This window comes from Natronosalvus rutilus, assembly GCF_024204665.1.
GTDB classification, from domain to species: Archaea; Halobacteriota; Halobacteria; order Halobacteriales; family Natrialbaceae; genus Natronosalvus; species Natronosalvus rutilus.
The window spans coordinates 1,694,318-1,751,365 of sequence record NZ_CP100355.1 but is presented as its reverse complement, the minus strand read 5'-3'; the positions used below and the strand labels follow the sequence as shown (position 1 = coordinate 1,751,365).

Annotated in this window: 53 protein-coding genes and 1 pseudogene (2 of these 54 only partly in view); 25 read left to right on the top strand and 29 right to left on the bottom strand. The window is 64.8% G+C overall.

Annotated features, from left to right (window positions below; genetic code table 11):
• From NGM29_RS08405 to NGM29_RS08395, 3 genes are all read left to right on the top strand, one after another.
• Positions 1-2,721 carry the 3' portion of an efflux RND transporter permease subunit gene (locus NGM29_RS08405; RefSeq protein ID WP_254160125.1) on the top strand. The gene continues 348 nt to the left of window position 1, outside the view, so 2,721 of the gene's 3,069 nt are visible here — the last part of the coding sequence; its start codon lies beyond the left edge, outside the window; its stop codon occupies positions 2,719-2,721.
• Positions 2,722-2,878: 157 nt separating this feature from the next.
• Positions 2,879-6,067: an MMPL family transporter gene (locus NGM29_RS08400; protein WP_254160123.1), complete on the top strand. Its 3,189-nt coding sequence runs from the start codon at positions 2,879-2,881 to the stop codon at positions 6,065-6,067.
• On the top strand, positions 6,064-6,828 hold the full coding sequence (locus NGM29_RS08395; protein ID WP_254160121.1) for a TrmB family transcriptional regulator: 765 nt from the start codon (positions 6,064-6,066) through the stop codon (positions 6,826-6,828). The genes NGM29_RS08400 and NGM29_RS08395 overlap by 4 nt, the downstream gene beginning before the upstream one ends.
• Positions 6,829-6,853: 25 nt before the next feature.
• On the opposite strand, the gene NGM29_RS08390 is transcribed toward NGM29_RS08395, so the two are convergent.
• Positions 6,854-7,921 (bottom strand): mRNA surveillance protein pelota, encoded by a 1,068-nt coding sequence (locus NGM29_RS08390; protein WP_254160119.1) that lies wholly within the window; start codon positions 7,919-7,921, stop codon positions 6,854-6,856.
• A 139-nt stretch (positions 7,922-8,060) separates the two neighbouring features.
• Here NGM29_RS08390 and NGM29_RS08385 point away from each other — a divergent pair, with 139 nt between their 5' ends.
• A complete protein-coding gene (locus NGM29_RS08385; RefSeq protein ID WP_254160116.1) occupies positions 8,061-8,507 on the top strand; it encodes a DUF4870 domain-containing protein in 447 nt (148 codons plus the stop codon).
• A 134-nt stretch (positions 8,508-8,641) separates the two neighbouring features.
• Here the strand turns inward: NGM29_RS08385 and NGM29_RS08380 are convergent, their stop codons facing one another.
• Both NGM29_RS08380 and NGM29_RS08375 read right to left on the bottom strand, forming a co-directional pair.
• On the bottom strand, positions 8,642-9,037 hold the full coding sequence (locus NGM29_RS08380; RefSeq protein ID WP_254160114.1) for an OsmC family protein: 396 nt from the start codon (positions 9,035-9,037) through the stop codon (positions 8,642-8,644).
• Between the two features lie 89 nt (positions 9,038-9,126).
• Positions 9,127-9,849, bottom strand: a complete 723-nt coding sequence (locus NGM29_RS08375; RefSeq protein ID WP_254160112.1) for a metal-dependent hydrolase — start codon at positions 9,847-9,849, stop codon at positions 9,127-9,129.
• Positions 9,850-10,180: 331 nt separating this feature from the next.
• On the opposite strand from NGM29_RS08375, the gene NGM29_RS08370 reads away from it, so the two are divergent.
• The 7 genes and pseudogenes from NGM29_RS08370 (at position 10,181) to NGM29_RS08340 (ending at position 21,580) form a co-directional block, all read left to right on the top strand.
• Positions 10,181-10,447 carry a hypothetical protein gene (locus NGM29_RS08370; protein ID WP_254160110.1) on the top strand — a complete coding sequence of 89 codons (267 nt, stop codon included), beginning with the start codon at positions 10,181-10,183 and terminating at the stop codon, positions 10,445-10,447.
• Between the two features lie 99 nt (positions 10,448-10,546).
• Positions 10,547-12,712 (top strand): DHH family phosphoesterase, encoded by a 2,166-nt coding sequence (locus NGM29_RS08365; protein WP_254160109.1) that lies wholly within the window; start codon positions 10,547-10,549, stop codon positions 12,710-12,712.
• 176 nt (positions 12,713-12,888) lie between these two features.
• The gene (locus tag NGM29_RS08360) at positions 12,889-13,281 is read left to right on the top strand and encodes a DUF6176 family protein (protein ID WP_254160108.1); all 393 of its coding nucleotides are present in this window, start codon (positions 12,889-12,891) and stop codon (positions 13,279-13,281) included.
• A 385-nt stretch (positions 13,282-13,666) separates the two neighbouring features.
• Positions 13,667-15,022: a PDDEXK-like family protein gene (locus NGM29_RS08355; RefSeq protein ID WP_254160106.1), complete on the top strand. Its 1,356-nt coding sequence runs from the start codon at positions 13,667-13,669 to the stop codon at positions 15,020-15,022.
• A gap of 386 nt (positions 15,023-15,408) precedes the next feature.
• Positions 15,409-18,273, top strand: coding sequence for a M14 family zinc carboxypeptidase (locus tag NGM29_RS08350; protein WP_254160104.1), 2,865 nt, complete (start codon positions 15,409-15,411; stop codon positions 18,271-18,273).
• A gap of 458 nt (positions 18,274-18,731) precedes the next feature.
• Positions 18,732-20,872 (top strand): annotated as a pseudogene (locus tag NGM29_RS21300) (PAS domain-containing sensor histidine kinase).
• Between the two features lie 126 nt (positions 20,873-20,998).
• Positions 20,999-21,580 (top strand): SHOCT domain-containing protein, encoded by a 582-nt coding sequence (locus NGM29_RS08340; RefSeq protein ID WP_254160103.1) that lies wholly within the window; start codon positions 20,999-21,001, stop codon positions 21,578-21,580.
• A gap of 31 nt (positions 21,581-21,611) precedes the next feature.
• Here NGM29_RS08340 and mnhG read toward each other — a convergent pair whose 3' ends face one another.
• The 7 genes from mnhG to mbhE form a co-directional block, all read right to left on the bottom strand.
• Positions 21,612-22,043, bottom strand: coding sequence for a monovalent cation/H(+) antiporter subunit G (gene mnhG / locus NGM29_RS08335; protein WP_254160102.1), 432 nt, complete (start codon positions 22,041-22,043; stop codon positions 21,612-21,614).
• The gene (locus NGM29_RS08330; protein WP_254160510.1) at positions 22,040-22,300 is read right to left on the bottom strand and encodes an MrpF/PhaF family protein; all 261 of its coding nucleotides are present in this window, start codon (positions 22,298-22,300) and stop codon (positions 22,040-22,042) included. The genes mnhG and NGM29_RS08330 overlap by 4 nt, the downstream gene beginning before the upstream one ends.
• Positions 22,301-22,361: 61 nt before the next feature.
• On the bottom strand, positions 22,362-23,060 hold the full coding sequence (locus NGM29_RS08325) for a Na+/H+ antiporter subunit E (RefSeq protein ID WP_254160095.1): 699 nt from the start codon (positions 23,058-23,060) through the stop codon (positions 22,362-22,364).
• Entirely contained in the window at positions 23,060-24,721 is a 1,662-nt protein-coding gene (locus NGM29_RS08320) for a complex I subunit 5 family protein (protein ID WP_254160093.1), read from the bottom strand. The genes NGM29_RS08325 and NGM29_RS08320 overlap by 1 nt, the downstream gene beginning before the upstream one ends.
• Positions 24,718-25,080: a sodium:proton antiporter gene (locus NGM29_RS08315; RefSeq protein WP_254160091.1), complete on the bottom strand. Its 363-nt coding sequence runs from the start codon at positions 25,078-25,080 to the stop codon at positions 24,718-24,720. Before NGM29_RS08315 ends, NGM29_RS08320 begins: the two co-directional genes overlap by 4 nt.
• Complete coding sequence (locus NGM29_RS08310; protein ID WP_254160089.1) at positions 25,077-25,541, bottom strand: MnhB domain-containing protein; 465 nt, start codon at positions 25,539-25,541, stop codon at positions 25,077-25,079. The genes NGM29_RS08315 and NGM29_RS08310 overlap by 4 nt, the downstream gene beginning before the upstream one ends.
• Positions 25,538-28,111 (bottom strand): hydrogen gas-evolving membrane-bound hydrogenase subunit E, encoded by a 2,574-nt coding sequence (gene mbhE, locus NGM29_RS08305; RefSeq protein ID WP_254160087.1) that lies wholly within the window; start codon positions 28,109-28,111, stop codon positions 25,538-25,540. The genes NGM29_RS08310 and mbhE overlap by 4 nt, the downstream gene beginning before the upstream one ends.
• Positions 28,112-28,259: 148 nt before the next feature.
• On the opposite strand from mbhE, the gene NGM29_RS08300 reads away from it, so the two are divergent.
• Together NGM29_RS08300 and NGM29_RS08295 are read left to right on the top strand one after the other, a co-directional pair.
• Complete coding sequence (locus NGM29_RS08300; protein WP_254160085.1) at positions 28,260-29,921, top strand: tRNA uridine(34) 5-carboxymethylaminomethyl modification radical SAM/GNAT enzyme Elp3; 1,662 nt, start codon at positions 28,260-28,262, stop codon at positions 29,919-29,921.
• 197 nt (positions 29,922-30,118) lie between these two features.
• The gene (locus tag NGM29_RS08295; RefSeq protein ID WP_254160083.1) at positions 30,119-30,529 is read left to right on the top strand and encodes a universal stress protein; all 411 of its coding nucleotides are present in this window, start codon (positions 30,119-30,121) and stop codon (positions 30,527-30,529) included.
• A gap of 162 nt (positions 30,530-30,691) precedes the next feature.
• On the opposite strand, the gene NGM29_RS08290 is transcribed toward NGM29_RS08295, so the two are convergent.
• Complete coding sequence (locus tag NGM29_RS08290; protein WP_254160081.1) at positions 30,692-31,102, bottom strand: thioredoxin family protein; 411 nt, start codon at positions 31,100-31,102, stop codon at positions 30,692-30,694.
• 140 nt (positions 31,103-31,242) lie between these two features.
• On the opposite strand from NGM29_RS08290, the gene NGM29_RS08285 reads away from it, so the two are divergent.
• Both NGM29_RS08285 and NGM29_RS08280 read left to right on the top strand, forming a co-directional pair.
• On the top strand, positions 31,243-32,622 hold the full coding sequence (locus NGM29_RS08285; protein WP_254160079.1) for an NAD(P)/FAD-dependent oxidoreductase: 1,380 nt from the start codon (positions 31,243-31,245) through the stop codon (positions 32,620-32,622).
• 94 nt (positions 32,623-32,716) lie between these two features.
• A complete protein-coding gene (locus tag NGM29_RS08280; RefSeq protein ID WP_254160077.1) occupies positions 32,717-33,229 on the top strand; it encodes a dCTP deaminase/dUTPase family protein in 513 nt (170 codons plus the stop codon).
• A gap of 10 nt (positions 33,230-33,239) precedes the next feature.
• Here NGM29_RS08280 and NGM29_RS08275 read toward each other — a convergent pair whose 3' ends face one another.
• A complete protein-coding gene (locus NGM29_RS08275) occupies positions 33,240-34,070 on the bottom strand; it encodes a BtpA/SgcQ family protein (protein ID WP_254160075.1) in 831 nt (276 codons plus the stop codon).
• A 233-nt stretch (positions 34,071-34,303) separates the two neighbouring features.
• Here NGM29_RS08275 and NGM29_RS08270 point away from each other — a divergent pair, with 233 nt between their 5' ends.
• Positions 34,304-35,395 carry an NADH:flavin oxidoreductase/NADH oxidase gene (locus NGM29_RS08270; RefSeq protein WP_254160073.1) on the top strand — a complete coding sequence of 364 codons (1,092 nt, stop codon included), beginning with the start codon at positions 34,304-34,306 and terminating at the stop codon, positions 35,393-35,395.
• A gap of 117 nt (positions 35,396-35,512) precedes the next feature.
• Here NGM29_RS08270 and NGM29_RS08265 read toward each other — a convergent pair whose 3' ends face one another.
• The 4 genes from NGM29_RS08265 to NGM29_RS08250 form a co-directional block, all read right to left on the bottom strand.
• Complete coding sequence (locus tag NGM29_RS08265) at positions 35,513-36,661, bottom strand: mechanosensitive ion channel family protein (RefSeq protein WP_254160071.1); 1,149 nt, start codon at positions 36,659-36,661, stop codon at positions 35,513-35,515.
• A 93-nt stretch (positions 36,662-36,754) separates the two neighbouring features.
• Complete coding sequence (locus NGM29_RS08260; protein ID WP_254160069.1) at positions 36,755-37,318, bottom strand: thioredoxin family protein; 564 nt, start codon at positions 37,316-37,318, stop codon at positions 36,755-36,757.
• Positions 37,319-37,364: 46 nt separating this feature from the next.
• Positions 37,365-37,598, bottom strand: coding sequence for a DUF6199 family natural product biosynthesis protein (locus NGM29_RS08255; RefSeq protein ID WP_254160067.1), 234 nt, complete (start codon positions 37,596-37,598; stop codon positions 37,365-37,367).
• A 174-nt stretch (positions 37,599-37,772) separates the two neighbouring features.
• Complete coding sequence (locus NGM29_RS08250; RefSeq protein WP_254160065.1) at positions 37,773-38,558, bottom strand: sulfite exporter TauE/SafE family protein; 786 nt, start codon at positions 38,556-38,558, stop codon at positions 37,773-37,775.
• 263 nt (positions 38,559-38,821) lie between these two features.
• Between NGM29_RS08250 and NGM29_RS08245 the strand changes: the two genes are divergently transcribed.
• From NGM29_RS08245 to ddfA, 4 genes are all read left to right on the top strand, one after another.
• Positions 38,822-40,615, top strand: a complete 1,794-nt coding sequence (locus NGM29_RS08245) for a bifunctional metallophosphatase/5'-nucleotidase (RefSeq protein WP_254160064.1) — start codon at positions 38,822-38,824, stop codon at positions 40,613-40,615.
• Positions 40,616-40,757: 142 nt separating this feature from the next.
• Positions 40,758-41,906, top strand: a complete 1,149-nt coding sequence (locus tag NGM29_RS08240; protein ID WP_254160063.1) for an MBL fold metallo-hydrolase — start codon at positions 40,758-40,760, stop codon at positions 41,904-41,906.
• Between the two features lie 113 nt (positions 41,907-42,019).
• Complete coding sequence (locus NGM29_RS08235; protein WP_254160062.1) at positions 42,020-42,694, top strand: helix-turn-helix domain-containing protein; 675 nt, start codon at positions 42,020-42,022, stop codon at positions 42,692-42,694.
• Positions 42,695-42,923: 229 nt separating this feature from the next.
• Positions 42,924-43,247 carry a DdfA family disk-determining factor gene (gene ddfA / locus NGM29_RS08230; RefSeq protein ID WP_254160061.1) on the top strand — a complete coding sequence of 108 codons (324 nt, stop codon included), beginning with the start codon at positions 42,924-42,926 and terminating at the stop codon, positions 43,245-43,247.
• Between the two features lie 185 nt (positions 43,248-43,432).
• On the opposite strand, the gene NGM29_RS08225 is transcribed toward ddfA, so the two are convergent.
• The 10 genes from NGM29_RS08225 to NGM29_RS08180 all read right to left on the bottom strand — a co-directional run bounded on the left by NGM29_RS08225 (position 43,433) and on the right by NGM29_RS08180 (position 50,964).
• A complete protein-coding gene (locus NGM29_RS08225; RefSeq protein ID WP_254160060.1) occupies positions 43,433-43,834 on the bottom strand; it encodes a helix-turn-helix domain-containing protein in 402 nt (133 codons plus the stop codon).
• 104 nt (positions 43,835-43,938) lie between these two features.
• Positions 43,939-44,565 (bottom strand): helical membrane plugin domain-containing protein, encoded by a 627-nt coding sequence (locus NGM29_RS08220; protein ID WP_254160059.1) that lies wholly within the window; start codon positions 44,563-44,565, stop codon positions 43,939-43,941.
• Positions 44,566-44,567: 2 nt separating this feature from the next.
• On the bottom strand, positions 44,568-45,713 hold the full coding sequence (locus tag NGM29_RS08215) for an NAD(P)/FAD-dependent oxidoreductase (protein WP_254160057.1): 1,146 nt from the start codon (positions 45,711-45,713) through the stop codon (positions 44,568-44,570).
• Positions 45,710-45,952 (bottom strand): sulfurtransferase TusA family protein, encoded by a 243-nt coding sequence (locus NGM29_RS08210; RefSeq protein WP_254160055.1) that lies wholly within the window; start codon positions 45,950-45,952, stop codon positions 45,710-45,712. The genes NGM29_RS08215 and NGM29_RS08210 overlap by 4 nt, the downstream gene beginning before the upstream one ends.
• A gap of 160 nt (positions 45,953-46,112) precedes the next feature.
• Complete coding sequence (locus tag NGM29_RS08205) at positions 46,113-46,331, bottom strand: YgaP family membrane protein (RefSeq protein WP_254160053.1); 219 nt, start codon at positions 46,329-46,331, stop codon at positions 46,113-46,115.
• Between the two features lie 57 nt (positions 46,332-46,388).
• Entirely contained in the window at positions 46,389-47,642 is a 1,254-nt protein-coding gene (locus NGM29_RS08200; protein WP_254160051.1) for a M20 family metallopeptidase, read from the bottom strand.
• Complete coding sequence (locus tag NGM29_RS08195) at positions 47,642-48,988, bottom strand: FAD-dependent oxidoreductase (RefSeq protein WP_254160049.1); 1,347 nt, start codon at positions 48,986-48,988, stop codon at positions 47,642-47,644. Before NGM29_RS08195 ends, NGM29_RS08200 begins: the two co-directional genes overlap by 1 nt.
• 76 nt (positions 48,989-49,064) lie before the next feature.
• The gene (locus NGM29_RS08190; RefSeq protein ID WP_254160045.1) at positions 49,065-49,526 is read right to left on the bottom strand and encodes a hypothetical protein; all 462 of its coding nucleotides are present in this window, start codon (positions 49,524-49,526) and stop codon (positions 49,065-49,067) included.
• 134 nt (positions 49,527-49,660) lie between these two features.
• Complete coding sequence (locus NGM29_RS08185) at positions 49,661-50,218, bottom strand: hypothetical protein (protein ID WP_254160043.1); 558 nt, start codon at positions 50,216-50,218, stop codon at positions 49,661-49,663.
• Entirely contained in the window at positions 50,215-50,964 is a 750-nt protein-coding gene (locus NGM29_RS08180) for a DsbA family protein (protein ID WP_254160041.1), read from the bottom strand. Before NGM29_RS08180 ends, NGM29_RS08185 begins: the two co-directional genes overlap by 4 nt.
• A 275-nt stretch (positions 50,965-51,239) precedes the next feature.
• Here NGM29_RS08180 and NGM29_RS08175 point away from each other — a divergent pair, with 275 nt between their 5' ends.
• Together NGM29_RS08175 and NGM29_RS08170 are read left to right on the top strand one after the other, a co-directional pair.
• Complete coding sequence (locus NGM29_RS08175; RefSeq protein WP_254160039.1) at positions 51,240-51,680, top strand: DUF302 domain-containing protein; 441 nt, start codon at positions 51,240-51,242, stop codon at positions 51,678-51,680.
• A gap of 8 nt (positions 51,681-51,688) precedes the next feature.
• Complete coding sequence (locus NGM29_RS08170; protein WP_254160037.1) at positions 51,689-52,249, top strand: class I SAM-dependent methyltransferase; 561 nt, start codon at positions 51,689-51,691, stop codon at positions 52,247-52,249.
• 57 nt (positions 52,250-52,306) lie between these two features.
• On the opposite strand, the gene NGM29_RS08165 is transcribed toward NGM29_RS08170, so the two are convergent.
• Positions 52,307-52,945: a class I SAM-dependent methyltransferase gene (locus NGM29_RS08165; protein ID WP_254160035.1), complete on the bottom strand. Its 639-nt coding sequence runs from the start codon at positions 52,943-52,945 to the stop codon at positions 52,307-52,309.
• A 107-nt stretch (positions 52,946-53,052) separates the two neighbouring features.
• Between NGM29_RS08165 and aglM the strand changes: the two genes are divergently transcribed.
• The gene (gene aglM, locus NGM29_RS08160; RefSeq protein WP_254160033.1) at positions 53,053-54,363 is read left to right on the top strand and encodes a UDP-glucose 6-dehydrogenase AglM; all 1,311 of its coding nucleotides are present in this window, start codon (positions 53,053-53,055) and stop codon (positions 54,361-54,363) included.
• Between the two features lie 91 nt (positions 54,364-54,454).
• Positions 54,455-55,531, top strand: a complete 1,077-nt coding sequence (aglJ, locus tag NGM29_RS08155) for an S-layer glycoprotein N-glycosyltransferase AglJ (RefSeq protein ID WP_254160031.1) — start codon at positions 54,455-54,457, stop codon at positions 55,529-55,531.
• Positions 55,532-55,674: 143 nt separating this feature from the next.
• Here aglJ and NGM29_RS08150 read toward each other — a convergent pair whose 3' ends face one another.
• On the bottom strand, positions 55,675-56,004 hold the full coding sequence (locus tag NGM29_RS08150; protein WP_254160029.1) for a DUF5789 family protein: 330 nt from the start codon (positions 56,002-56,004) through the stop codon (positions 55,675-55,677).
• A gap of 120 nt (positions 56,005-56,124) precedes the next feature.
• On the opposite strand from NGM29_RS08150, the gene NGM29_RS08145 reads away from it, so the two are divergent.
• Entirely contained in the window at positions 56,125-56,334 is a 210-nt protein-coding gene (locus NGM29_RS08145; protein ID WP_253433767.1) for a ribbon-helix-helix domain-containing protein, read from the top strand.
• Positions 56,335-56,528: 194 nt separating this feature from the next.
• Here NGM29_RS08145 and pstB read toward each other — a convergent pair whose 3' ends face one another.
• Positions 56,529-57,048, bottom strand: the 3' portion of a protein-coding gene (gene pstB / locus NGM29_RS08140; RefSeq protein ID WP_254160027.1) for a phosphate ABC transporter ATP-binding protein PstB. Its footprint extends 338 nt past the window's final position; only the last 520 of its 858 coding nucleotides appear in the window; its start codon lies beyond the right edge, outside the window; the stop codon is at positions 56,529-56,531.

The window sequence follows — 57,048 nt, the reverse complement described above, 5'->3', positions numbered from 1 at the left end:
GAGAACGTCGTTGCTACGGCGATCATCCGGCTGGAACAGGCGGACGAACTCGAGAATCGATCCGACGACCTCGAAACCCGGGTGAGCGACATCGAGGAACGGATCGACGACCTCGACGCCGCCCTCGAGCGGGTGGGCTCGCTCCAGGCCGACTACGAGGTCCTGAACGACTCCTACGCGGCCGGCGAGGTCAGCGACGAAGAGTACGACCGACGGTCAACCGCCATCGAGGCCGATCTGGACGCGACGGTTTCGAACGCGACCGCCGACCTCGAGAGCGAACGAACTGCGCAGTTCGAGCGGGCGGCCGCGACCGTTCGGGCAATAGAGACCGAGATGGCCGATCTGGAGCGCCAGCGAGCCGCGGGCACCGTCACGGACCGGGAGTACGAGGCTCGAATGGAGGTGCTCGTAGACGACCGCGAGCAGACCGTCGTCGACGGCTCGCGCTGGTTGTTCGGCGACGAACACCAGTCCCTCCAGCAGGAAGCGAAGGAACTCGAGGACGAACGCGACGCAATCGAGCGCCTCGACCGCCCGCCGCTCGAGGAGCAGATTTCGGCCCTCGAACGCGCCGACGACGACCGGTTCGACCGGGCGATCACCCTGGTGCTGGCCGAGGACGGCCCGGGAAGTGCGGCGGCGCTTCGCCTCCTCCCGTCGTCGTACGAACCGGGATCTCTGGAATCCGACGAGCGACTGTTGCTCGTGACCCAGTCGCTCGACCGCGGGTCGGGACCGCCCGGCGAAATCGGTCCCGGCGTCGTCGAGAGCCAACTTGCCCTCGAGGAGCGCGTGCTCGAGCGCGGCGAGGAGAATCTGGTCTTTGGGATGGGGCTGGTAGCTGACGAAGTAGACCGTGCGGTGAGCGACAGCCTGGTGATCGTCGGCCCGCTCGCGCTGCTCTTCGTGATCGTGGCGCTCGCCATCGCCTACCGCGACGTTCTCGACATCGCGCTGGGCGTCGCGGGCACGGCGGCGGTGCTCGTCTGGACGCTCGGGATGGCCGGGTGGGCTGGCGTCGCGTTCACGCAGGTGTTCGTGGCCGTGCCCGTCCTGCTGATTGGGCTCTCGATCGACTACGCGATCCACGTCGTGATGCGCCACCGCGAGGAACGCGAGGGTGGAGACGACGTTCGAACGTCGATGGCCGGCGCGCTCGCAGGGCTCTCAACGGCGTTCGTGCTGGTCACCACGACGACGGCCATCGGCTTCCTCGCCAACGTCGTCAGTCCGATCGACCCCATCAGGGAGTTCGGGGCCGTGAGCGCCTTCGGTATCGTCTCCGCACTCGTCGTCTTCGGGGCCGCGGTTCCGGCCGCGAAGGTCGAACTCGACGCCGCCCTCGAGGCGCGAGGCTTCGACCGTCGTCGACGGGCGATCGGCGGGAGCGACCGCGTCGCCGGAACGCTCGCCGTCGGCGCGATCGCCGCCCGGAAAGCGCCGCTCGTCGTCCTCGTCTGTGCCCTCCTGGTGACCGCCGGCGGCGCCTACGGGGCGACCCACGTCGACACCACGTTCGACGAACGCTCGTTCCTGGCGGGCGACTCTCCGTCGTGGACAGGTAACCTCGGCCCGCTCGCCCCCGGCGAATACCGGATGCAGTCGTCGCTCGACGTGCTCGAGGAGCGCTACCAGCGCGAGGGCGGACAGGTGCAGATCCTGTTGCGTGGCGACGTCACGGCGGGTGGCACCCTCCAGCGAGTCGAGGACGCGACGGCGCGTGCAGAGGCGAGCGAAGTGGTGTACGTACTCCCGGACGGCAAACCCGACGTTCGTTCGCCCCTGTCGGTGATGCGGGCGACGGCCGACGAGAGCGAATCCTTCAATGCGACGTTCTCGCTGGCCGACCGGACCGGAAACCGCGTACCCAACCAGAACCATCTGGGGCTCTACGACGGCCTCTTCGAGTACAACCCCGACTCGGCGAGCGATCTCGTCTACCGCAGCGAGTCCGGCGAGTACGAGGCGATTCGACTGCTCGTCGGGGTGCAGACCAGCGCCGAGAGCGACGAGACGGCCGCGGAAATGCGGGCGGTCGCCGCGGTGCTCGAGGGCGATGGCGACTCCGGCGACGCCGTCGCGACTGGCGGGCCGCTCAACACCTACGCACTCGAGCGAACCCTCTTCGAGAGCGTCGTCGGCGCGCTCGCGGTCGCACTCGGGGCAATCGTCGCCCTGCTTGCAGTCGGCTACCGACTGACCGGGCGCGGAGCGACGTTGGGCGCCGTGGCCGCGATTCCCGTCCTCGTCGCACTCGGCGCCACGCTGGGGACGATGGCCCTCCTCGGCCTCCCGTTCAACGTCCTGACCGGAATGGTGGCGAGCTTAACGATTGGCCTCGGGATCGACTACAGCGTCCACGTCACGACCCGGTACACGCGCGAACTCGAGGCACTCGAGGCCGGCGTAACCGCGTGGGACGCCCTCGAGCGGACGCTGTCGACGACCGGCGGTGCGCTGGCCGGGAGCGTGGCGACGACCGGCTGTGGCTTCGGCGTCCTCGTCGTCGCCCTCGTTCCGTTGCTTCGGCAGTTCGGGCTGGTGACAGCGCTGACGATCGGGTATGCCTTCCTCGCGAGCATCCTCGTCCTGCCGACGCTACTCGCAACCTGGACGCGGTATCTAGCTCCGGAACCCTATCGCGTTCCGTCGCTCGCGGACGTCCCCTGGAGGACGTCGCTGTGGTCTCGACCGACTCGAGACGACGATCAGGAGTGAGCAGCGGTCGTCGTGTGAATCACCCGTCCACCAGCGGCCTGTCAGCCACTGATTCTGTTAGTATAATCATAACAACGGATATTTATGCACTGATTTAGTAGGATCGTAACAACAGAATGGTATCCCCAGCAGTTCGAGACGAAAGTGGAGGCCCGAGATGAGTCTCGCCGATCGCCTCGCCGGAACGATCACGAGCCACAGCAAGGCGGCGCTCGCGGTCATGCTCGTGCTCACGCTCGTGGTGGGCGCCGGCGCACCGATGGTCGACGACGACTCCTCGCTCGGGCAGTTCGAGAGCGAGTCGCCGGAAGTCAAAGCGTCCGAGTACATCGCCGAGAACTTCACCGTCGAGGGCGCCGAGAACATGACGACCGTGCAGGTGATCGTCCGTGGCAATGGCGAGAACGTCCTCTCCCAGGAGTCGCTGGTCGACTCGCTTCGCTTCCAGCAGTCCCTTCGCGAGAACGAGTCGATCAACGCGACCCTCGCCGACGAAAACGCCATCACCGGCGTCGAGAACATCGCCGCGATCACCCACATTCGGGGCCAGGAAGCCGCCGACCTCCAGGAACGCGGCGCCGAACTCGAGAATCGAACCGAACGGCTCAACGAGACGACCGCTGAACTCGAGCAACGAAGTCAACAGCTCAACGAGACGGTCGAAGGGCTCAACGAGTCGCTGGTGACCGTCGTCGGCCTCGAGCGCGAGTACGCCGCCCTCAACGCCTCCTACGAGGCGGGCGAGATCGACGAGTCGACCTACCAGGAGGAGTCGGCCGCCCTCGAGAGTCGACTCGAGGAGACGGTCGCGACCACGACGGCGGACCTCGACGCAGAACAGACGGCGACCTTCGAGGCGACCGTGAGCGACCTCCGCAAGGTGGTCAACGAGGAGACTCAGCTCGAGCGTCAGTACGAAGCGGGCAACGTGAGCGACGACGAGTACGAGACCCAGTCCGCCGAACTCGCCGAGCAACGCGTGGAACTGTTCGAGCAGGGCACCGCCGGCGTGCTCGCCGACGAGTTCGAGCAACTCGAGGAGGACAGCGAGGCCCTGGAGGAAGACTGGGCTCAACTCGAGGAAGATAGCGAGGCGCTCCAGGCGGACCAGGAGGCCCTCCGGACCGCCGACCAGCCCTCACTCGAGGACCAGATCGAGGCCCTCGAGGGGCTCGACGACGAAGAGTACGAGGAGCTCATCGCAGACGTCCTGTCCGACGACGGCGAGGACACCGCCGCGCTCTCGTTCATGCCCGCGGATTACGAGCCGGGCGAGACGTCCGCCGAGGCGCGAATGCTGTTCGTCACCCAGAACTCCGAGGGTGGCGGCATGGCCGAGATGGGCGGTGGCGGTGGACCCGCGCTCGACGCCCAGCTCGACATGCAGACGCTCGCGAGCGAGGACGACGGCGGAGATGAGTACCTCATCTTCGGTGCGGGCGTCATCACGGACGAGATCGATCGATCGATGGGCGACAGCCTGGCTATCGTCGGTCCGTTGGCACTGCTGTTCGTCGTCGCGGCGCTCGCCATCGCCTACCGCGACCTGATCGACATCACGCTGGGCGTCCTCGGCATCCTGCTGGTGCTGGTCTGGACGTTCGGCTTCATGGGCTGGGCCGACATCGCGTTCAACCAGATGTTCGTCGCCGTTCCGGTCCTCTTGATCGGGCTGTCGATCGACTACGCCATTCACGTCTTCATGCGACACCGCGAGCAACGCGAGGAGGCGGGAACGACCGACGACGTCCGCGGATCGATGCGCGTCGCGCTCGCCGGCGTCGGCGTCGCCCTCGTCTGGGTGACCGCGACGACCGTCATCGGGTTCCTCTCGAACCTCATCAGCCCCATCGCACCCATCCGCGACTTCGGCATCGTCAGTTCGTTCGGCATCGTCGCGGCGCTGGCGATCTTCGGCGTCCTTATCCCGGCCGCAAAAGTCGAACTCGACGGCCTGCTCGAGTCCCGCGGATTCGACCGGCGAAAACGGGCGTTCGGAACGGGGAACGGCCGGTTCAGTGATGCACTCACCCTCGGATCCACGGCCGCGCGTAAAGCGCCCCTCGTGATCCTCGTCGTGGCACTCCTGTTTACCGCAGGCGGGGTCTACGGCGCGAGCCAGGTCGACACCTCCTTCAGCGAGGAGGACTTCCTCGCGGAGAGTCCGCCCGCCTGGACCGAGAATCTGGGGCCGTTGAGTCCCGGCGAGTACACCGCCAAGTCCAACCTGGACTACGTCAACGACCACTTCCAGCGCCAGGACGTCCGCGCCCAGGTTCTCGTAGAGGGCGACGTGACTGATCCGGAGACGCTCGAACGCCTGGACGCAGCCGAATCGGCCGCCGCCGCAAACGAGGACGTCGTCTACGTCCTGCCGAACGGCGAGGCCGACGTCTCCGGGCCGCTGTCGACCATGCGCGACGTGGCCGCCGAGAACGAGTCGTTCAACGAGACGTTCACCGCCGCCGGCGGGGGGCCCGATTCAGTGCCGACCGAGAACCTCGAGGGCGTCTACGACCACCTGCTCGAGGTCGAACCATCGGCTTCCCAGTACGTCTACCGGACCGACGACGGTGAGTACGAGGCGGTCCAGTTGTCTATCGCGGTCCAGGGGAACGCCGACCTCGCGGACGTCACCGCGGAGATGCGGGCCATCGCCGACGACATCGACGACGGCGGCACCGACTCACGCTGGGAAGCGACCGCCACTGGCGACCCGGTCGTCAACCACGTCGTCGAGAACGACCTGATGCAGACCGTCCTGGAGAGCCTGCTGATCACGCTCGTCGCAGTCGTGGTCTTCCTCTCGGTCGCGTACTGGCTGACGGGGAAGGGCGCGACACTGGGCGTCGTGACACTGCTACCGGTCGCACTCGCCGTGAGCTGGATCCTCGGCTCGATGTACCTGCTGGGGATGTCGTTCAACGTCCTCACGGGGATGATCACCAGCCTCACCATCGGGCTCGGCATTGCCTACAGCATCCACGTCAGCTCCCGGTACATGCTCGAACTCGAGCGCCACGGGAACGTCTGGACGGCCATGGAAACCACCGTGACCGGCACCGGCGGCGCCCTGCTGGGCAGCGCCGCGACGACCGTCGGCGGGTTCGGCGTCCTCGCGTTCGCCATCCTGCCGGTCCTGCGCCAGTTCGGGATCATCACCGGGCTGACGATCATCTACGCGTTCCTCGCGAGCGTCATCGTCCTCCCGACGCTCCTGGTGCTCTGGACGCGCTACCTCGGCCCCGACCTGTCGAGCGCCGACTGGTCGACCGATCGGCCGACGCCGGCCAGCGATGGGGGCCGCGAGGCCAGTGACGCGATCACCGGAGGCGACGACGAATGAGCGCGCCGACCGAGAACGATGCCATCGAGTCCTTCGAACGACTCGGACTCACGAGCTACGAAGCCCGGGTGTTCATCGCGCTCCAGCAACTCGGCTCGGGCACCGCTCGAGACGTCGCGAGCGTCGCCGACGTCCCTCGATCGCAGGTCTACAGCGTGGCCGAGAGCCTCGCCGACCGCGGACTCCTCGAGATGCAACAGTCCAGTCCCATCCGGTATCGACCGGTGAACCTCGAGGAAGCGCGCTCGATCCTCCGCTCGCGCTTCGAGTCAGAACAGGAGCGCGCCTTCGACTACGTCGAGCGCGTCCGGGAAGAACCCGGGGGCGAGGAAGAACAGGAAGACATCTGGACGGTTCGCGGCCGAGCACGCATCGACGACCGCGTGGTCGACCTTTGCTCGCGCGCCGAAGCGCGCATCATCTTCGGTGCCCGACTCCCGCCGCTCGTCACCGACGAGATCGAGCAACTGCTCGAGAACTGTGCTGCAGACAGACTCGAGGTGACAGCCGTGAGCGCCGCGCCCGAAGTTCGGTCGCGGTTCGAACGGCTCGAGGGCATCGCGGTGTTCGAGTCCCCTGAACATCGCCAGGCCGACGATCGGTCGGGGCGGATCCTGATCGTCGACGACCAGACGATTCTGCTCAGCGTCGTCGACGAGGACGGGAGCGAGACCGCCATCTGGAGCGCCAACTCGCTGTTCGCCTCGGTGTTGATCCAGTTGATCGAGGCCAATAGCGAAGCGCGCGGACGGGCGGAGTAGCTGGCTGGCGCGAGGCCAGGACAGCTTACTCGAGTCGATACCGCAACAACGCCGCGATACCGCCGAGATTCGAGAGCTGTTCCCCAGGCGGGAACTCGCTCGAGAAGACCGTCACGTCGCCGCCTTTCTGCTCGGCCGTCCGGACGACGTCGTCGACGTTTATCGCCCAGTCGCCTTCGGGGCCGCGTTCCTTGCGGAGCTTCTCGTCCAGGACGAGCAGTCGCTCGATGGCCCCGTACTCGGCGGCCTGGGCGACCGCCTCGGGGCCGTAGGCCGCTTTCGCTCCCTCGGCGATCCGCTTCGTGAGTTCGTCGATGTAGGCGGCCTCCGACTCGATCCGGGTCTCCTCCTGGACGTCCGCGACGGCGCCGCGTTTGAGCACCTCGTGGACCCCGCGGTCGCCGACGCCCGCGGTGTCGACCATCGTCACCAACTCGGCGACGTCGGGGTGCTCGCGCTCGAGGTGCTTCAGCGCGTCCTGTTTCGTGAATCCGGGCCCCGCGAGGATGATCGCGTCGACCTCGAGCCGCGAGAGGATGGTGCTGAGTTCGGCGAACAGTTCCGAGCGGTCGCGAGCGTACTCGCCTTTCCCCGTTGGGCCCGTGATCGAGGCTCGTTCCTCGGTCCCGTACTGGGCGACCGTGTGGACGTGAGCCTCGCCCTCTTCGACGGTCGCGATGGCGACGTCGGGGTTCTCCGTGGCCTCGGCAGCCTCCTCGAGGCGCTCATTCTGGTCGGGTTTGAACCGCTTGTCGATCGAAAGTTCGTCGCGGGCCTCGACGTTCAGCGTGTGGTGAAAGCCCAGCTGGTCCTCACGGGAACAGGCGACGATCTCGCCGCCGACACGGAGGCGGTTGGCGAACTTGTGGAACTCGATGTCGTCGACGGCGATGGCGACCCACATGTGTTCGCGCTCGCCGCCCGTGTCGCGCATCTGCTCGTCGTCGCGCTGGATCCGCCGGGTGGTGTCGCCGGCGACGCGGTCGCCCGGCTCGAGGACGTACTGGAGATGCCAGAGGTCGTCGACGCTCTCGGGGACGACCGTCACCCGCTCGCGCCCGCCCTCGAGGGGCTCGCGACTCTTGATCTGCATACTCCGTGATGGACGCCGATGGGGTAAGTTACCTGCGGTCGGCCGCGGTCCGGTGTCGAACCGGCTCAAGCGCGTCACACCGTGAACAAATTTCACGAGATGAGGATATCAGGGTCGACGTGGTGTAGGACGTACGCACATGTCAAACGACACTCCCGCACCTGACGTGACGGACGTCGCGGAGACGACGATCGCCGACGAACGAACCCAGGAGACGAGCCTCGGACCGGACGAGAACGTCCTCGGGGCGCTGTCGTACGTCTTCGGCATCGTCAGCGGATTACTCGTCTACCTGCTCGAGGACGAAAACGAGTTCGCCAGGTTCCACGCCGCCCAGAGCATCGCCCTCTGCGTCGGTGTGATCGCCCTGTACGCCGGCCTGACGATCGTCGGGGTGACGGTCTCGGTCGTCCTGGGCGACGTCTTCCTGATCGGGTGGCTTGTCGGGGCTGGACTCTCGATCGTCTCGCTGTTCGTCTGGTTCGCGCTCTTCCTGGTCTGGCTGTACCTGGTCGTCACGGCGTTCCAGGGCAAGCGCACTCGAATCCCGGTCGTCGGGAACCTCGCGGAATCGACCCTGCTCTGATCGGCTCGAGTACGGGTTCTCGATAGCCGTGAACCGACTGCGTCCTGGGTGGGACGACGACCCGTTCCAGGACGGCGAAAAACAGCACCAGTGGGCCGTGAAAACGTCGAACCGTCGAACTGTGGTCGTTGCGCTTAGAATGCGTCGCCCTGGAACGACGTCTCGGCGTGGAGGCTGTCCTTCAGCGCGTCGTGAACCTTGCAGAGTTCGAACGCGCGGTCGAGGATCTTCTGGCCCGTCTCGTCGTCGACGTCGGCTTCGACGCGAATGTCGAAGGCCGTCGACTCGAGTTTGTCGTCGTCGTTCAGGTCACCGGAGACGTCGATCTCGATTTTCCCCAGTTCCTCGACGCCGCGCTGCTGGCCGCCGACGCGCAGGGCAGGGACGTAACAGGAGCCGTAGGCCGCGAGCAGGCTCTCGAGCGTGTCCGGGGCCTCCTCGCCGGTGGCGTCGATGTCGACGCTGAAGTCGCGGACCTCGTTCGTCGCACTGAACCCCTCCTCGGAGATAGTGGTGACTTCTTTCGTCATTGCACGTCGACAATCGTGCCCCCGCGGCGTAAACGTTGTTCTCTCGGACGGAACGACCGGAGTCCGCCTCGAGGTGTCGAACGGCCGATTCAGAGGTCGAACGTCTCGTCGCCCTCGAGAGCGACGACCTCCGCACTGCTCCCCGTCGCTTTCACCTCTCGAGCGAAGTCATCGGGGTCCTGCTCGATCGGCGGGAACGTATCGTAGTGCATCGGGAGCGCGTAGTCGACGTCGAGCCAGTCGGCCGCGATGGCTGCCTGCCACGGCCCCATCGTGAAGTGATCGCCGATGGGCAGCGCTGCGGCGTCGGGCTCGAGATACGGCCCGATGACCTCCCGCATCTCGGTCATGAGGCCGGTGTCGCCAGCGTGGTAGAACGTCGTCGACTCCTCGTCTGCGACCTGGGTCGGCTTCGTGTTCGAGACGACGAACCCGGTGGGCATCCCGGCGTCGACGTCGTACTCGCTCATGATGCCGTTGGTGTGGTCGGCGCGGTGCATCGTGACGAAGGCGTCGCCGCACTCGACGGTCCCGCCGATGTTCATGCCCATGCCGCCGACGGCGTCCTCGAAGCCAAACTCGTCCTGGCAGTAGGAGACGAGTTCCGGGGTCGCCACGAGTGTGGCATCCGAAAAGGCGCCGGCGTCAGCGATGTGGTCGGCGTGGCCGTGCGTGAGCAACACGTAGTCCGGCGTCTCAAGGTCGTCGGCCTCGAGGTCCGTCTTTGGGTTGTCGAAGAACGGGTCGATCAGCAGGTCGGTACTGCCGACGGTGACGTGCCACGTCGAGTGGCCGTGCCAGGTGAGCTCCATTGCGAGTCGACCTACTCGCGTTATCGGCATAAAGGTGGGCGCGGCCGTGTGCCGGTTGGCTCCGCTCGTCAACCGCGGATGCGTACGATCACGAATGTTTATGTGGCGATGTGCTCGATAGTCGGTGACCGCATTGCTGACACACCACGCGGTCAAACCGATCAGGGAGACGGGGACTGCCGGTTCGCGCGAACCGGGAGCGACACACGGCGATGCCGTGTCTTTTATTGGCCTACTGTCGATGGACGGTCGAGTCCCGGACGTGGGCCGAACGAGTACCACACACCGTCAATCATCAATCTTTACAGCGGTCGCCACGAGGATACAGCGTATGCTCACCCTCTCGCTCGAGGACTTCATGATCGAGCTCAAAGACGGCTCGGTGAAGAACGTCGGCCCGACGAACAAGTCGGCGACCGCGAAGCTGTTCGACGTCTCCAGCGCGGAGGCCCGCGAGTTTGGCGATAAGCGCGTCAAACTCGTCTTCGAGGACGACGACGGGAACGAACTCCAGGCCGCGCTCTTCCCCGAGGAGGCTCGTGCGATCGCCGACGACCTCGAGGCGCTCGAGGCGGAATCACCGGTCTTCGAGGGGTGATCGCGCCCACGGCTATCGATTTCGGCGAACGAACCGTGCCGTCACGACGCGAGTGGATTTCGACAACCGTTTTAGGACGAACCTACTTGTGTGAAGTAGATGGGTACCTGTATCATCTGTGGCAAACCCGTCGAAGACCACGTGTGCGAGTTCCACGAGGAGGACGTCGCCTTCGAATTCGAAGGCACCTCCGCGTCGGAGCTCGTCACCTCCCGGTACTACCGGGGTTCGGTCGACGGCTACGCTGACTTCGGTCTCTTCGTCGACATCGGAGACCACGTCACGGGTTTGCTCCACCGAAGCGAGCTGGATCGTCGCCTCGAGAGTCTCGATCTCGAACCCGGCGATCCGGTCTACGTACAAGTATTGGACGTCAGAGACAACGGCAACATCGACCTCGGCTGGTCGATCCGCCAGGACGACCGCGAGTTCCGCGGGAAGGTCATCCAGACCCCCGACGGCGACGTCCTGCCGGACGAACGAGCCGACGACGGTGGCGAGTCTTCTGACGAATCGAACGAGACGCAACCGAGCGGTACTGCCGACGTCGCCACCGAGACGACGTCGAGCGCCGACGAGCAATCGACACCGGCATCTGCCGCTGCATCGACCTCGACCTCGAGCGACGATGCTGGTCACGGTTCGGACTCGAAATCGAGTTCCGCTTCGAGTTCGAGTTCGGACTCGACTTCGAGTTCGGGCTCGAGCGCCCACGCAGCGACCGCGACCGAGGAAGCGACGCCCTCGACCCCGCTCAACCGGACCACGATCGACGCGATCGAGAATCAAGTTGGCTCCATCGTCCGACTCGAAGGCGAGATCACGGGCGTCCGCCAGACCAGCGGCCCGACGGTCTTCGAACTCAGCGACGAGACCGGCACCGTCGAGTCTGCTGCCTTCGAAGAGGCCGGCGTTCGCGCCTACCCCGCCGTCGAGATCGGCGACGTCGTCACCCTCGAGGGCGAGGTCGAGCGCCACTACGGCGACCTCCAGATCGAAACGGAGACTCTCGAGGTCCTCGAGGGCGAGGACCGCGAGACCATCACCGAGCGCCTCGAAGACGCCATCGACCAGCAGGCGCGCCCGACCATCGTCGCTCCGCTCGTCGACGACCCGGTCGTCGAGACGGTCGAGGACGAGATCGTTGACGCCGCAACGGCCATCCGCCGTGCGGTCGTCGAGGCACGACCCATCGTCGTGCGCCACAGCGCGACCGCCGATGGCTACGTCGCCGGCGCCGCCCTCGAGCGCGCCATCCTGCCGCTGATCGAGGAGAAACACACCCGCGACGACGCCGTCTACCACTACGTCGAGCGCCGACCGCTCGACGGCCACGTCTACGACATGGACGCCGCCACGGGCGACGTGACCTCGATGCTCGAGGCCCGCGACCGCCACGGCGAGCAGTTGCCGCTGATCGTGCTCGTCGACGCCGGCGGAACGACCGACTCGCTGGACGGCTACGAACTGCTCGACATCTACGGCGCCGACCGACTCGTGATCGACGACAGTCGCGCCGACGCGGCGGTTGCCGACGCCGTAAACGTCGTCGTCTCGCCGTCGCTCGCCGACGTAGACGCCAGTAACGACCTCTCGGCAATCACCACGAGCACGCTCGCGGCGAACGTCGCCGCCCACGTCAACGACGACGTGCGTGCCGACCTGGAGCACCTGCCCGCCGTGAGCTTCTGGGACGATGTTCCGGAAGCCTATGCCGACCTGGCGGAAAACGCCGGCTACGACGCCGAGGCCTGCACAGAGCGACGGGAGGCCGTCGCCCTCGAGGCGTACTACCAGTCCTACAAGGACAAGCGCGAACTCGTCGCCGACTTGCTGTTCGACGGCGCCGGCGACGGCGACCTCGCGGCGCACGTCGCCGCTCAGTTCCGCGCCAAACTCGAAACGGAACTCGAGACGGCCCGGGAGAACCTCGAGGTTCGCGACGTCGACGGCCGTTCGGTCGCCGTGATCGACACCGCGGCGTTCATCCACCGCTTCGACTTCCCGACGACGACGCTGTTACTCGACGAACTCCACCGACGCGGCGAGGAGTCGATCACCCTCGGCGTCGGCGAGGACGAACTCTACGTGCGCTCGGACGACGACGTCGACGTCCGCGAACTCGGTTCGACACTCGAGACCACCGTCCCCGATGCTGGCATCACCGTCGTCGGCGGGCGTGACGGCTACATCGAGTTCCTCTCTGGCGAACGCGAAGCCGTTCGCGAGGCGGCGCTCGAGGCGCTCGGCGAGACGCTCGCGTAAGTCGGTTTCTCTCGTCTCGTTTAGCTCGAGCGGTACCGGTAACGAATACGGATACAGACACGAGCGGTCCCGTCGAAATTCTCGGGCGAGAGATATTTAGTCGAGCGGCCGCATCGAATCTCGAGAGTACGTCTCGCCCAGAAAAACTATCATCTCGCCGACCAAAGTTGTCCCTGATGGCTGAAATCTTCATCCGAAAACAGAAGATTCGCCCCGGCAAAGCCGAACGCCTCCGCGAGTGGATGGCGAGGATGGACGAGGAAGCCGAAGCCGACAGCCAGGGCGTCCAGGACATCTGGTCAGCGGAGAGCCTCCACACGATATCGTTGTTCATCGAGCACGCTGCGGATGGCGACTACTTCGTCTGGTATCTCGAGGCGGACTCGATGGACCAGCTCATCGACGCTCGACGTGCCTCGACACATCCGCTACACGACGTCGAAGACGCGATGATGGAGGACGTCCTAGAAAATCCGAACGAGAGTGGCGATTTCGAACCCCTGCTTCACGGTGTGAGTCCCAACCGCCCGAACGACTTCGACGTTCACCAGTACGTCGAGGAGTCCTGATACACGCGCCCTGATCGTGCTGAGTCTCGATAACCGATCGAGGTAGTTCAGCAGGAGCGTACGACGGGTGACCCCCTCTCCTCGCCATATACCACGAGGCTTCCCACTAACCGAGGCTTGCTGAGTCAGGAGCGTTCGGTTTGAATCTGACGGGGGAGGCCAGGTCACGCGGCCGGTACTGTAGTCGTGGCCAACTGACACAGCGAAACTGGTAAACCAGAATCATATAGTCAGAAGTGGTGATTTTCACTCTGTTGTTCGTGTGTCAACAGGTACTCTGCAACACGTTCAGGGGAATAAGATAAGTCGCTCTACCGGTAAGTAAGCCTGAGAGGAACGACACGGAATTCGATCATGAGCAGTGATACCGTTGACTTCGAGGCTGATGAACTGGAAGAGTTCATACAGAAGTACATGGAGGTCGATCGGGGAATTCAACAGCCACAAGGGGATCTTTTCGATACTTCCGGGGTCGAGGGAGAGACAGTACCAGTACACACTCGAGTACTTCCTGAATCCGCAGAAACCCCACGGTTTCGGGTACTCGCTACTCGAGACGTTTCTATACTGTGTCGGCTTGCAGGAATTCAATCTCACTGCACAGCATATCGAGATTGGTGACGAGGTCAGGATCGCGGACGATGGTTCAGAGAGGCGAATCGACCTGGTCATATGCGGCGGGAACGCGCTGGCCGACCACCCACGGTGGGCGGTGTTCCTTGAATTGAAGGTCGGGGCTGATGAAGGGGATCGACAGACAACGACGTACGCCGAGGCGGACGAGTGGAACCTCAGCTGGTTCGACACGGGTACAGTAACCGTCGATCGACTTGATGACGCAAAGTACGTGTATCTGAAACGGGCAGTTGCTGACGGTCCCACCGACAGGACCGGCAAATTCGACGGTATCGACTGGGCAGGTCTCGTCGAGAGATTCGAAGTCGAGATTCGAGATTCCCTCTTCGAGTATCCCAATCGGAGCGTTATTCAATTCACAGACTTCATTCGATCGCTAAAGGAGACAGAGGGCATGGACTCAGAAATAGACGAAGACGAACTCAACGAACGTCTCAACCTGTACTTCGAACACGACAGGCTGATTCGACAGGTTGAGAAGGCGAACAGTCAATTCGAGAGTGATTTCGAGAATGTGAGTACCTACCTGAAGAACAGCTGGGAGAGCGAGATTATCGAGAAATACCATTTCGACGAGTCTGGCTGGAAAGCATCGCCATCCAGCAACCCGAAGTGGCAGGGCATCCTCCCGGCGTATTGGGATCAAAATCCCCTCGGCAGGTCGAGTACCATCAAACTCTACTTCCGACACTCACCGACCACCGAGTCCCTCCGGAATCGACGACTCACGTTCAGGCTTCGACTCCCTCCAGCGAGGAACGTGCATACGGAGAAACGCTACGATGGACAGTCGTTCAACGACGTGTTCGCCGAAAAATGTACGATCGAGTACGAAGAGAGACTACACGAGTCACTCGAGACGATAGGCGTAGACGAACGCCGACTCGGGAGTGCGTCAGCACTCGTCGTGAAGAACTACCGGCTCGACCCACACAATCTGACGGGTTCGTACTTCGAACAGCTCGAAAGAGCCGTCGACGAGTTCTGTTGTGATGAAAATGGTCTTCTGGTAACGATCAACGAGGTCTTCGAACAGACGTATCTGGAAGTGTTCGGTGAGGAACCTGCGGGTGCTTTCCCGGGTCCCCTGGTCAAACGACAATAGCGTCCAGTGTGTGCACTCACCGAGGAGCGGACTACTCGAGTGGATCGTCGACGAGGCGGAAGCCGTTCACATAGAAGGAGGACGCTCACCTCCAGGGGTGGGAAGTATCCGACACACCCGAAACCGATGGTTTCCTGCGTATGTGAGCCTTGGTGTTATCCCAGAACCCAGACAGCCCGCACACAGATAACCTGTCGAGACGTTAGCGTTCAGGGCTTCCGCACTCGAGTACAAATAACTTTGAGCGTTCTGGAATGTAACGTTCGTATTCAGACACGTTACAACAGATACCGTCTAGTCATTGGTTTTGTTCTAGGAGAATCCATAACGATTATACGAAGTTGTGTGATCCGTGAGAATGTGGCACATTGCCACATCACCCACCTATGCGTAACGATCAACACTCGCCCGACCGAACCCCCTCGAGCGACACGCCGAAGCGGTATACTCACCAGGATGCAGCGGAACTGGACGACGATGCCTTCACTGACGGCCCAATCGGCCGCCGTACGTTCTTGAGCGTTGCCGCAGCGACGGGTGCTGCACTAATCCTGCCGAGCGCCGTATCGGCCGAGGTTTCAGACGATTCGCTGACAGACGTCGCCGAATACGTCGTCAACGCCACCCCCGAAGACTACGAGGCGACGCTCGTCCTCGAGTTCGCGAGCGTCGACGATGCCCACGCGTTCTACGACGGGTTTGGCGACCCTGACTGGGACATCGAGGACGACTCGTATCCCGAGAAGGCGGTCATCCGCGAAGAACCCACCCCGGCAGGCCACGCCTACCTCACGGCCGACGAACTCGAGCACGCACTGGAGGTCGCCGACGTCGAACTCGTCGACTTCTCGCCAGGCGCGAACCCCTTCTGGAAGCTGGGTGACGCGTATGCCGAGCGCGTCTTTCCTGAAATCGAGCGTGCCCGGGACTACGTCTCCCATGCCGAACTCGCCGAGGGACTCGAGCACCTGGCAGACGAGTACGCAGACCGCCTGCGCTTTCACTCCATCGGCCAGAGTCCGGGCTTCGAGAACATGCGGACAGGAGCGGTGGACCCGAAGGACGTCTCCGTCGCCGAGGTCACGAAGGACATCCAGGACAAGGCGTCCTTCCAGGAGAAGGACAAGGCCGTGTTCTCACTCGCCATCCACGGCGACGAACCTGCGGGCCGGGTAGCCGCCACGCGGATCATCGAGGAGGCCGCGAAGGGTGAGGCCGACGACTTCGAGGACGTCCTTGACGACATCGCTCTCGTCTTCGTCTTCACCAATCCCGACGGCTGGACCGTTCGCAATCCCCAGTACGAGTACGAGACGTACTGGGGTGGGAACGAGCGGTTCCGTTACAAGCGTGGTAACGCGGCCGTCCAGGACACGAACCGGCAGTATCCGACGATGGGGTGGGTCAACCCCGGGTACTGGCCAGCCGAGCCCGACGGGACGCCCGACGTTCGGCCCGACGACCCGCAGGGTCGGGGCTACGAAGACATGGTGCCGGACGCGCTCGCGGTCGTCGAGCACTTCCGGGGGTACGACAACGTCGAGTACCTCTGTGATTACCACATGATGGACACGTCGGACTCGATGGTGTTGAACCTCGAGTCCAACGCCCCGTACGAGCAGGCAGGGACGCACAACCTCGACGAGGTGAACATCCGTATCGGCGACGCGATGGTTGACTTCTGGGGCGGCCCCGAGGCCATCGCCGACGATACGAAGCGCGCCGGCAAGGATATCCACGGCGTCGAGGGCTACGTCCCCGAACGGCTGCTCGACTACGGGACGATCTACGACTCGCTGGGCTACCAGATCACCGGCGGCCTGCTCGGCTGGGCGGGTCAACCAGAGGAGTTCGGCGGCCTCGGTGCAGTCACCGTTGCCCCCGAACTGGTCCTCCGGGATGGTTACGACTTCAAGCCGTACATGGAGCGTCACCTGGGAATGGCCTATCGCCTCTCCATGCGCGAGTACGCCGAGATGACGGCTGCGGAAACCGAGGCGGTCGTGGCTACCGGCGGGCAGGACACCGCCTACGTCAGTTCAGAATCGTTGACGCGACGTTCGGCTGACCTCCCGTTCACGGACGAGGCCCCCGGACAGGGCGGCGGCAATGGGCAGTCTCGCGCGAGCAAGGTCAAACGCCGCCACGACACCGTCCAGCCAGGCCCTGGCGCCAGCGCGAGCGTTGCGTCGGACAGCACTACAGCGTCGCTGGCGGCACAATTCGACGCTCACGACGTCGGCGACGGCGTCGTCAGACTCGTCAATCCCGCAGGGAAGACCGTCCGTGCGATCGACCTTGCAGCGTCCGACTCCGGCGACGAAGGGGCGTTCTACGTGCCCAGTCCGGACAGTGGTGACTGGTCGATCGAGTACACTGGTGACGTCGACGTCGACATCGACGTCGAATTCGTCCTCCTCGAGACCGAGGACGAATATCCCAATCCCGAGGAGACGCTGGGCTACTCCCAGCGAGAGTACGTTGTCAATCCGATGCAGTTCTTCGAGGACCTCCACCCCTACCTCGACGAAGGAGCAATCGATGGGCTCCGGGTCCACGACGTCCGCATCGGCCGGTTGATGCTGGGAGACTCCGGAAAGCGACGCTACGACAACCTCGTCGTCTCACACGACGATGGGATCGACGACCCGCGGTACGTGTCGGCTATCGAGGCGTTCGTCGAAGCCGGGGGTGACCTCGTGCTCACCGACTCGGGGCTGAACCTCCTCGCCGAACTCGAGGTCGGCGACGCCGCGGAACTCGATGCAGACGACATCGCCTACGAGACGATGGACATCCCGAACCTCGGAAGTCGGGACCTCGAGCACGCGCTGTTGACGGACGTCAGGCCCATTCAACAGGAAATCTGGAAAGTGTCACAGCTCGGGTATACGACGGGCGACGATTCGCCCGCCTGGACCGTCGATACTGCTGCCTTCGAGGCCGCCGGTGGCACTGTTGCTGGAGAACTCGGCCAGGAGACGGACTGGGAACAGGACGAAGACGGGAACTGGGAACAGATATACGTCCCTGGCGAGGTCGGAGCGGGGACCCTCTCGGCGGGTTCCGCCGAGATCAACGTTATCGGCTCGCTCTTGCCGCCGGCGAACCAGCGGGAACTCCACCCGTTCGGCATGGCCGACTACACCCTCTCGTTCATGGGTCACACGCTGATCTGTAATGCCTTAGGGTTCGAGCAGCGCCGCTACGTCGACGGTGACCTCATGGGCACGTGGGGTGAACTCCGTTAAAACAGGGAGAATCGAGCAATCCCTTCGCCCTGGCCTATCGACGGGGAAGACGAGAATCGAAAAACAGTCCACGTCGTGTGCGTAGAGAGGGGCGATCTGTCAGAAACGACGTTTAGAACAGCAAACTTTTAGGGTCACGGCGATATCCGGAAGCAATGGTTTCGCCTGGACCACCACCGGAACGTACGATAGCGGACGTCCAGGAGTTCTTCAGTCGAACAGATCAGGCATCGACGCCAGTGTTCACCGAGGAAGTCGCCGAGGCACTCGAGTGCCCCCGTCAAACCGTCCGTCACTGTCTGGAGGCCCTCGCCGAACGAGGCGAGATTCAGACCAAACAGGGAGGTGACACGAGCAGGATTTGGTGGAAGGCTGCGGACAATCTCGCTGACGACCCACACCAGGACGAAGCGCAGTTCAGCGCCCTCGTGAGTGCCGTCAAAGATTACGCGATTTTCATGCTCGATCCCGAGGGGTCGGTCGTCACCTGGAACGAGGGAGCCGAGCAGATCAAGGGCTATTCCGAAGCGGAAATCGTTGGCGAACACTTCTCGACGTTCTATACCGAGGACGATATCGCCGACGAGGTCCCCGATCACAACCTCGAAACCGCAGCGACAGCGGGTCGTGTCGAGGACGAGGGGTGGCGGGTCCGCAAGGACGGCTCAAGGTTCTGGGCAAACGTCACGATCACTGCCATCCGCAACAGCGAAGGCACGCTTCGAGGATTTACCAAGGTCACGCGTAACATGACCGAGCGTCGCGAGTACGAGCAGCAACTCGAGCAGCAAGCTGAGCGGCTCGAACAGCAGCGAGACGAGTTCAAGCGGGAACTCGACGACGTCTTCGAGCGAATTGACGACGCGTTCTACGCGCTCGACGATGAGTTCCAGTTCGAATACGTAAACGAGCGCGCCGAGGCGTTTTTCGGCACGTCGGAACGGGAACTTCTCGGGCGAAAACCCTGGGAAGTACTCGACGTCGACGAATCCGACTCGCTCTTCGAGAAGTTCGAGACGACGATGGTCACCCAGGAACCGATGAGCTTCGAGCGGTACTCCGACCCACTGGGAATCTGGGCGATGGTCCGGGTATACCCCTCCGAGTCCGGTCTCTCCGTGTATTTCCGGGACATCACTGAGCGGAAGGAGCGCGAAAGAGAGCTCGAACTGACGCGCGAACTCCTGGAGAAGGCCGAACGCATCGCGGACGTCGGCGGCTGGGAGATTGACACCGACACTCGAGAGGTGTTCTGGACCGACCACCTCTTCGAGATTCTGGCGATACCCGACGACGAAGAACCACCGCTGGACGAAGCCCTCGACGTCTACCACGAGGAGGATCGATCGATCATCGAGCACGCCGTCGAGGAGGCACTCGACTCTGGCGAGTCGTTCGACGTGGAGGTTCGGTTCAGAACACCCGACGGCGAGGTACGCTGGCTACACGTCAAGGGCGACCCCGACTCGATGACGGAGAAGTCGTCTTGCTCCGTGGCGCACTCCAGGACATCACCGAACGAAAAGAACGGGAGTGGGAACTCCAGCGCATCCGGGACCGGATGGAGTTCGCTCTCAATGCCACCGATTCGGTCGTCTGGGACTGGGACGTCGAGGACGACGAAGCGTCGTTCTATCCCTCCGCAGAATCGCTCTATGGGACGACAGTCGAGACGTGGGAGGAGTTCGTCGACGTGATTCATCCAGACGATCGGCAACGAGCACAACAGGGTATCGAGAAGGCTCTCGAAACAGGTGAGCCAAAGCACGAAGAGATTCGGATTATTCGAGACGGAAACGTACGGTGGATCGAAGCGCCTGGATACCCCGTACAGGATGACGACGGGTCGACCAGAGTGGTCGGTGTGGCTCGTGACATTACTGAACGGAAGACCTAAGAACGCAAACTTCAGGAGTCGAACGAGCGCCTCGAGCAGTTCGCGTACGCGGTCTCTCACGACCTCCAGGAGCCGTTACGGATGGTCTCGAGTTATCTCCAGTTGATCGAGAATCGATATGCTGGTGAGTTCGACGAGGACGGTGAGGAATTCATCGAGTTCGCGGTCGATGGTGCTGACCGGATGCGGTCGATGATCCAGGACTTGCTGGAGTACTCCCGTATCCAGACGGAGGGCGATGCGTTCGAACCGGTGGAACTGGACACAGTTCTCGAGGATGTGTTGGCTGATTTCCAGTTCCAGATCGAAGAACACGACGCTGCCATCACGATTGACAATCTCCCGGAGGTCGAGGGTGACGCGAGTCAGCTTCGCCAGTTATTCCAGAATTTGCTCGATAACGCTATCGAATACAGCGGTGACGAACCGCCACGCGTTTACGTCTCGGCCACACGAGACGGTGACGAGTGGGTCGTGTCGGTCCGTGACGAGGGGATCGGAATCGACCAGGAGGACCAGGATCGAATTTTCGAGGTATTCCAGCGACTTCACACGCAGGAAGAATACGCCGGTACGGGTATCGGACTCGCACTCTGTAAGCGAATCGTCGAACGCCACGGCGGCGACATCTGGGTCGATTCGGAGCCAGGTGAGGGTGCGACGTTTTCGTTGTCCATTCCGGTACCAGCCACTACCGAGTAGGTACCAGATATAGCAGTGTGCGCCTGGCGGGGGTACGCAACGAGATGGTACCATTTCACCGAACCGTACGGACACGAGACGCCATCGAGAGAAACGTCTTTTTACTGAGGGGACGCAGGCGTGTACATGGACGAGGATCTGTGGGAGCGATTTCGAGCGAACGCGGCCGGAATCGCGTCGACGCTCGTCACTGGTCTCTGGCTCGGGTTGCTGGTCGGGGATATCGGCGGCGACCTGTGGCTCGCCGTGCTCATCGTCGGGTACGTCGGGATCGTTCCCGCGGTGTCGATGCTCTTCGACGACGATGGGGACGAAGCGGACGGATTGGACGGAGTGGACGAAGCGGACGAAACCGATGAAGCTGTCGAAGCTGACGATGCGGACTGGCCGAACGTCCCCGGCGAAACGGACGAAACTGGCACAACCGGCACAACTGGCACAACTGGCACAACTGGCACACACGAACCAAACCAACGACAACCCGCATCTCGAGCCCCGTCGTCAGAAGACCGGATCGACGCGCTCGCGACGCTTCGCACCCGGTACGCCGCCGGCGAGTTGACCGACGAGCAGTTCGAACACAAACTCGAGCGCTTACTCGAGGTCGAGACGCTCGAGGACGCTGAAGTCTGGGTGCGCAAGCGCGACGAAACGACAGACGAGGGGTCGGAACCGGACGAACGGAAGCGATCGCTCGAGCGCGAGTGAGCAGCCGGTCCGACGAGAATCGACTGCGGGGTCAGTCCTCGGCGTCGCCAGGCTCCCCCGACCGGTTCGCGCCCGTTTCATATCGCCTCGAGTCGCCAGAATCGGGTGCTCGTTCGTCACGGGTCCCTTCGGGCGGTCGCTCGAGCGCGTCGGGATCGGGCCAGGTGACCCCCTCGACGAAGGGAATCCCAATGCGCTCGGCGGCGCGGGCGATCATGTGCGAGCCCGTCGGAATTGTCAGGAACAGAAAGAGGATGCCGACGAGCGCGGTCAGTCCTTCGGCGCCGGGGCCGAAGTGGACGAACCCGGCGAGGAACATCGAGGCGGTTCCGAGGGTCGTCGGCTTGCTCGTCGCGTGCATCCGGTTGTAAACGTTGGGCAATCGCAGGAGGCCGATGGTGCCGACGGTCAGGAAGAACGTCCCGACGACGACCAGACCGATCACGAGGGTCGTTCGGATCACTCGATCACCTCCCCCTCGGTGAGGAACTTCGCGACGGCGACGGTCGCGATGAAGCCGATGATCGCCAGGACGAGGCTCACGGTGATGAACAGCCCGCGGTCGGTCAGCAGGGCCACGAGGACGGCGATGGCCACCACGTTCGTCGCGATGGCATCGAGTCCGATGACGCGATCCGGTTCCGTCGGCCCGCGGATGACCCGGTAGCTCGCGAGCACACACAGGATAGCCGTGAGCACCAGTGCCCCACGGATAGTCATCTCGAGGACGGCCGACGGAGCGCTCGGCTGCGTGGCCGAGAGTACCTCGAGAATGGCGGGGTCAGTCACGGTTCTCGCCTCCGTTCTCCCGCTCGGCCCTGTCGGCGGCCTCGAGTTCGTCGGCCAACTCGTCCGCCGGCAGTTGGTTCACTGCCGATGTCTCGTCGGCGCGCTCGTCGGGCGGGGTCGGCGTGCTCTCCCGGGTTCCGCCGGAGACGACGATGTCTCGCGTCGGATCCTCGGGACTCGCTCGCTCGTCGAAGATCACGAGTGCGTACTCCTCCCACGTCCTGATCGTTCTGGCGATCGCCTCCGGGTCGCGGCCGTCGACCGCGTGGATGTAGAGCGCGTTCGTCTCGCCGTCGTAGTCGAGCGTGACGGTCCCCGGCGTGATCGAGACGCTGTTGGCGATGGTCGTGATCGCGAGGTCGGTCTCGACGCGTAGTGGGAACAGGAACACCTCCGGTTCGATCGGCATCGAGGGCGAGAGGACGCGCTTCGTGACGTCGACGTTCGCCCGCAAGATCTCCCAGGTGAAGATCCCAAGGTACGAGAGAGCGGACGGAATCGCGCGAACGCTCCGCGGGACGTCGACCCACTTGTCGTAGAGCCGACGGAAGACGAACGCGACGGGAAAGCCGACGGCGAGTCCCAGGAGCAGTTGTCCGAGGACGGCAGACGGCGTCAGGGTGACCCCGCGAACGAGCACCCACAGGAGCGCGAAGACGACGCCGGCGAGGGGCCAGGTTCTGGTCCGCATCAGTGATCACCCCCGGATCCCGTCGAGACCTCGTCGGACGGATCGACGGCCTCGACGTAGGCGTCGGTGTCCAGTGCGGCCTCGGCCCCGGCCTCGGCGAAGGCGTAGACGGGCTCGAATCCGACGCCAACGCCGACGATTGCGAGGGCGAGCGCGAGGAGGACGGCCGCCTGCACGTGGTCGGTTACCGCCGTCTCGACCGCCGGGGACTGCGGGCCCCAGAAGCTCCGCGTCCACAGGCGCGTCGCGTACACGAGCGACAGCACCGACCCGGCGACGACCACGAGCACGAGCGCGCTCGAGGCCGTGCGCGCGGCGACGTCGAAGACGAGGAACTTCCCGAAGAAGCCCGACAGTGGCGGGATGCCGACGATCGCGAGCGAGCCGACGAAGAACGGCACCGCGATCGACGGACTACGTCCGGCGAGGCCGCCCAGGTCGGCGAGGCGGCTCGTTCCCGTCGCGGTCCGGACTGCCCCGACCGCGAGAAAGAGCAGCCCCTTCGCCAGGGTGTGGTTGAGCGCATACACGAGTGCGGCGACGATGCCGAGCGTTCGGAGCCCCGGGACCGCCGCCGCGATAGCGACGGGGAGCGCGATGAACCCGACCTGGCCGATGCTCGAGTACGCGAGCACCGACTCGATAGATCGGCCGCCGATGGCGCCGAGTCCGCCGACGAAGATGCTCGCGACGGCCATGGCGAACAGCGCCGCGCCGACGAAGACGAGCGGCGAGTCGCCGGCCAGCTCGGGGCCTGTGAACGGCACCGCGAGGGAGACGTCAACCGGCGCGTCGCCGATGACCGTGAACGAGAGCCGGATGATCGCGTAGATACCGACCTTCTTCGTCGCCCCGGCGAGGAGGGCGGCGATCTGTGGCGGCGCGGCCTGGTACGCCGACGGAATCCAGAACTGGAAGGGGACGAGTCCCGCCTTGATGGCGAAGACCGCGAGCAGGAGACCGAACAGGCCGACGACCGGCACGGGGTCGATGCCGTAGGCCGCCGGCTCCGCGAGGCGTCTCGAGAGGTCGGCCATGTTGAGCGACCCCGTCGTGGCGTAGAGCCCCCCGACGCCGAGCAGGAAGACGGCGCTTGCGACGAGGTTGAGGCTGACGTACCAGAACGCCGCCCGGGTCTGGAGGGGGCCGCCGTCGTAGGCAACGAAGAGGTAGCTGGCCATGAGCATCACCTCGAACCAGACGAACAGGTTGAACAGGTCGCCCGTGAGGAAGGCTCCGGTCACGCCCACCATCAAGAAGTGAAACAGCGGGAAGTAGTACCGGTGGCGGTCGAGGTCGGGCAACACCCGGATCGAGGAGAGCAGCGAGGCTATCCCGATCACGGCGACCATCGTCAGCATGAACGCCGAGAGTCCGTCGACGACCAGCGTAATCCCGAAGGGGGCGGCCCAGCCGCCGACCTGGTAGGTCGCGATCCCCGGCGCGTCGGGCGCGAGTACGAGATACCAGTCGATCGCCACCACGGCGATCAGGTACGCGACCGCGCCGAGGACGCTGACACCGATCCGGCCGCGGTGCTGGCGGCCGGAGAGCAGGCTGGCGACGGCGGTCACGAGGGCGATCAGGAGCGGAGCGACGACGAGGGTGGAGGCCGCGTCGGTCCCTGTCGCCGCCGGAATCGGCGCCCACAGCGCGATCATCGCCGATCACCCGCCTCGGCCAATTCGGCCAGCGCGAGCGTCCCGTGTTCCTGGTAGACCCGATACGAGAGGAACAGGGCGAACGCGGTCATCCCGAAGCCGATGACTATGGCCGTCAGCACGAGCGCCTGGACCAGTGGGTCGGTGACGCCCGACGGCGGCTCGCCGTGGCCCGCCAGGACGGGTACCGTGTTGGGGCCACCCGGCAAGACGTTGCCCATCGCCAGCAGGTAGACGTTCGCCGCCTGGCTGAGCAGCGACAGCCCCCAGACGACGCGCACGAGGTCCTGCTGGAGCAACAGGTACGTCCCGATGGCACACAGCGCCCCGACGACGGTCGCGACGACGATGGCGGTCATTCGTCGCCCACCACCGAGAGGATCGTCAGGAGACCGCCGAGCACGACGCACATGACCCCGAAGTCGAACGCCAGCGCGCTGGCGATCTCGACGTGGTGGTAGATCGGGACCCCCTCGAACACCCAGAACGTCTGGCTGAGGAACGGGTAGCCGAGAGCCATGGGGACCAGGGCACTGACGACAGCAATCGCCAGCCCGTACTCGAACAGTCGACGGTAGGCGAGGACGACGCGATCCCGGGAGGGTGGCCCGCCGGGTTCGACCTCCCGCCCGAGGACGCCGCGCTCAAGGAAGTCGAGGTCGAACGCGAGATAGATGACGACGAAGGCGGTCGCGGCGAGGACGCCCCCGATGAAGCCGCCGCCGGGGAGGTTGTGGCCCTCGACGAACAGCGAGGCGGCGACAACGAGGATGATGGGGACCACGACGCGAGCGGTGGTCCGCATGATCACGGTGGTCATCGGTCGTCGCCCCTCGAGTCGTCTGTGTCCGTGTCCGTCTCTGTGTCGCCAGTTTCTTCGTCCGTATCCCCGTCCATATCCGTCTCACCATTCGTCGTGTAGAACCCCTGTGCGTCGCCGCCGAGCCCGCGCTCGAGGACGTCGATGTCGTCCGGGTAGTCCTCCGCCTCGAGTCGCGCTCGCTTCGCCCGGTCGCCCGTGCGTTCGGTGTTCGAGCGCATCGTGATCAGCGTCGAGATCGAGATGGCCGCGAGCGCGACCACGACGAGTTCGCCGAGCGTGTCGAACCCGCGGAAGTCGACGAGGGTGACGTTGACGATGTTCGTCCCACCGCCCTCCGGAACGGCCCACTGGACGTACTGGCGGGCGACGTCGGTGGTCCCGTCCGGACGGGCACCGGTCGTCACGAGCACCGTGACGAAGGCGGTGACGCCGACAATCGCCGAGAGGACGACGTCCCGGATCTCCCCCACCAACGAACGGCCCGTCTCGACGAACTCGGGAACCTCCTCGATGACGAGCAAGAAGAGCACGAGCACCAGCGTCTCGACGACCAGTTGGGTCAACGCGAGGTCGGGCGCGCTTGCCAGGATATAAAAGATCGCCAGCATGAACCCGAGGATCGAGAGCGTCAGCACCCCGGAGACGTGGCTGCGAGCGACGGCGACGGCGACGCTCGCCAGCACTGCGACGAGCAGGATCAGGGCAACCTCGAGGCGGACGTCCGTCCCGAGTTCGAACGGCGTGATCGCGCCGGTCGCGACGAAGCCGCCGAGGACGAGCGCGCAGATGCCGAGGAGCGTCCACGTCGCGTAGGTCCGGAGGAGGCCGTCGTGGACCGTCGCGTCAAGCCGGTCGGCCAGGACTTCGAGGCCGTCGACGCTGCCGTCGTACCAGCGCGACGGGTTGATAGCGCGCGTTCGGCCGACGAGTCCACTCGCTCCGAGGTGGAGTCGGTCGACGAACGGGAACAGGCCGACGCCGAGGGCAATCGTCACCGCGCTCATGCCGACGGGGAGGCTAAGGTACGTGGGAAGCCCGACGTGCATCTCGTGGGGATCGGTCGCCGTCGCGTCGAAGCCCGCCTGGACGATTGCCTGGACGGCGATGTCGGGATCGACGCTGACGACGACGGCGAGCAGCGTCAGGACGGCCGGCGAAGCGAGCAGCGGGATCGCCGGTCGACCCGCGTGCTCGGGCGTAGAGACGCGGCCACCGAAGAAAATCGACAGGAACCGCAGCGAGTAGAGGACGGTGATCACGCTCCCGAAAACGGCGACCACCGGGTAGACCCACTCGAGGGCGCCGACGTCGTGGTAGGTGCCGACCTCGAGGACCGCCTCGAAGAGCAGTTCCTTCGAGTAGAAGCCGTTGAACGGCGGGATGCCGGCCATCGAGAGTGCGACGATGGTCGTCATCCCGGCCGTGATCGGCAGGTGGTGACGGAGGCCGCGCAGCTCGGAGAGGCGTCTGGTCCCCATCTGGTGGGCGACGATGCCGGCGATGAGGAAGAGGGCGGCCTTGAACAGCGCGTGGTTGAGCAGGTGGAAGACGCCCGTCTCGGCGCCCAGGTACGACGGGACGCCGAAGCCGGCGATCATCAGGCCGAGGTGGCTGGCCGTCGAGTACGCCAGTAGTTCCTTGATGTCGGTGGCCGCCAGCGCCAGAATCGCACAGACGACCATCGTCGTCAGGCCGAGGGTCACGAACAGGAGGAGCCACTCGGAGCCGACGAAGATCGGTCGAACCCGGCCGACGAAGTAGACGCCCACCTTGACCATCGTCGCGGAGTGCAAGAACGCGGAGACAGGCGTCGGCGCGGCCATTGCGTTCGGTAGCCAGAAGTGCAGAGGGACCTGTGCGGACTTCGACGCCGCGCCGACGGCAATCAGGCCGAGGGCCGGGAGGAACAGGCCACGTTCGCGAAGGCCCGTCTCCATCGCGTCGGGATTTTCGAGCATCGCCGCGAGGTCGAACGCGGCGGTCGAGCCGATGACGTCGCCGGCGACCAGCGAGAGGAGGAGGAGGCCGACCAGCAAGAACAGGCCGCCGCCGGCGGTGACGATCATGGCCATACGAGCGGCCCGCGTCGAACCCGGATCCGACGTGTAGTAGCCGATCAGGAGGAACGACCAGACGCTCGTGAGTTCCCAGAAGACGAAAATCGCGATCAGGTCGGCCGCCAGCGCGACGCCGATGATCGAGCCCATGAACGCGAGCAACGCCCCGTAGTACCGACTCAGCCCGTCCGACCCGCGAACGTACGCCGGCGAGTACGAGAAGACGAGCACGCCGATGCCGCTCGCCAGCAGGGCGAACAGCAACCCCCAGCCGTCGACGGTGAACCGGAGCGCGATATCGAGGGTGGGTATCCAGGATAGCTCGACCGTACCCGGGTCGGTCGTCGCCGTCTCGTACTGGGTGGTGAGCAGTCCGAACGAACAGAGGGCGACGAGGGCGCCGACGTAGCCCGTTTCGTCGCCGAGGAAACGAACCAATAGCGGGGCGAACCCGGCCGCCAGAAAGGGGAGAAAAACGGCCGCGAGAACGACCGGCAGGTCGGGAGACATGCGATACGCCGACGATAGGACGAGGCCGTCCTTAAACGATTACCTTTCGGGTTTCGGCCCGTGGGTTTCGGACTCGAGTATCGGCCCTCGAGTATCGGCCCTCGAGAGTCCGACACGCTTATTCACGAACGGGCACCAGTACCTACCAGTGAGTACCGAGACGCCCGATCCGACTGACACCGACGCGTTCGAGCGCGCCTGCGAGGCACTCGTCGAGCGCCTGCTCGAGGGCGACATCGAACGCGAGGAGGTCGAGAAGGCCAAACTCGAGGTCTGTTCGGAACACTCCGCGCCGAAGGTGCCGAAGAACTCCGAACTCCTCGACTTCGCCCCGAGCGAGCGTCGCGAGGACCTCGAGGGCCTCCTCCGCCGTAAGCCCGTCCGCACCGCCTCGGGCGTCTCCCCCGTCGCGATCATGACCAGTCCCGAGCGCTGCCCCCACGGGAAGTGCCTCTACTGTCCTGGCGGCCCGGACTCGGAGTTCTCGAGTTCCCAGAGTTACACCGGCCAGGAACCCGCCGCCGCCCGCGGCGTCCAGAACGACTACGACCCCTACGGCCAGGTCACCCTGCGCCTCGAGCAGTTGCGCGAGATCGGCCACCCCGTCGACAAGGTCGAACTTATCCTGATGGGCGGGACGATGACCGCCCGCAGCCACGACTACCAGGAGTGGTTCGTCAAGCGCGCCCTCGAGGCAATGAACGACTACGACGTCGAGAAGGATCCCGAACCGGCCGAGGGCGAGAGCTTTGCACAGAACATCGAGGACTACGAATTCCGGTACCTCGAGGACGTGATTGCCGAGAACGAGACCAACGACGTCCGCAACATCGGGACGACCTTCGAGACCAAGCCCGACTGGTGTGACCCGGAACAGATCGACCGGATGCTCGATCTCGGCGGAACGAAGGTCGAGGTCGGCGTCCAGACCACCTTCGAACGCATCAACCGCGAGATGCACCGCGGCCACGGCACCCAGGACTCCATCGACGCCAATCGACGGCTCCGGGACTCGGCGTTCAAGGTCGGCTTCCACATGATGCCGGGCCAGCCAGGGATGAGCAAGGAGTTGTGCCTCGAGGACTTCCGCGAACTGTTCGAGTCGACCCAGTGGCGCCCAGACTACCTCAAAATCTATCCGACGCTCGTGGTGCGCGGGACGGCGACGTACGACTGGTGGTACAACGACGAGTACGAGCCGCTGACCAACGAGGAGGCCGCCGACCTGGTCGCGGAGATCAAGGACATGATCCCCCGGTACACCCGCCTCCAGCGCGTCCAGCGGGACATCCCGGCGGACTTCATCGACGCCGGGGTCTGGAAGTCGAACCTCCGCCAGCTGGCTCGCCAGCGAATGGACGAACACGGCTGGACCTGCGACTGTATCCGCTGTCGGGAGGTGGGCATGAACGACGCCGAACCCGAAGAGATCGACCTCGACGTCATGACCTACGAGGTCTGTGGCGGCACCGAGCACTTCATCTCGATCGAGGACTTCGAGCAGGACCTCCTGATCGGCTTTTGCCGGCTCCGGTTCCCCAACGATCCCGTGAGACCGGAACTCGAGAACGCGGCCCTCGTGCGCGAGCTGCACGTCTACGGCAGCGAAGTGTCGGTGGGCGACGCGAGTGAGGGCGACCAGCACCAACACCAGGGGTACGGCCGCCGGCTGATGACCCGCGCCGAGGAACTGGCAGCCGACGCGGGCTACGACAAGATCAGCGTCATCTCGGGTATCGGCGCGCGGGAGTACTACCGGAACAAACTGGGGTACCATCAGGACGGGCCGTACGTGAGCAAGCGGTTCTAGCTGGCTCGATCGTGTAGTGCTCAGCGCTCGAGAACGGGCTCCAGCGCATGTCGCCCGATCCTCGACGCTCGGGCGCGCTGCCTACTGCTTGAGCGCGTGTCGTCTGTTCTCCGACCCTCGAGTACGTGTCGCTCCCTTTCTGACTCTCGAGCACGTGCCGTACTGACATTTATTAGCGCTCGCCGTCGAGTCCACGTATGGCAATTCTCGTCGCCTACGACGGCTCGGACCCCGCACAGGAGGCGGTCGAACACGCAGTTCGCAAACACGCCGACGAGGAGATTATTCTCCTGCGCATCGTCGAACTCGCCGACGGCTTCACGGGCGCCGGCTATAACCTCCTCAAAGAACAGTTCGAAGCGGACGAGGAGGCGCCGGAGATCTCCGAAGAACTCAGACTGTTACTCGACGAGGAAGACGTCGAGTTCCGCATCGAGACCGCCGTCGGCGACCCCGCTCGAGAGCTCGTCGAGTTCGCCGAAGACAACGCCGTCGATCACATCATCGTCGGCAGCCACGGTCGACAGGGCGTCTCGCGCGTGCTGCTCGGGAGCGTGGCCGAGAAGGTGGTTCGCCGAGCCCCGATGCCGGTTACCGTGGTTCGGTAAATGGTTGATCGACGAATCCCTGGGGAAATCGAGTATTTGCCCTGCAGATATCAATTCTATAGTATTGTCCTATCGGCCGATAGTCTGCGACAGAGCTGAATCGATCGGTCGGTCAGAATCGGCGCACGACCACCCACCGTCTTTGGTACAGCCAACGAAACGCTACTCGTCGGTCTCCGACTCGAGCCACTCGGTGAGTTCCTCGGCAGGAACGAAGCCGTCCGCGCGGCGGGCGACGGGTTCGCCGTCGACGAACGCCACCAACAATGGCACGCTCTGGACGTCGAATCGCTCGATCAGCGGCGGGTCGTCCCGCGGATTGATCGTGCCGATGGCGACGTCGGTCGACCGGGCGACCCCGCTCAACACCGGTTCCATCGAGGCGCAGATACCACAGCCCTCGGTGTAGAACTCGAGGAGCGCGCGGTCGTGGTCCGCGACGAACGCCTCAAGGTCGGCCTCGCTCTCGAGGGTGACGGGGCGCTTCGAGCGTTCGGTTGCCTGGTCGCTCGCCTCTGCTGTCTCGCCAGCGTCGGCCGTCTCGCCTGCGTCGCCTGCCGTCGGGTCGGTCATACCAGAAATTGGGCTCGAGGCTACGTCTGTCTTGTGCCGTGAGAATCGGGCGTTCGTCGGTCGGCGCCGACTCGAGTCCGACTGTCTCGTCGCATCGACTTTCAGGCACTTTAATAGGGGTCGCTGAGTCCCCACGCTGTATGGAACGCGTTGACGTTGCGATCGTCGGCGGTGGGCCCGCGGGTGCGTCGGCGGCCGAACGGGCCGCCGCCCACGGCGCCGAGACGGTCCTGTTCGAACAGGGCGTCCCTCGAGAGGATCGAGAGGGCCTCGGCCCGGATTCGACCGACGCCGCGGGGATGCTCGACTACTGGATCGACATCATGGACTTCGACTACGAGGAGATTCCCGACGAGGTGATCCTCCGGGAACTCGAGGGCACGGAGTTCGTCGGTCCCACGACGAAGATTCGCCTCGAGACGACGGGCATGGAGGCCCGATACCCCAAGTTCGGCTACACCTTCCACCGCGCGCGGATGGACGACTGGCTCCACGAGCGCGCTGCGGACGCGGGGGCCGACATGCGCGTCGGGACGGGCGTCAAGAACCTCGAGAGCGACCTCTCGGGCGAGCCGGCCCACACCCTGACGCTCTCGAACGGCGACGAACTCGAGGCGAGCCACGTCGTCCTCGCCGACGGGCCACAGCGCCGGATCACGCTGAACGCGCTCGATCAGTTTCTGGTTAGCAAGAGCGTCTCCGACCACCTCTCGCCCCCGAAGGCGAACCACATCGCCTACCAGCAGTACCGCGAGTTCCCCGAGGAACTGTTCGCCGAGTTCGAGGACACCCTCAAGTTCTGGTGGGGCTACATGCCCGGCGAGACCGCCTACCCGTGGATCTTCCCCAACGACGGCACCGTCGCCCGCGTCGGCCTGACGATGCCCATCGGGATGAACCTCGAAGATGTCGCCCACCCGGAATCGTACAAGCTCCTGAAACCGAGCGACGACAGCATTCCGAACGGTGCGGAGTACATCCGTCGCCTGCTCGAACTCGAGTACGGCGACGAGTACGACATCGAGGAAGACATCCCGATCGTCGAGGATCGCGGGAAGTCGAAGGGAACAGAGACCTACCCCATCTCGTCGACGCGACCGATCGAGTCTCCCGTGGGCGCGAACATCGCCGTTGCGGGCGGCGCGATGGGGACGACCTCGGCGTTCCACGAGGGCGGCTACCACGTCGCCGTTCGCACGGGCAAGATCGCCGGACGGCTGGCGGCGACGGACGGCCTCGAGCACTACAACGAGGTCTGGAAGCGAGCAATCGGCGACGAGCTCCTCCGGAACGTCGCGTTCGCGGACATCGTCAAGGACTACGAGCCGGACGACTGGGACTGGGCGTTCGACGTCATCAGCGGGATGCAGGGCTCGAGCGGGAACAACGGCTCCATTCTGGACAAGAAGTTCACGGCTGGCGTCGGCGGTGCGAAAATCCTGATGGCCTACCGGCGACGGAAACTCAAGTACCGAAACGGAAAGTACGTCCAGTTGCGCGAGGACGAGTACGTCTACTGATCGCTGAGCGACGAGGTCGGTTTCCGCGGTTCGAGTCCAGCGGACGCTCGAGACACCACGCTTTTTCACCTCCGGGACCGTTGCCTCGACCAGTATGTCCGTTGAGCACGACGTCTTACCGTTCGTCGACAACCTGGTGTACGAACCCGAACAGGTCCACGACCACGGCGTCGACCTCACGGTGGCCGCCGTCTACGAGGTCGCCGGACCCGGTCGCCTGGATTTCGGCGGCGACGAACTCGAGGACGCCGACCTCGAGCCAGTCTCGACCGAGCCCCGCAATCAAGGCGACGAGTACGAGTGGTGGACCCTCGAGGGCGGCCAGTACGTCATCCAGTACAACGAGTTCCTGACGGGCGCCGAGGACGACGGACCGCTGGTCCTCCAGCCCCGTCACGAGTTGCTGGCTCGAGGAGGCTCTCACCCGACCGTCCACGTGTTCTCGCATCTCCCGTTGCTCCCGCTCTCGGTCCCGGCGGGAGGTATTCGAATCAAGGAGAACGCACGGGTCTCGACGTTGCTGGCGCTCGATTCGGGCAAGGGCTCGCGAACCGGTAGGGCCGGCGGTTCCGAACCGGTCGACGCTCGAGGGGACGTGGATCGCTAAAGAGCGAGCGTTACTGTTCCGCCGTTCGAGCCGCCTCCATCAGCGCCTCCACTCGCTCTCGGGAGACGCGGTTCGTCGTCTCCCCGCCTTCTTTCAGCGCTGTCCCGACGATCGCCCCGTCCGCACCGACCGCAAAGGCGTCGCCGATCGATTCGGAGGTGACGCCGCTGCCGACGAACACCGGTACCGGCACCTCGCGGTCGACCGTTGACAGCGCCTCGGCCACCCGCTCGAGGTCCTCGAGCGCCGCCGCCTGTCCGGTGCCCGCTCCGGAGACGATTAGCCCGTCGGCCCGTCCACGGACCGCGGTCTCGAGGGCGGTCTGTGCCAGCCCAGCCTCCCCGAGGGGCGTCGCGTGTTTGACGTGGACGTCCGCCAGGATCGCCACATCGGTCTCGAGACGGTCGCGAAGCCGGAGCGTCTCGTGCGCTCGCCCCTCGACGATGCCCTGGTCCGTCGTCGCGGCGCCGACGTGGACGTTGACCCGGACGAACGAGGCCTCCGCTGCCGCCGCGATTGAGAGGGCAGCCTCGGCGTCGTTTCGCAGGACGTTGACGCCGACCGGAACGTCGACCGCGCTCGTGATCGTCGTCACGAGTGCGGCCATTTCGGCGACGGTGTGAGTCGGCACCTCGTCGGGGTAAAACGGCGAGTCGCCGAAGTTCTCGACGACGATGCCGTCGACGCCGCCGGCCTCGAGCGCGGCCGCGTCCTCGAGCGCGCGAGTGCGAATCGCCTCCCGGTTTCCTTCGTAGCCCGGCGATCCAGGGAGCGCCGGGAGGTGGATCATTCCGCAGATTGGGCGTTCGGTTTCGAAGGCGTCGCGGTGATTCCAGTCCATACGCGTCGTGCTCGGGCGAACCGTATTACTGTTGGGAGGAACAGTTCGCGTCTCGCGTTCCACGCGTACCAATAGTACAGAAAATATAGTGATATGGTGCATTTCGTTTCGAACGACGCTCCCCTCGAGCGAACCGACGACAAACTCGAGTCGATTCGAACGCGAATCCTCGATTGCGGCAAGGACGTCGCCCGTCGGGTCGGTTTTCCGCGTCGAACTCGTCTCTTCGCTCGATGACGAACCTGTTCTCGCCACTGCGGCTTCGCGACCTCAAGATCCCCAACCGCATCGCCGTCTCGCCGATGTGCCAGTACTCCTCGCCGAACGACGGCCTGGCGCGAGAGTGGCACCGCGTCCACCTCGGCAGTCGGGCCGTCGGCGGGGCGGGGCTGGTGATGGCCGAGGCGACGGCCGTCGAGGAACGCGGACGCATCTCGACGCACGACCTGGGCATCTGGAGCGACGCCCACGCCGAAGCGCTCGAGCCAGTCACCGAGTTCCTGAAATCGCAGGGCTCGGTCCCGGCGATCCAGCTCGCCCACGCCGGCCACAAGGCCAGCAAGAACCAGCCCTGGGAAGGGAACGTCCCCGTCTCGCTCACAGACGGCGGCTGGGAGGTCCTGTCGCCCTCGCCCGAAGCGTACCCGTTCGAAAACGAGCCCGAAGAAATGCGCCGAGCCACCACGGAGGACATCGAGGGCGTGATCGACGCCTTCCGCGAGAGCGCGAGACGGTCGCTCGAGGCCGGCTTCGAGGTCGCGGAGGTTCACGCTGCCCACGGCTACCTGCTCCACCAGTTCCTCTCGCCGGTGACGAATCGCCGCGAGGACGACTACGGCGGCAGCTTCGAGAACCGGACCCGGATCGTCCGGGAGGCGACCGCGGCGGTCCGGGAGGTGTGGCCCGACGACCTTCCCGTATTCGTCCGCATCTCTGGCACCGACTGGCTCCCCGACCGGGAGTCCTGGGACCTCGAGCAGTCGAAGCGCCTCACCCGAGACCTGGTGGATCTCGGCGTCGACCTGATCGACGTCAGCTCCGGTGGCGTTCACCCCGACCAGCAGGGACCGTCGGGACCGAACTACCAGGTGCCCCTCGCGGAGGGCATTGACGAAGTCGTCGACGACGAGGTCGCCGTGGGCGCGGTCGGCGGCATCACGCGAGCCGAGCAGGCCGACGCCCTCGTGCGAAACGAGCGCGCCGACCTGGTGCTCGTCGCTCGGGAGTTCCTGCGCGATCCGTACTTCCCGCTCCGGTGGGCCGACGACCTGGGGCTCGAGGGGCCCGAGTGGCCGGTGCAGTACCGGCGAGCCGTTGGCAAGTGATAGGGATTGGCGGAGGAGTTCATAGGTTCCCCACGGAGAATCGGAACACGTCGCTGAGGAGTGAGTCTCGAGAGATCAGGTTGACGACGATAATCCCTACGAGGCGCGGTCGAGAACTCAATCGGTCGGTTGACCGACCTCGAGGCCCTCCCGTGATCCCTCGGTGATCGGGAACCCGTCGTCGCCTCGCGGGGCGTGGACCCGCTGGGGGAAGGGAATCTCGATCCCTTCCCGTTCGAATCGCTCCGTCACCGCCTCGATCGCCGCTGTCTGGGCATCGAGCTGGCGACGCTTCGTCGGGTCGCCGATCCAGACCTGGAGTTCGAGGACGATCGCCGAATCGCCGAACCGTCTGGCGACGACCTGCGGATCCGGACTCGTTCGAATCTCCTCGAGGCCCTCGACGGCGTCGACGACGACCGCTTGCGCCCGCTCGAGGTCGGTGTCGTAGTCGACGCCGATCTCGACGTCGACGCGGAGCTGGTCGTTCTCGGAGTAGTTGATCAGCTGGCTGTCGGTGATCTCGTCGTTCGGCACGAGGACGTGTTTCTCGGTGAACGTCTGTATTTTCGTGTTGAAGATGGTCACGTCGGTGACGATCCCGGTCGTATCGTTGACCTCGATCCAGTCGCCGACGCGAAACGGTCGCGAGAAGAGTAGGATGAACCCGGCGAGCATCGCGGCGAGCGTTTGCCGGGCGGTGAGCGCGACGATCGCGGTGACCGCGCCGGCCCCAATGAAGATGTTGGTGAGGTCCACGCCCCAGATAGTGAGGACGAGCGAGGCGGTCCCGAGAACGATCGCGACGTCGGTGACGTGGTAGGCGACTTCGCGCTGGTGGGTCGTGATCGCGTCGGTCTCGCTGAGTTTGTCGATCGAGCGGTTGACGAACCGGATCGCCAGGTACGCGACGGCCACCAGCGCCGCGGTAACGAGTTGCTGGGCAGCCGTGAATCGATTGATCTGAGCCGTCTCGAGCGTGTACGCCAGCACGTAGGTGACGTGCCAGACGACGCTGAGCGCGTAGACGGAACCGGCGACGAGTACGCCCATCGCCGCGACGGTCGTCGCTTCGGCGACCTGGACGCCGTAGCGGCGACGGAGGGAGGGGTAGCCCAACCGAGCGAGCCAGAACCCGAGAACGACCCCGAGTACGACGACGACGGTCGCCAGCAGTTGCGCCTCGAGCGTCGAGAGGTACGTCTCCTGAATGGAGGGGAGTGGCTCCGGGCGAAGCGCCTGGAGCAGGCGGACAGCGGCGACCATACGAACGGCGTCTATGGGTGCGACGGCATAATGAGCGCGGCCGGCAGTTTCAACGTCGGTGGCGATGGTGACGGAAAACGGCTCGAGACCCGATCAGTCGTCGGTCCACTTGATCGAGCAACCCCGGGAGGGCTGCCACTCGAGGTCGACGGACTCGCCGGCGAGGACGGCCTCGATCGCCTCCCTGATCGGGAAGCGACTGGGTTCGTCCTCGGGATTCGGTGCGTCGTCGAGTCGGCCCTGGTAGACCAGCCTGAACTCGTCGCCGTCGCGTTCGAAGAGGAACGGATCGGGCGTGCAGACGGCACCGTAGGCCTTCGCGACGGCCTGGGTCCGATCCCGGAGGTAGGCGTCGTAGCCGATCGTTCCGTCATCGACGAGTTCCTGCATCCGGTCGAAGGAGTCCTCGGGGTATTCCTCGGAATCGTTCGAGTTGATCCCGACGACCGCCACGTCGTCGTACTTGGCGGCGATGTCGTTGAGCAGGTCGATTTTGGCCTTCGCGTACGGGCAGTGGTTGCAGATGAAGACGACCAGCAGGGCCTCGGCGTCGGCGAAGGACTCGAGCGTGTAGGTCTCGCCGTCGACGCCCTCGAGTTCGAACGTCGGCGCGGGGTCGCCGGCCTCGAGTTCGCTCTCGGATTCTTTCATGACCATAGGGGAGTGTGCAACCGTATCCTCCTTAAGCGCCCCGTTCCCGAGTTCAGACGTCGAAGAAAATCAACAGGCCAAACAGCGTCACGGCGATGCCGACGGCGCGATTGACCGCGACCTTCCAGTCGGCCGGCTCCACGCTGTACCAGGAGCGTTTGCTGCCGATGGAGTCTATCTGTTCCTCGGAGTCTATCTGTTCCTCGAACCGGGCGAGTTTGTAGGGCCAGAACGCCCCGGCTAGCCCGACCGCGATTACGAGCGTTCCCAGTACCGGATTGACCATACCCGATCGTTTCGGTTCGCCGTCATATTCTTTCTGATGATTGTGCCACCGGATGATCGAAATCGGCTTCACTGCACTCGGTCGGTTCGAGCGGGTGCAGTGAACGACCGCCGGTCTCGAGGGGGTGGAACGACGAGATGAGATACAGGTCGCGAAAACTCAACGCCAGACCGATCACAATTCAGGAACGGCCGTCCCGAGCAGGATGAACGCGTTCGCGGTGAGCAACGCGAGGACGACCCAGCCGAAGATGCGCTCGGGGATCCGATTGAAGATTTTCACGCCGAGCCAGGCGCCGAGAAAGACCATCGGCAGCGCGACGGCCGCTTCGGTGAGCAGCGGGACGGTCACGTCGCCGGCGTAGCCGAGACTACCGAGTCGGTAGACCATGAGCGAGCCGAAGAAGGCGGTGAACACTGCTTTCATCTCCTCGTCGCTCCAGAATCCGCCGGCGGCCATAAACGCGCCGTAGACGATCATCGGCGGTCCCGGAATCGCTACCGCGCCCCCGAGAATGCCCGACAGGAATCCTGCGGTCGCCCCGACGACGACGCCGGGACGATAGCCCGCCCCCTCGATCCAGTCGTCGACCGTCTCGCTTTCCTGGGTCGCCGCGACGACGATTACCGCGACCAGGAGGACGCCGCCGATCGCCAGTCGCATCTGGGACTGGCTGAACCGGGAGAAGACGTAGATACCCAGGGGCATGCCCACGGTCAGACCCACTATCGGGACGATCCACTTTCGCCAGTCGAACGCCTCTCGGACACTCCACCAGACCCGGCCGTTGCTCACGATCGCCGTCACCGTGAAGATGATCGACGCGCTGGAAGGAGAACGAAAGAGCGGCATCAGGCCCATCGAAAGCTGGGCGAACCCGAAGCCGGCGATACCGTGGACGATCGACGCGAGGAGGATGACGAGCGCGGTCAACCCGGTCACGATCCAGTCGACCGCCACATCAGCTCACCTCGCTCGAGGACCGCGCAATCGACGCCCCATCCCGATCGGTCCAGAGTGCGAGATGGCACCAACAGTTTCGAGTCATCCCCGTTCGGGTGCCGGTTTCGCCGTCTTGCGGCCGTCTGGTAGCTCGAGTGTGTGGTCGTCGAATAGTTGTGAACATCTGCATAACTCATACACCGGAACGTCGCAAAAGAGACGTGCTGCATGTGCAAGGGGATGTAACTGGAATCTGGCCGTTGTAGGGTCGGTCGATTCCGATGACGCTCGACACCGACTACGTGAGCCCGTGGCGACGGTTCGACGGCTCGCAGATGAACGACAAGAATGGGGACCACGACCCCGTCGTCGTCTGCTTGCACGTCAGTGACCTTCACGGGCAACTCGCGCCGGAGTACCAGCGCTACTACGACCACGTCGAATCGGGACCGGCCCTCGAGTTCGACGACGACGGAACGGCCCTCGAGCGCGTCGGCGGAGTAGCGACCCTGGCCGCGAAACTCGACGAAGTCAGGGACGCCGCCGACGAGACCCTCACCCTGATGAGCGGCGACACGTTCCACGGGACGGCCGTGACGACGTACACGAACGGCCGAGCGATGCTCGAGCCGATCAACGACCACCTGCGGCCGGACGTCTACGTTCCCGGGAACTGGGACTTCTCGGCTGAGGGCGCCGAGGACGGCGCGTTCCGCGACCTGATGGCCGACCTCGAGGCGCCGGTGCTCGCGAACAACCTCTACGAGTGGGACGTCGACGAGTTGCTCTTTCCGCCGTACACGGTCGAGTCCGTCGGCGACATCGACGTCGGGATCGTCGGGATGACCAACGTCTACGTCGACCGGATGGCCCCGGCGTTCGCCGAGGGGAAGTACCGCTTCGGGAAGCACCCAGTCTTGCTCGAGGAGGCCGCGGAGGCGGCCCGCGAGGACGGCGCCGACGTCGTCCTGGCCGTCACCGAAATCGGCCTTCCCTGGATGGTGCAGGCCGCGAAGGACCTCGAGGCCGTCGACGTGATGTTCAGCGCCCACACCCACGAGTACACCCACGACCCCATCGTCGTCGAGGAGACCGAAACCGTGGTCGTCGAGTCGGGTGTCGGCGACGGCCTCGGCCGGGTAGACCTGCACGTCGAGGACGGCGAACTCGCCTTCCGGCACGTGCTCTACTGTCTCGCCGACGGACACGCGTACACGCCCGATCCCGACTCGGAGGCCGAGCGGACGGTCGAGGAGATTCGAGAACCGTTTCTCGCCGACGACGTTCACTTCGAGCGCGGGGAGGGCACGCTCGAGCGACCGATCGATACGGTCGTGGGGCGAACGGAGGTGCCCCTCCACCGCCGAGCGTTCCTCGAGAGCGGGTGGAACGCGCTGTTCAACGACGCGCTCATGGACCACTTCAACGCCGACCTCGCGGTTTCACACGGGTTTCGCTACGGGTCGACGATCCCCGCCGGCGAGATTCGACTCGAGCACCTCTACCGGGCGTTTCCGATGACGGGCGCCGTCGCCCGCGGGGACGCCTACGGCCAGCAACTGACGAACCACCTGGAGCACTTCCTCACGGACAACTTCACGCCGTACGTCTACGAGCAGGAGGACGGCCGCGTCCGGAACTTCTCGACCAACGTCGAGGTCGAAATCGATCCGACCGCGAAACGCGGGCGACGGCTCGTCGACCTCCGCGTCGACGGCGAGTCCGTCGATCCCGACGCGCGGTACTCGGTCGCGACGTTCACCCGCCCCGGCGACCCCGACCACGACCTCGGGAATTGCGGGTTTCCCTTCCGCAACGTGGACGTCGACGAGGGGTCGATTCCGGTCGACGTCGTGACCGATTACCTCGAGGACCACTCGCCGGTGACCTACGAACCGGGCGAGCTCGTCCGAACGCCCGCCGACGGCGGCGACGTCCAGAACACGCCGGCCGACGGCCCGTACCCCTACGTTCAGCCCGGGGTCGACTACGGAGGTGCGGACGCCTACTGCGAGACGCGGCTGATACCGGAGCGAAACCAGTTCCCCGAGGAGGGACGAAACCAATTCCGGTAGCGATGCGTGGCGACGAGAGCGACGGATCGAGAACTGAATCCAGGACGGCGCCCTCGCTTGGATTGGAGACCTCGAGAGTAGTATCTTGCAAGGAAGACGCATTTCCGCGTCCCCCACGCACTGACAGCATACGGAGGTTCACATGGTACACCAGATCACCGCCGAACGACTCGCCGACATGATCGACGCGGGCGAGTCGATCACGCTCGTCGACACGCGACAGGAGGACAGTTACGAGGGGTGGCACATTCGAGGCGCCGAGAACGTTCCCTTCGACCCCGACGAGGGGTTCACGGACGAACACCGGGCGCGCGTCGACGAGGCCAGCGAGAACGGCTCGATCGTCGCGATCTGTGGAAAGGGCCTCACGTCGACGCCGTTCGGGATCGAACTCGAGGACCACGGCTACGACGACGTCAGGGTCGTGAAAGGCGGGATGGAAGACTGGAGCAAAGTGTACGAGGTCGTCCCCACCGACACCGAAAGCGAGGAGCTCGTGATCGTACAGGTGCAACGACGAGCGAAGGGCTGTCTCGGGTACGTCGTCGGCTCGAGCGAGTCGGGGCGGGCCGCCGTCGTCGACCCCACCCGCCAGACGGACCGACTCAAGGTCGTCGCCGAGGAGGCCGGCCTCACGATCGAGCGCGTCCTGGACACGCACGTCCACGCCGACCACGTCTCGGGGGGCCGAACGCTCGCCGACGAACTCGGCGTCCCCTACCACTTCGGCGAACGCGCGAGCGAACGCGACGTCGAGTACGACTACGAACCCCTCGCCGACGGGGAGACGATCGACATCGGCGGCGTGGAAATCGAAGCGCTCCACACGCCGGGGCACACGACGGAGATGATGAACTATCGCGTAGACGACGAGGCCGTCCTGACGGGGGACACGCTGTTCGTCGAATCCGTCGGCCGGACGGAACTCCAGTTCGGCGACGAGGACGCCGCCGACGGCGCCGAAATGCTCTACGATTCCCTCCACGAGACGCTCCTCGAGCTTCCCGAGGACACGCGCGTCCTGCCCGGCCACGTCTCGGTCTCGGCGGACGGAAGGTACGAGGTCGCCTCGCCAGGCGACGCAGTCGAGGCCCGACTCAGTACGCTCCGAGACGAACTCGACCTCCTGGGCCTCGAGAAGGAGGCGTTCGTGAGCCGCCTCGTCGACAACACGCCCGAGAAGCCGGCGAACTACGAGCGCGTCATCGAGATCAACACCGGGCAGGCGACGCTCGAGGACGAGCAGGAGGCGACCGAACTCGAGATGGGGCCGAACAACTGCGCGGCCTAGTGTCGGTTCGCGACCCCGTAGCGGGCCGAACGACCGCAACAACCGAACGGCCTGTGCGTACGGATTCGGCAGTAGGCGATTTACGGTCGTGCTCGTCGAACGAGACGGTACGAATGAGCGTACTCACGGAACTCACGATCCCGGCCGACGAGTTCGTCCTCGCGGATACGTTGACGGCGTCGCCGGACATGCACATCGAGATCAAGCGCGTCGTGGGCGGGAAATCCACCGTCACGCCCTACCTCTGGGCCTCCGGCGAGGGGTTCGACGCCTTCGAGAAACAACTCCGGGACGACGACATGGTCCGGGAAGTCCTCATGCTCGAGGAGCAAAACGAGCGATCGGACGAGGACGACACGGAGGAACGATTTTACCGGGTGACCTGGGAGATGGACGTACCAAACCTCATCACGGCCGTCTCGGACGCGAGAGCGACCGTGCTCGAGGCGGTGAGCAACGAAGAACACCGCTGGGAAGTGAAAATCCTCTTTCCCGGCGAACAATCCCTCTCTGACTTTCACGAGTATTGCGTCGAACACGGCTTTTCGTTCGAACCCCAGCGCGTGTACCGCCCCGAAAACCCAGAAGAGCAGGCGGAGTACGGCGTCACAGCCGAGCAACAGGAAGCGCTCGAGGCAGCCTATCACGCCGGATACTTCGACGTCCCCCGCGATCGGACGCTGACGGACCTCGCGACCGAACTCGACATCTCGCGAAACGCGCTGTCCGCTCGGCTCCGGCGCGGCCAGCGAAACCTCCTCGCCAACACGCTCGTGCGCGAAAAGTGAACGATTATTCACGACTCTTCTCCTGACGAGGAGACGGGACCCGTTATAAACGCCGTGCGTGCTACCACAACAGACCTATCCGCTCGCTTCACCAAGGCTAAATCGGCGAAGGGAGTGGTATCATGTACACTATCGAACGGTCTACAGCACCCGCTGCGAGACGTACAGGAGACAGTGTGGGGAACAGTCTTGCAAGTATCGGTAAAACCAGGAGCGCGTATCTGTTAGAATGACAATTGACCACCACCAGAATTCACCGTCTGTCAGCCATCGTGTCGTGAACGCGGTCGCCAGGAAGGAAGGGATCGATCCGATCGATCTGGAACCGCTGTATCACGCAATCGATCCGGATAGCCTCGACAGGCTGTTCTCGAGCGAGGCGGCGGCCGACGACCGGGCGGCCGACGAGCTCACGTTTACGTTCGCCGGCTATCGAGTCACCGTCTCCGCCGACGGATCGGTCGACGTGGCCACGATCAGCGGAGACGGCGGGCAACCGAGTTCGATCGACCAGTCAGCCACACCGTCAGGCGAACCGAACACCCCCGATTGAGCGAGCACCGACACGACTGCCGGTGTGACGAAATCGACGGGAAGTCCTGAGGCTATCGAGTTTCTCGGTGGACCGAGCATCGCGATGGTTGCGGTTTGGTATCGGTCCCGACTCGCTCGAGAGTGACGTCTCGAACCGATAAAAGTGGGAGATTCGCTCGAGGGCGTCGACTACCGAGTAATCGACTATCCTTCGACCGGGGCCGTCGCCTCGGCCTGCTCGTACTTGTCCTCGAACTCCTGGATGAGCTGGCCCATCTTCGCGTACCAGTCGTTGAGCAGGCGCTGCATGTCGCCGGCGATCTTCGACGGGTCGGTCGGCGAGTAGACGTGATAGTAGCCGCCCTGGTCGTAGTTGACCTGTTCCTTCTGGATGAAACCCGTCTGGAGCAGGCGCTGGACGGCCCGGTAGGCCGTCGATCGCTCGCGGTCGACCGTCGCCGCGATTTCGTCCACCGTCAGCGGTTCCTCGGCTTCCACCAGCGCCTCGAAGCACGCCCTGTCGAGTTGTTTGAGGCCGTGAAAGCACTCGAGGAGCCCCTCACAGACCATGTCTTGCTGGAGTTGTTCGGCCATCGAGTCTGGCATCAGTATCGTGAATACGTAGCGGCCGAGTCGTTAAAAGATTTGTGTATAGATTGCACAATTCCGCGTCGAGCTGTCCCGGAGCCGGTGCGCGACGGTCTCGTCTATCAGGCTCCACCAGGTTGCGACTGGGCACGACCGATCGACCTCGCAACCGCGAGCACGTATGCGAGCCCGTACTGCACGTCCGGGTCGCGTGTCGCGCGAAGCAGTCCAACGGGGCCAACGGGCTCGAGGGCCTCGCGTTCGGCGGCCCCGACGCTCTCGAGCATCGTCTCGATGCCGGTTCGGGTGTCGTCGTCGGCGGCCGTGTCGGCTACTTCCCCGAGTGCGGCTCCCGTGCCCGCGAGGGAAGTGACCATCTCGTCGTCGAGGGCGGCTGTCGCGAGCGTGACGACCCCGGCGAGGTCGCTCAGTTCGTCCAACGTGCCGCTTCGCTGTAACTCGAGGACGGTCTCCAGGGCGTCCTGGAGGTCGGCCCCATTTTGCCCGACCGTTTCGGCCAGACCGATCGTCTCCTCGGTCGCGAGGCCGTCCGCGGATTCGGCGAGGGTCGATCCCGTGTTCGCGAGTTCGACGACCATCTCGTCGGTGAGTGCACCGTCGCCGAGCGAGACCACGTCGAGCAGTTCATTGACGGCGTCGAGTCGGCGGACGAACGCCGCGACGGCCTCGGGGTTCTCCGCGATAGCGGCCTCGAGGTCGTCCCGTCCGCTCGATGTCTGTTCGGACATGTTTAGAGGAGACCCCGTGCGGTGAGCCAGTACGATTCGTTGTACGCCAGCTTCGACCAGTGGAGCTTTTGCGAGGGTCGGGCCGGCGACGGCGGGTTCTCGTAATCGAACTCGACGAACGACGCCGCGTCCATGCCCGTTTCGATGAAACAGAGCGTCTTGCCGTCGTAGACCGCCGTCGGCGGCTGGCCACGAATCTCGCTCGCGAGTCGCTGGCTGACGACACCGGCCTGGTAGTGGGCGACGCTCCCGGCGTTCGGGACGCCAGTGTTGGCCGTGTCGCCGAGCGCGTAGACGTTCTCGGCAGCTTCCGCTTCGAGCGTGTGCTTGTTCACGTCGACCCAGCCGCGGTCGCCGAGGCCCGCCTCCTCGATCAGGTCGATCCCGCGGTGGGGCGGAATCCCGACGAGAAGGTCGTACTCGAGGTCCGTCCCCTCCATCGACCGGACGACGTTCTCGTCGGCGTCGATTTCCTCGGCGTTGAAGAACGTCTCCACGCGGATGTCCCGCTCGTCCATGAGGGGGCGCGCCCACTCGGCGATGTGGGGATTGCCGTGGACGCGCTGGATGGGGTAGGTGTAGGTGATGTCGACGTCCTCGCGGAGACCTCGCTCGCGGAACCAGTCGTCAGCCATGAAGACGAACTCGAGGGGTGCCGCCGGGCACATGTGTGGGGTGCCAACGACGCTGAGCACCAGGTGACCCTCGGTGAACGAGAGGAGTTCGTCCCTGAGCGCGGTCGCCCCCGATTCGCTGTAGTAGTCGTGTCCGGCCTCAGCCAGGCCGGGGATCTCCTCGGGGGCGAGCGTCGACCCGGTGGCGAGCACGAGGTAATCGTACTCGATCGGCCTGCCGGGGTTTCGCGAGCGCAATCGCTGGGCGTCGGCGTCGATGTCGGTGATTCGGTCGATTCGCAGGGTCACCCGGCTGTCGAGCAGTTCCTCGAGCGGCCGACGGCCGTTTTCGAGTTCCCGCTGGCCGAACGGCACGTAGAGCCACACCGGCTTGTAGACGTGGTCCGGGCCATCGTTGATCAACGTGATCTCGACGTCGCCGGCGTCGATCTCTCTGTCGAGGCGGCCAGCCAGGTTGTTCGCGAGCACGGTACCACCGGTTCCGCCGCCGACGATGACGACACGTTCGGTCATGCCTTCTCCACGTAGAACGCCTGATAATCGTCGTGCGATTCGACTGCTAGCACCTCGTTTCCGGCTTGCTCGGCCCACTCGGGCACGTCCGTGAGCGACTGATCGTTGTCGCTCAGCAGGCACACCACTGCGCCGGGCTCGACGCTTCGGATCTTTCCGATGAGGTCCATGAGCGGGCCGGGGCACGCGGCCCCACGGGCGTTGACGGTTTCGGTCGGCTCGATGTCTGTGTCTGTCATCGTCTCGAGTGAACGTAGGGACTATGGCGCATTAGTATTGCACACCAATTCCAATATAGTGGAAATCATCGAAACGGGTGATCGTACTCAGTCGAGCGTTGCCGGACTAATCCGTTTTCGGAAGGAAGCGGAGACAGAGATGAAGCTACGTCCGACCGAGTTACATCCGTTTGGACGTGTCGATTCCGAGTACCCGGTACACGAGGCAGGTTCGCGTGAGACCCGTGCCAACGAGGACGACGCCGATCACCAGCGCCACGACGCCGACGAGCGCTCCTGCCTCGAGGAACCCGAGGAGGATCGCGGCGCCGAGGACCGCCACCAGAGCTCCCGCAATTACCCGCACGGTGCTATCGGAAGACCCAACATTGTGTACCATACCCACACCTATGCACGGCAGCAAGATAACCCTTTCATGCACGGCTTCCGCTGACGGTCAGCCACCGTCGGCCTCGGCCCACGTCGCCGGCAGACGCGCGTAGACCAGCGCGTTGCCGACGAGTGCCTTGAGCGTCGTGTACTCGTCGACGGCGTGGACGGTGTCGGTTCCGAGCGCGAATTCAACCGTCGGAATGCCGCCATTTCGGAGCCGCTTGGCGTCGCCACCACCGGTCGCGCTTCGTCGATACACGCGATCGCCGGTGACGGCTTCGGCCGTCGACGCCACCGCCTCGACGAGCGGGCTCTCGAGCGGTTCGGCCGTACCGACACTCCAGGAGGCATTCGTGATCGCGATGCCGTCACACTCTGCGACGCACTCGCGGATGGCAGCGAGCACGTCGGGCGTGTGGACGCCGGCAGTCAACCGTACGTCGAGATCCGCCCGGGCCGACTGGGGAACGCTGTTTATCGCCTCGCCGCCCTCGATCGTCCCGAGGTTGATCGACGGGTGCGCGAAGAGATCGCGGGCCGTCTCGGAGCCCATCGTTGGCCCGTAGTACGCGACCGACTCCTCGATAATCGGTTCCATCGTCGCGTCGATATCCAGTTCGGACGTGCCGAAGCGCTCCCGCAGGGTTGAAATCGCCCCGTAGAGTCGGTCGATCGCGTTCTCGCCGAGGGGCGGGCGCGATCCGTGGGCCGCCCGGCCGGTCGCCTCGAGCGTCAGCCAGATGCTGCCGCGGTCGGCGACCGTCACCGAGTGGCGTCCCTCCTCGCACGTCGGTTCGCCGATGACGCAGGCGTCGGCCTCGAGCAAGCCGTCCTCGAGCAGGGCGGGAAGCCCGGCGTCGCCGCCAACCTCCTCGTCGCTGACGAAGGCGAAGACGAGGTCGACCGGGGGCTCGGTGTTGGTCTCGAGCAGCGCCCGGAGCGAAAACGCCATCGCGGCGACGGCCCCCTTCATGTCGGTCGCCCCGCGGCCGTAGATGTGATCATCGACGCGCTCCCCGAGAGGGTCGTGCGTCCACTCGTCGGCGTCGTAGGGTACCGTGTCGAGGTGCCCGTTGAACAGGAGCGTTCGCGTCGAATCCGCACCCGGAACCCGTACCAGGAGGTTGGGTTTCGCCGGGTCGACGACGATCCGCTCGAGATCGACCGGGAGCGACGATAGCGACGACTCGAGCGCATCGACGGTCTCGCGCGTGTCCCCCGGCGGATTCGACGTGTCGATCGCGAGCAACTCGAGCGTGAGGTCGACCAGTTCGTCACGGTGGTCGCGGACGTACGTCTCGGTTGTGAGTGAGGACATCACTCGAGTTTCCCACTGAGGACTTTCGCCGCGGTGAGGATCGGATCCCAGACGGGGCTGAACGGCGGGGCGTACGCCAGGTCGGCGTTCTGGAGGTCGGTGACGGTCATCCCCGCCTCGAGCGCCGTCGCCACGGTATCAATGCGTTTGGCGCCCTCCCGACCGACGACGCTGCCGCCGAGCAACGTTCCGTCTTCGCGGTCGGCGACCAGCGTGACCGTGAGGTCCGCACCACCGGGGTAGTAGTGGGCGCGCGTCGCCGCCGTGATGGTGACCGAGACGGGATCGAAGCCGACCTCGCGGGCTCGCTCCTCGTCCAGGAGTCCCGTCCTGGCCGCCCCGAGGTCGAAGGCCTTCACGATGGCGGTCCCTGCGATTCCGCCGACGGGTGTCGGTGACCCGATGACGGTCTCGCCGATCGCTCGGCCTGCGCGGTTGGCCGTCAGCGCCAGCGGCACGTGATCTGGCTCGTCCGTCACGACGTGGCGCGCTTCGGCGCAGTCGCCCGCCGCGAAGACGCTCTCGAGGTTCGTTCGGCCGTACTCGTCGGTTGCGATGGCACCCGTCTCGCCGACCTCGACGCCGGCGTCGGCCGCGAGTTCGACGTTCGGGGTCACCCCGACGCCGACGATGGCGACGTCGGCCGGTTCGTCGCCGTCCTCGAGGTGAACGCGTTCGACGCGGTCGTCCCCCGAAAAGCCCGAGACGGCGGTCTCGAGGTGGAGGGTAACGCCCTGCTCGCGGAGGTGGTCCTCGACGACGTCCGCGACCGCTTCGCCGAAGGGCTGGAGGACGTGCGGGAGCATCTCGTAGAGGTCGACACTGATGCCGTGGGCCGAGAGCGCCTCGGCCATCTCGATCCCGACGTACCCCCCGCCGACGATAGCGGCCGTCTCGAGGTCGTGCTCGCGCACGTAGCGCTCGATTGCGTCCGCCTCGTCCATGTCGTGGATCGTGAACACACCCTCGCGGTCGAGCCCGTCGAAGGGTGGTTCGATCGCCCGCGCACCGGTCGCGACCAGGAGATGGCCGTAAGGCTGCTCGAATCGATCGCCGTCGGCCTCGACCGCGACGACCTCGCGCTCCGGATCGATCTCGACCACCTCGTGCCCCGTCCGGAGGTCGACGTCTCGTTCCTCGCGGAACGTCTCGGCGGTCATCGCGACGAGGTCCTCGAGATCCTCGACGTCGCCTTTGACGTAGTAGGGCATCCCGCAGGCGGCGTACGAGACCCACTCGCCCTTCTCGAAGACGATCACGTCCCGCTCGGGGTCCTCGCGTTTCGCCTTGCTAGCGGCACTCATTCCGGCCGCGTCTCCACCGATCACGACGAAGGGATCGCTCATACGGACCACTTCGGGTGGAGTCAACTAAAGTATTTCCCGAATTATGCAATACTGTTCGGCTCCTGCACCCTCGCCGTCAACAGGTGCGACAGCCGCGTCGACGCTGCACGTAGAGCAATCCCGCGAAGAGCGCGACGCTCGCGGCGCCCAGCAGCGGTCGCAACGGGTCGACGTACGTCATTAGCGCGGAGGAACCAAAGAGCGCCAGGAGGACCACGTTACAGGTCGGACAGCCGAACGCGAGGAACCCGCCGACGACACCGCCGAACGCGGTTCGGTCGTTCGTCGAGCAGTGGAGAGTCGCCCGCTGGTAGACGAACGCGCCGGCGAACGCCGACGTGGCGACGAGAAACAGGTAGTCGAGGGGCGTCCGTGGGACCATCCGGACGTAGAGGGGGTTCGGGACGAGTCCGGTCACCGTGCCGAACAGCAAGAAGACGCCGGCGGCGACGCCGATGCTCTTGAGCACGTGTTTTCGAGTGCTCGAGGTGGCTGTCGTGTCTGCTATCGTATCCTCGGGTCGGGTAGAGTCCTGCATGGGTGAATCGATGTCCTATATATCCTGTGATTGCATGTGGATTCCACAAACACACCACGCTGATGTGTCCGTCCCGCGAAGGGCTCGAGGCGCAATCGCCACGACGAACGCCGGACGAACCGCCCGGCGGCGGCTCACGAGCCCGCCGTCCTCGGAATCGAACACGTCCGTGGATCGCCAGTTCGCCCGAGGACGAACACCAGCAGGCCGATTCCGGCGAGTCGAAGGAGGTTGCCGTCGAACGGCAAGAGCGCCATCGCTCCGGCGAAGCCCAGGACGCCGAGGATGCCGGCCCCGCAACTCGCACAGCCCGCGGCGAGTAGTCCCGGCGCGATCCCCGCGAGCGTCGACGCACTCCGGCGACGAGCGCGACGAACGAGAGCGACCCCGTTCGCCACCGCGACGCCCGTCAGAAGAGCGTACAGCGTTAGCAGTCCGAGACCCAGCCAGCCGGTGCTGGCGTACGTCTCCTGCGTGAGCGTCGCGACGGCGAAGAACAGGTCGGCTGGTTCGCTGGTCAGCACCTGGATCGAGAACTGTGGAAACGTGCTCAACACCAGGACGACGTACGTGAACAGCGTCGTCGCGGCGGCGACGGCGAGGCGACCGTCCGAGGTCAGCGGGAACGATAGCGCCTCGCCCAGGTCGCCCAGCCACTCGTGCGTCCGTCCCCGTATTCGACGATTCGTCATGCATTTCGAACCTGCTCGATTGCGTCCGCGAAGTTGTCGTACGGCTGGGCCCCGACGATTCTTCCGGCTGCGTCCGCCTCGCGATTGTAGATGACGAATCCGGGGGTACCCTGAATGCCGGCCGATTGCCCCAGGGCGAGGTCGCCCTGGATCGAGTCCTGAATGTCCTGTGAGCGTTCCTCGCGACAGGCCTCGACGTCGGCCAGCGGTACGTCCGTAGTCTCGTCGGTGATCGTCGCGAACGCGTCCGCGGTCGCCCAGTCGGAATTCGACTCGGCGTCCGACTGCCTCTCGAAGACACGGTGGTGCCAGTTCCAGTAGGCCGCGGGCGTCTCGTCGGCGACCACGTCCCAGACGCACAGGCTCCAGACCATCGCTTCCATAGAGTAGCTCCCGATGTTTGGGTACGGAAGAAGGACGAACTGTACCGTGCCGGCGTCGACGTACTCCCGACCGAGTCTCGGGAGCGTCTCCGCCTCGAACCGTGCGCAGAACGGACAGAGGTAGTCGGTCCAGTAGTAGACGTCGATGGGGGCGTCGAGGTCGCCGGCGATGGGTCGCCCCGCGAGTTCGGCGCCGAATCCGGTCGTCTCGTCGCTCCGGTTGGACGTTTCAGGGATGTACGTCTCGTCGCTCGAGTTCGAGTCCGGGCGCGAGGCCAGGTACGCGACCCCGCCGCCGAACGCGAGCGTGCCGCCGCCGGCGAGTAGCGCCCGCCGTCGTGTGATGTCCGTGTCGAGGGCCATCGAGTACGTTCTTGATTGGGTGGATCGATGGAAGGGCGTTGTGGTGAATTGCCGACTCAGAGAAACGGGCGTTCCAGGACGGTGCAAGACTCACCGGGATGGAACCGGATGCAGGGAGGGCAAGATCGTCGGTCGAAATTGGTCGTATGCTCGAACTATCGCCACGATACGCCACGGTACGCCCCGGTTTGCCCGCAGCGCACGGACGCTGATCGAGAGACGTCACAGCAGGCTGTCGAAAGAACTTTTCTCGCTGGCCCCACTACTTCACACGAATGACGCTCCCAATCGACCCGGCCGAGATCGACCCCGACGACATCGGCGCGAAACAGACAACCCTCGAGATGGACCACGAGGACGCAATCGAACACGTGCGCGAGGTGTTCACCGATGCCGGCTTCGGCGTCCCCGTCGAGTTCTCCCCCTCGGAGATGCTCAACGAGAAAGTCGACGCTGGACGCGATCCTTACTACGTCCTCGGGGCCTGCAACCCGGCCGTCGCGGACAAGGCGCTCGAGGTTTCTGACAACAAAATCGGTGCGATATTCCCGTGTAACGTCGTCGTCTGGGAGGAGTCGCCCGGCACCCAGCGCGTCTACCACGTGAGCATCATGCGCATCGCTCGACTCGTCGGAATGGCTCCGGACGACGACGCGATGGCCGACATCGTGGCCACAACTGGCGAACTGGTAGACGACGCCTTCGATAATCTTTAACGCCGATCATGGGACACCACACTTTCGACGCCTCGCGGGCGGACAAGCTCGAGCGCGCAGAGCGCCGGTACCGATTCTGCTCGAGGGAGGAGTTGTGCTGGGCGCTCGACCCCGCAGAAACCGACACCGTGGCCGACCTCGGGAGCGGGACGGGCTTTTTCACCGACGACGTGGCCCCGCACGTCGAGACGGTGTACGCCGTCGACCTCCAGGATGCGATGCACAACTACTACCGCGAGAAGGGCGTCCCCGAGAACGTCGACCTCGTCACGGCGGACGTGAGCGACCTCCCGTTCGAGGACGGGGACGTCGACGCCGCGTTCTCCACGATGACCTACCACGAGTTCGCGAGCGAGGCGGCCCTCGAGGAGATTACCCGCGTCCTGGCGCCGGGTGGGCGACTCGCCATCGTCGACTGGGCCGCGAGCGGCACCGGCCAGGACGGCCCGCCGACCGACGAGCGCTACAGCGCCGACGAGGCGACCGAGGCACTCGAGACGGCAGGCTTCGCCCTCGAGCACGTGGCGGTTCGCCCGGAGACGTTCTTGCTGGTCGCGACGCTCGAGTAGCCAACGCCCGAGCATCGTTCGTCCGTACCGCGACGCTCGAGGAGCGTTCGGTTCCCCTCACACCCGTTTTCGCATCCGGCCCCGGACGAACGGCCGCACCGGCGTCACGCCGAGGTTGATCCGCTCGAGTTCAGTCACGTCGAATGCCCGGTCGGCCGCGAACAGCGACGCGGTCTGTCGAGTCAGATGACAGCCGCCGGCGGCCCGTTTCCAGAGCGGTTCGACCAGCGACTGAACCCGCCCGCGCCAGCCGTCGTCTCGAACGTGCTCGAGAAAGCGGAACTCGCCGCCGGGACGGAGGACGCGCTTGACTTCCGCGAGGGCGGCCTCGGCGCCCGGAATCGTACAGAAGACCAGCGAGGCGACGACGACGTCGAAGGACTCATCCTGGTAGGGAAGTGCCTCTGCCCGGGCGTCTCGCAGGTCAACCGCGAGAGCCAGGTCGGCGGCCATCGACGCGGCCTGGCGGCGCATGTGCGGATCGGGTTCGATGGCGTGGAACGTCGCGTCTCCGTCGGGCACCTGGGCGAAGTACGGAAAGAGGGCACCCGTTCCCGCGCCGACGTCGAGCACCCGGCCCTCGAGGCCGTCGACCAGGTACTCGCGGTGGGGGCGAAGCAAGGTTCGTTCGGCGAGTGCGGTCGCCGGGTCGTAAATCGCCGCGAGCAGCGGGTGGGAGGAGTCATCCGTCGCCATGGGCTTCCAATACGTACCGCAGGACTATCCGTGTTGGTGGTCCCGACGCGGACACGGCGGGCGACGAACCCAAAAATCACTACCCCACCGGGTGCCTTGAGCATCGTATGAACGTCTCTATCGTCGGCAGCGGCTACGTCGGCACGACGATCGCGGCCTGTCTTGCGGACCTCGGTCACGACGTCACGAACGTCGAGATCGACCAGGACGTCGTCGACACGATCAACGCCGGCGAAGCCCCCATCCACGAAGCGGGCCTCGCGGAACGAATCGCCGAGAACGCGGGCGAGCGGTTGCGGGCGACTACCGACTACGGCGCCGTTCGCGACAGTGACCTCACCTTCCTCTGTCTGCCGACGCCACAACACGACGACGGCAGCCTCGACCTGACGGCGATGCGCGCGGCCTCGGAGTCGCTCGGGGCGGCCCTCGCCGAGAAGGACGGCGACCACCTCGTCGTCGTCAAGAGCACCGTGTTGCCGGGGACGACCGAGGACGTCGTCGGCCCGATAGTCAGCAAGGCGAGCGGACGACCTGTGGGCGAGGGCCTCGAGCTGGCGATGAACCCCGAGTTCCTCCGGATGGGCACCGCCGTCGAGGACTTCCTCGAGCCCGAGAAGGTCGTCGTCGGGGCGACCGACTCGGCGGCCGCCGACACCCTGCGGGAACTCTACGCCCCCATGCGCGAGCGCGGAGCGGACTTCGTCGAGACGGGCGTCCGCGAGGCCGAGTTGATCAAGTACGCCAACAACGCCTTCCTCGCCTCGAAGGTCTCGCTGGTGAACGAACTCGGGAACGTCGCCAAGGCCTACGGCGTCGACGCCTACGAAGTGCTCGACGCCGTCGGGCTCGACAACCGCATTTCCGAGCAATTCATGCGCTCGGGACTCGGCTGGGGCGGCTCCTGTTTCCCCAAAGACGTCAACGCCCTTCGAGCGGGCGCGCGAGAGCAAGGCTACGATCCCGAACTCCTGGACGCCGTCGTCCGCGTCAACGACGGCCAGCCCCGTCGGCTCGTTGACCTGTTATCGAACCACGTCGACCTCGAGGGCGCCCGGATCGCCGTCCTCGGACTGTCGTTCAAACCCGGGACCGACGACGTCCGGAAGTCCCGCGCGCTCGAGGTCATCGACTCCCTCCTCGAGCGAGGCGCGACCGTCGTCGGCTACGATCCGGTCGCCACCGAGAACCTGCAGTCTACGTACCCCGCGTACGCCGACCGCGACGGCCTCGAGTACGCCGCGAGCGCCGCGGAGGCTCTCGAGGGCGCCGACGGGGCCGTCGTCGCGACAGACTGGCCCGAGTTCGACGACCTCACAGGAGCACTCGAACGGATGACCACACGAGTGCTCGTCGACGGTCGCCGAATCGACGTCTCCGAGGCTGATCTCGAGGTCTACGAGGGTCTCACCTGGTAAGCCGTCAGGGAGACCTTACTTGGTTCGAGAAGCCGAACACTCACCGGATACACCAGTACGTTTTTCCAGTGCGGGCGTCGAGTGCATTCCAATGGACGAGCACGCAGGGATCGAGTCCGCCGCTTCCGACGGCGACGCATCACCCGCGGACGAGAACGCTGACGCGGATGGCGACGCGAACGCGACTAGCGACGCCGACGAGGAGTCTGGCTCGTCGACCATCGACCACCCACTGCCGCCCGAACAGGTCTGTATTCTGCTCCCCACACTCGAGGAGGCCGCGACCATTGGAGAGATCATCGACCGCTTTCGCGAACGCGGCTACGAGAACGTCCTCGTCGTCGACGGCGACTCGAGCGACGGCACGCGCGACATCGCCCGCGAGCACGGCGCTCGTGTGTTGACCCAGTCCGGCTCCGGGAAAGGGCAGGCCGTCCGCGAAGCCGTCGAGTACGTCGACGCCCGCTACGTCCTCATGCTCGACGGCGACGGCACCTACGACCCGGCCGACGCCGAAACGATGCTCGAGCCCCTGTCCCAGGGATACGAACACGTCATCGGAAATCGCTTCGCGAACATGGACGACGACGCGATGAAGCGCATCAACGGGTTCGGTAACCGGATGATCAACGGCGCGTTCGGGTTCATCCACGGGGCGAACTACGAGGACATCCTCTCGGGCTATCGCGCGTTCACCCGCGACTCGTTCGAGCGACTCCTCCTCGATTCCGACGGGTTCACCATCGAGACGGAACTCGCCGTCGAGTGCGTCCGCCACGGCATCGAGACGGCCGTCGTCCCGGTGAGTTACCGGGCGCGACCCGACGAATCGGAGACGAACCTCCACCCCCTCTGGGACGGTGGGACGATCATCCTGACGTTGTACTCGCTGGCGAAGACGAACAACCCACTGTTTTACTTTGGGAGCGTCGGCGCCGCGTCGGTCATCTCGGGAATCGCCCTCGCGACTTACGTGCTCTGGCGCTGGATCCAGTTCAGCACCGGCCATGAAATCCTCGCGGTCGTCTCCGCGGCCGCGATCTTGCTCGGCGTCCAGTTGCTCATGTTCGGCGTCCTCTCGGACATGATCGTCACCCTCCACCGCGAACAGCGACGACGCCTCGAGCAAGTTCGCCTCGAGAGTCGCCGGGATCGAGACGATCGGTAGAACTGATGCTGGCGGCTCTCGAGGCGGGTCGAGGACTGACCAGGATTAACGTCGAACTGACACGGCCAGGACGAACGTCGAACCGACACGGTCAGAAGGAGCGTTGAACTGATACGGTCAAAGGGGGCGTCGAACCAAACTGATCAGAACGGAAGCAACGTCCGGACCTGCCTGAAAAAGCCGCCCGAATGGTTCTTGCGATACTCCTCGAAGACGGGATGTAAGGCGTTGAGCAACTCCTGCCGGCTCTCGAATCGCTCCCGGTCGACGTGCTCGAGCACCGTCTCGAGTCCGACCGTATTCCCGTGAACGTCGTAGGGGATGTTGGCATCGCCGAGTGCAGCCGAGACGTCCGCTCTCGAGGCGGGAAACGAGAGGTCGGCTCGTTTGAGGCGGGCGTCGACGGCGGCGATGCCGAATTCGATGCTCGTCGGCTCGTCGTCGGGACCGTTCGATGGTGGCCGGACTCCCATGGGGAGTCATAACATCTCAGGACCGAAAATGGCTACGCTCTCGAGACGGCTCGAGTGCTCACGGATTCTCGCCTGCAGTGGGAATCTTTACGCCGGTCCGTCGCCCAGTTTCGACACGAGATGACCGAATATACGACGGTCTCGATCCCGAAGGATCTCGCGGCGCGCGTCGAGGAGACCATCGAGGGCACGAGCTTTCAGAGTACGAGCGATCTCACCCGATTTCTCCTGCGGAGCATCGTGATTCAACACCAGAAATCCGGTCAGCTCACGGAGGCCGAGTTCGAGGAAATCGCCGAACAGCTCCGGGGGCTGGGCTACCTGGAGTGATCGAGAGAACTGAACCGCCGGGCTCGAGCAACGGAGCGCACCGAACCGTCCACCTCGAGTGACCGATTGTCCCAAATCGTCCGCCTCGAGTAGTCGAGTGTTCCGAACCACCTGAATGGCCGATCCCCGAACTGTCCGCACCAGGCCGTCGCTCGAGATAGCCACAAACGCGAGAAACAGCCGAACGCCTCGAGTTATCCGAATTTCCCGGTGATGTAGTCCTCGACGCGCTGGCTCTCGGGGTTCTCGAAAATCTTCGTCGTGTCGTCGAACTCCACGAGTTCCCCGCCGGTGAGGAAGACGGCCGTCTTGTCCGAAATTCGGGCCGCCTGCTGCATGTTGTGGGTGACGATCACGACGGTGTACTCCTCGGCCAGGGTCTCGACCAGATCCTCGATCTTCGAGGTGGCGACGGGGTCGAGCGCCGACGCTGGCTCGTCCATCAGAATGACCTCCGGGTCGGTCGCGATGGCGCGGGCGATACAGAGGCGTTGTTGCTGTCCGCCCGAGAGGTCGAGACCGCTCGAGTCCAGTTGATCCTCGACCTCCTCGAGCAGCGCGGCACGCTCGAGGGCGGTGCGAACCTGCTCCTCGAGGTCGTCGTCCTTGCCCTGGACCCGGAGTCCGTAGGCGACGTTGTCGAAGATGCTCTTCGGGAAGGGGTTCGGTTGCTGGAAGATCATTCCGATCTTCCGGCGGAGCGCGACGGGGTCG

Coding starts and splice junctions, on each gene's coding strand:
- NGM29_RS08400 (WP_254160123.1), top strand. CDS start 2,879: ATGAGTCTCGCCGATCGCCTCGCCGGAACGATCACGAGCCACAGCAAG.
- NGM29_RS08395 (WP_254160121.1), top strand. CDS start 6,064: ATGAGCGCGCCGACCGAGAACGATGCCATCGAGTCCTTCGAACGACTC.
- NGM29_RS08390 (WP_254160119.1), bottom strand. CDS start 7,921: ATGCAGATCAAGAGTCGCGAGCCCCTCGAGGGCGGGCGCGAGCGGGTG.
- NGM29_RS08385 (WP_254160116.1), top strand. CDS start 8,061: ATGTCAAACGACACTCCCGCACCTGACGTGACGGACGTCGCGGAGACG.
- NGM29_RS08380 (WP_254160114.1), bottom strand. CDS start 9,037: ATGACGAAAGAAGTCACCACTATCTCCGAGGAGGGGTTCAGTGCGACG.
- NGM29_RS08375 (WP_254160112.1), bottom strand. CDS start 9,849: ATGGAGCTCACCTGGCACGGCCACTCGACGTGGCACGTCACCGTCGGC.
- NGM29_RS08370 (WP_254160110.1), top strand. CDS start 10,181: ATGCTCACCCTCTCGCTCGAGGACTTCATGATCGAGCTCAAAGACGGC.
- NGM29_RS08365 (WP_254160109.1), top strand. CDS start 10,547: ATGGGTACCTGTATCATCTGTGGCAAACCCGTCGAAGACCACGTGTGC.
- NGM29_RS08360 (WP_254160108.1), top strand. CDS start 12,889: ATGGCTGAAATCTTCATCCGAAAACAGAAGATTCGCCCCGGCAAAGCC.
- NGM29_RS08355 (WP_254160106.1), top strand. CDS start 13,667: ATGAACTGGAAGAGTTCATACAGAAGTACATGGAGGTCGATCGGGGAA.
- NGM29_RS08350 (WP_254160104.1), top strand. CDS start 15,409: ATGCGTAACGATCAACACTCGCCCGACCGAACCCCCTCGAGCGACACG.
- NGM29_RS08340 (WP_254160103.1), top strand. CDS start 20,999: ATGGACGAGGATCTGTGGGAGCGATTTCGAGCGAACGCGGCCGGAATC.
- NGM29_RS08330 (WP_254160510.1), bottom strand. CDS start 22,300: ATGACTATCCGTGGGGCACTGGTGCTCACGGCTATCCTGTGTGTGCTC.
- NGM29_RS08325 (WP_254160095.1), bottom strand. CDS start 23,060: ATGCGGACCAGAACCTGGCCCCTCGCCGGCGTCGTCTTCGCGCTCCTG.
- NGM29_RS08320 (WP_254160093.1), bottom strand. CDS start 24,721: ATGATCGCGCTGTGGGCGCCGATTCCGGCGGCGACAGGGACCGACGCG.
- NGM29_RS08315 (WP_254160091.1), bottom strand. CDS start 25,080: ATGACCGCCATCGTCGTCGCGACCGTCGTCGGGGCGCTGTGTGCCATC.
- NGM29_RS08310 (WP_254160089.1), bottom strand. CDS start 25,541: ATGACCACCGTGATCATGCGGACCACCGCTCGCGTCGTGGTCCCCATC.
- mbhE (WP_254160087.1), bottom strand. CDS start 28,111: ATGTCTCCCGACCTGCCGGTCGTTCTCGCGGCCGTTTTTCTCCCCTTT.
- NGM29_RS08295 (WP_254160083.1), top strand. CDS start 30,119: ATGGCAATTCTCGTCGCCTACGACGGCTCGGACCCCGCACAGGAGGCG.
- NGM29_RS08290 (WP_254160081.1), bottom strand. CDS start 31,102: ATGACCGACCCGACGGCAGGCGACGCAGGCGAGACGGCCGACGCTGGC.
- NGM29_RS08285 (WP_254160079.1), top strand. CDS start 31,243: ATGGAACGCGTTGACGTTGCGATCGTCGGCGGTGGGCCCGCGGGTGCG.
- NGM29_RS08280 (WP_254160077.1), top strand. CDS start 32,717: ATGTCCGTTGAGCACGACGTCTTACCGTTCGTCGACAACCTGGTGTAC.
- NGM29_RS08275 (WP_254160075.1), bottom strand. CDS start 34,070: ATGGACTGGAATCACCGCGACGCCTTCGAAACCGAACGCCCAATCTGC.
- NGM29_RS08270 (WP_254160073.1), top strand. CDS start 34,304: ATGACGAACCTGTTCTCGCCACTGCGGCTTCGCGACCTCAAGATCCCC.
- NGM29_RS08265 (WP_254160071.1), bottom strand. CDS start 36,661: ATGGTCGCCGCTGTCCGCCTGCTCCAGGCGCTTCGCCCGGAGCCACTC.
- NGM29_RS08260 (WP_254160069.1), bottom strand. CDS start 37,318: ATGGTCATGAAAGAATCCGAGAGCGAACTCGAGGCCGGCGACCCCGCG.
- NGM29_RS08255 (WP_254160067.1), bottom strand. CDS start 37,598: ATGGTCAATCCGGTACTGGGAACGCTCGTAATCGCGGTCGGGCTAGCC.
- NGM29_RS08245 (WP_254160064.1), top strand. CDS start 38,822: ATGACGCTCGACACCGACTACGTGAGCCCGTGGCGACGGTTCGACGGC.
- NGM29_RS08240 (WP_254160063.1), top strand. CDS start 40,758: ATGGTACACCAGATCACCGCCGAACGACTCGCCGACATGATCGACGCG.
- NGM29_RS08235 (WP_254160062.1), top strand. CDS start 42,020: ATGAGCGTACTCACGGAACTCACGATCCCGGCCGACGAGTTCGTCCTC.
- ddfA (WP_254160061.1), top strand. CDS start 42,924: ATGACAATTGACCACCACCAGAATTCACCGTCTGTCAGCCATCGTGTC.
- NGM29_RS08225 (WP_254160060.1), bottom strand. CDS start 43,834: ATGCCAGACTCGATGGCCGAACAACTCCAGCAAGACATGGTCTGTGAG.
- NGM29_RS08220 (WP_254160059.1), bottom strand. CDS start 44,565: ATGTCCGAACAGACATCGAGCGGACGGGACGACCTCGAGGCCGCTATC.
- NGM29_RS08215 (WP_254160057.1), bottom strand. CDS start 45,713: ATGACCGAACGTGTCGTCATCGTCGGCGGCGGAACCGGTGGTACCGTG.
- NGM29_RS08210 (WP_254160055.1), bottom strand. CDS start 45,952: ATGACAGACACAGACATCGAGCCGACCGAAACCGTCAACGCCCGTGGG.
- NGM29_RS08205 (WP_254160053.1), bottom strand. CDS start 46,331: ATGGTACACAATGTTGGGTCTTCCGATAGCACCGTGCGGGTAATTGCG.
- NGM29_RS08200 (WP_254160051.1), bottom strand. CDS start 47,642: ATGTCCTCACTCACAACCGAGACGTACGTCCGCGACCACCGTGACGAA.
- NGM29_RS08195 (WP_254160049.1), bottom strand. CDS start 48,988: ATGAGCGATCCCTTCGTCGTGATCGGTGGAGACGCGGCCGGAATGAGT.
- NGM29_RS08190 (WP_254160045.1), bottom strand. CDS start 49,526: ATGCAGGACTCTACCCGACCCGAGGATACGATAGCAGACACGACAGCC.
- NGM29_RS08185 (WP_254160043.1), bottom strand. CDS start 50,218: ATGACGAATCGTCGAATACGGGGACGGACGCACGAGTGGCTGGGCGAC.
- NGM29_RS08180 (WP_254160041.1), bottom strand. CDS start 50,964: ATGGCCCTCGACACGGACATCACACGACGGCGGGCGCTACTCGCCGGC.
- NGM29_RS08175 (WP_254160039.1), top strand. CDS start 51,240: ATGACGCTCCCAATCGACCCGGCCGAGATCGACCCCGACGACATCGGC.
- NGM29_RS08170 (WP_254160037.1), top strand. CDS start 51,689: ATGGGACACCACACTTTCGACGCCTCGCGGGCGGACAAGCTCGAGCGC.
- NGM29_RS08165 (WP_254160035.1), bottom strand. CDS start 52,945: ATGGCGACGGATGACTCCTCCCACCCGCTGCTCGCGGCGATTTACGAC.
- aglM (WP_254160033.1), top strand. CDS start 53,053: ATGAACGTCTCTATCGTCGGCAGCGGCTACGTCGGCACGACGATCGCG.
- aglJ (WP_254160031.1), top strand. CDS start 54,455: ATGGACGAGCACGCAGGGATCGAGTCCGCCGCTTCCGACGGCGACGCA.
- NGM29_RS08150 (WP_254160029.1), bottom strand. CDS start 56,004: ATGGGAGTCCGGCCACCATCGAACGGTCCCGACGACGAGCCGACGAGC.
- NGM29_RS08145 (WP_253433767.1), top strand. CDS start 56,125: ATGACCGAATATACGACGGTCTCGATCCCGAAGGATCTCGCGGCGCGC.